The following is a 54,869-nucleotide window of genomic DNA, read 5'->3' as shown; positions in this document are numbered from 1 at the left end:
GCGCTCGAACCGAAGATCGATTTCCCCGGAGGACAGGAGGAAGTCGAGCGCGCGCTAACGGCCGAGGGCGATTTCTCCTATGTCGTCACCTTCGAAACGCTGCCGAAGTTCGAAATCGGCGCGTTTGACGACATCTCCCTGGAGCGCCCCGTCGCCGAAGTCGCGGAGGACGATATCGAGAAGGCGCTACGGTCTCTCGCCGATCGTGCTCAGGAATTCGAGGACAGGCCAGAAGGGGCCAAGGCGGAGAAGGGCGACAAACTGACGATCGATTTCACCGGCAAGCTCGACGGCGAGCCCTTTGAGGGCGGCGCGGGCGGGGACGTCGATCTGGTGCTCGGCGCGGGAACCTTCATTCCCGGCTTCGAGGAGCAGCTCGAGGGCGCCGCCGCCGGCGACCAGCGCGTCGTCAAGGTCCGGTTCCCCGAGGATTATGCGGCCAAGCAGCTCGCGGGGAAGGACGCCGAGTTCGACGTGACGGTCAAGTCCGTTTCGGCGCCCAAGACGCTCGGGCTCGACGAGGAGCTCGCCAAGAAATATGGCTTCGAATCGCTCGAGGCGATGAAGACCGCCGTGCGCGGCAACCTCGAAGCCGATTTCGACAAGGCATCGCGCGAGAAGCTGAAGCGCGCGCTCCTCGACGCGCTCGACAGCCGCTATTCCTTTGAGTTGCCGGAGAGCCTTGTCGAACAGGAATTCGCCAATATCTGGGGCCAGCACGAGCAGGAAAGCCAGCGGGCAGGCCAACCCGTCGCCGAAGACGGCAAGACGGAGGAAGAGACGAAGGCCGAGTTCCGCAAGATCGCCGAACGACGCGTGCGGTTGGGGCTGGTTCTGGCGGAGATCGGAAAAAGCGCCGACGTGCAGGTGGGCGAAAAGGATCTGACCGACGCTTTGGTCGAGCGGGCGCGCATGTTCCCGGGCCAGGAGAAGGCGGTTTGGGACTATTACCGCAACAATGAGCAGGCCCTCGCCCAGCTCCGCGCCCCGATCTATGAGGAGCGCGTCGTCGATCACCTCGCCAAGCTGATCAAGATCGCCGACAAGACCGTCTCCCGCGAAGAGCTGTTCAAGGAAGACGAGGAATAGTCGGTCGACCGGCTGTCGTCCCCGCAGGCGGCGGCGCGCCGCGAGGAAATCCGGCATGGCAGGCTGATGCGCACGGCGCGCTGCGGAGATCGTGGCGTGACGGCCGCAATCGAGTCTTTGCGTCCGGCGCGGGCGCAGATATATGACGGGTCAAGAGTTCCCGGCGCAGGCGCATCAGCCTCCGCCGGACCACAGAGGCGATACGCGATGCGCGACCCAATCGAAAACTACAGCCAATATCTCATCCCACAGGTGATCGAGAACACTTCGCGCGGCGAGCGCGGCTTCGACATCTATTCCCGCCTGCTGCGCGAGCGCATCATTTTCATCACCGGGCCGATCGAAGATCACATGGCGTCGGTCATCATCGCGCAGCTGTTGTTTCTAGAGTCCGAGAACCCCAAAAAGGAAATCTCGCTCTACATCAATTCGCCGGGCGGCGTGGTGACGTCCGGCCTCGCCATCTACGACACGATTCAGTTCATCAAGCCGAAGGTTTCGACGCTGTGCGTTGGGCAGGCGGCGTCGATGGGCTCGCTTCTGCTGGCCGCGGGCGCCGACGGTCTGCGCTATGCGCTCCCCAACGCGCGCGTCATGCTGCATCAGCCCTCCGGCGGCTTCCAGGGTCAGGCGTCGGACATTCAGCGCCACGCCGAAGACATTCTGAAAGTCAAAAAGCGCCTCAATGACATCTATGTCCGTCATACGGGCAAGGACTATGAGACGATCGAGCGCACGCTTGACCGCGATCATTTCATGTCGGCGGAGGAGGCGCGGCATTTCGGAATCGTCGACGCCGTTCAGGAGCGGCGGCCTGACGACGAGAGCGACGCCAAGCGCTAAACGCTGAAGGCGTCGGCCGCGTTTTCTGAGCGTCCGGCGCCAATTGTTTGAGGGATTGGGGCACTGGGGCGCGCATGTTTCGTAAAATTCTAATCGCCAATCGCGGCGAGATCGCTTGTCGCGTCATCAAGACGGCGAAGCGCATGGGACTGTCAACCGTCGCCGTCTATTCCGACGCCGACGCCGACGCGCTGCATGTCGAAATGGCCGACGAGGCCGTCCGTCTCGGCCCGCCCCCCGCCGCCCAGTCTTATCTGCTGATTGATAAGATCGTCGCCGCCTGTAAGGAAACCGGCGCCGAAGCGGTGCATCCGGGCTATGGCTTTCTGTCCGAGCGCGCCGCCTTCGCCAATGCGCTCGCAGAGGCGAATATCGTTTTCATCGGCCCCAATGTTCGCGCGATTGAGGCGATGGGCGACAAGATCGAGTCGAAGAAATTCGCCTCAGCCGCCAATGTCAGCGTCGTGCCCGGCTACCTTGGCGTCATCGAGAACGCCGAAGAGGCCGTTACGATCGCCAGGGACATCGGCTATCCGGTGATGCTGAAAGCGTCGGCTGGCGGCGGCGGCAAGGGCATGCGCGTCGCTTTCACCGACGCCGAAGTGATCGAAGGTTTCACGCGCGCGCGTTCGGAGGCGGCGTCTTCCTTCGGCGACGACCGCGTCTTCGTTGAGAAATTCATCGTCAATCCGCGCCACATCGAAATTCAGGTGCTCGGCGACAAGCACGGCAATGTCATCCACCTGAACGAGCGCGAATGTTCCATTCAGCGCCGCAATCAAAAGGTGATTGAAGAAGCGCCGTCGCCGCTGCTGGACGAGAAGACTCGTCGCGAAATGGGCGCGCAGGCCGTCGCCCTCGCCAAGGCCGTGAACTACGATTCGGCGGGCACGGTCGAATTCGTCGCCGGTCAGGACAAGAGCTTCTACTTCCTTGAAATGAACACGCGCTTGCAGGTTGAACATCCGGTGACGGAGCTCATCACCGGCGTCGATCTTGTCGAGCAGATGATCCGCGTCGCGGCGGGCGAGCCGCTGCAACTCAAGCAGGAAAACGTCAAGATCAACGGCTGGGCGGTCGAGAGCCGTATTTATGCCGAGGACCCCACGCGCAACTTCCTGCCCTCGATCGGGCGACTGGTCAAATACCGGCCGCCGGAAGAGAAGCGCGAAGGCGGCGTTACGGTGCGCAACGACACCGGCGTCACCGAAGGCCGCGAAATCTCGATCCACTACGATCCGATGATCGCCAAACTGGTGACGCAAGCGCCGGACCGTCTTCGGGCGATCGTGGCGCAGGCTGACGCGCTCGATCGCTTTGTGATCGACGGAATTCGCCACAATATTCCGTTTCTGTCGTCGCTCATGCAGAGTCCGCGCTGGCGCTCCGGCAATCTCTCCACGGGCTTTATCAGCGAAGAATATCCGGAGGGATTTTCGTCACCCGAGCCTCGGGGAGATCTGGCGCACACGCTTGCCGCGATCGCGACGCTCATGGACCACATCGGCAATGAGCGCAAACGCAAGATCTCCGGTCAGCTGCGCGGCGGAAGGCCGGTCGAGTTCGAGCGCGAACGCGTGTGCATGCTGGGCGAGCAGAGATTCGACGTCTGCGTCGAGGCGCAAGGCGAAGCGCTGATCGTGCGTTTCGCCGAGGGCGATCAGCGCGCTCATCGCGTTTCGACCCAGTGGCGTCCGGGCGAACTCGTGCTCGAAGGCGATGTTGACGGCCGCACGGTCTATGTGCAGGCGCGGGCAATCCTCAACGGCTATGCGCTGTCGCACCAGGGCGTCGACGTCACGGCGCGCGTCTACACCAAGCGCGAGGCGGAACTTGTCGCCTTCATGCCGAAGAAAAAGGACGCCGGCGCCTCCAAGCATCTGTTGTGTCCGATGCCCGGCCTGGTGAAAACCATCGACGTGGCTGAAGGTCAGGAGGTCAAGGCCGGCGAGGCCTTGTGCATGGTCGAAGCGATGAAGATGGAAAACGTGCTGCGCGCCGAGCGCGACGTGACTGTCAAGAAGATCCTGGCGAAGGCCGGCGACAGCCTTGCGGTTGACGCCGTGATCATGGAGTTCGCCTAAAGGCGTGGCGCGCTGACGGCGCGCTACAGGTTGAGGAACATGCTCACCGAGAGAATGTGATTGATCCGGTGATCGAACGCCTGCGCGCGCCGCGAGACGAGGCGCGATTGGATGAGCTGGTTCATATAGCCGATCTCCACGCGCGCCTTCTCGCTGAAACTATAGCCGAGGCCGGCGAAGCCGCGATTTTGATCGAAGCCAAACCGCGTTGAAGGCGCCGTTGAATTCAGCCGCACAAAAACTTCATCCCAGAGCACGAGGCTCAAGGGGGCGTTTTCCCAGAGCGGATGCGAAAAGCGCACAAATTGGCGCAGGCGCCATTCGACGGTATTCACGTTCTGAATGAAGCGTTGTTCAAGACGCGTGCGGCTTGTCAGGTCGCCGAAGGCGGCCTTGTCGGTCAGCAGGACCTGTTGCCAGATCCGATTTTCATGTTGCGTTTTGGCGTCTTGCGGAAAGGTCGCGATATGCGCATAGCCGAGCCACAGGCTGGCCTTTTCGGATAGCGCATAGCCAACGCCGGCGCGCCCCAGAGCCTGATCGGCGGTGGCGCCATCGTTCCGAAAGCGCCCCTGGCTTTCCAGCCACAGCCGCCATTTTTCCAGACTTGGATCAAATGAGCCGAGCTTGGCGATGGTCGTGACGTTTTCCCAGATCCTGAAATCTTCGTCGACGGCCGCCGCTGGGCCGGCCGTCGCGAAAATTCCGAGCAAGGACCCGCCGCAAACGGCGAGCCGCCTCGTCCTTTGAATTGTCGCCGCTGACACCGCCGTCTCCGTGGAAATCGAGCACCCAGCGCATTGGAGCGACTCCTCTCACGCCAGTCAAACCACAGAGATGGTAGATCAGGCCGCGACTGATGTTGGCGTGGGACGCGTCCGCTCCCGGAACAGGCCATGCAGCGCATCCCAATCGAGCACCAGTTCGCCGCCGTCGCTGCGAAGTTGCTCGTCCCAGCTCGCGAGCAGATCGAGACAGGCATGATCGATATACGTCAGCTCGTTGAGATGCACATGGAGACGCGCACCCCGCGGCAAGGCTTCGAAAACGGCGGCGAGCTGCGGCAGCCGTATGAAAGTCGCGGCGCCCTCCAGATGGATCACGGTCATGCCGTTGATCTGTTCGCCGCGGATGTTGAGATGCGAGAAGGTATAGAGCAGGCGCGCGACCGCCAGACCGACGCCAACCGCAATGCCGGTCAATACGTCGGTCGCGACCACCGTCGCCAACGTCGCCGCGTAGATGCCGGTTTCGATACGGTCCTGACCCCAGAGAAAGCGCGCGAATCCGAGATTGATCAGATTGATCCCCGCGTAGACCAGCACTGCCGCGAGGCTCGCCACGGGGATGATGCGCAGCACGTCGGGCGCGAGGGTGATGAACAGCAGAATCCACAGGCCGTGCAGCACGGTCGAGAGTCTCGTGCGTCCTCCCGCCGTGACATTGGCTGAACTGCGCACGATGACGCCCGACACCGGCAGCACGCCAAGAACGCCGCAAAGGAAATTGCCGACGCCCTGCGCCACCAGTTCCCTGTTGTAGCGGGTTCGCGGCGTCCGTCGCTGCATCGCGTCGACGGCGGTCGCTGTCAAAAGCGATTCCGCGCTCGAAACGAACGCGAGCGACAACGCCGCCGCCCACAGCGCGCCGTCGCCGATCCTGCCAAGGGTGTGAGTTGTCGGCAAATTCACCGCAGCCAGAAGATCGTCCGGCGCCGGGACATATTTGATATCAAGGGCGAAGAACGCCGCGGCTGCCGTCGCCAGGCCTACGCCGACGAGCGGGGCGGGGAGAAAAGACAGCCATCTCGGCGCAAAGCGGCGCCACAAAAGAATAGAGGTGACCGTGAGCAGTCCGATCACGGCGGCGGATTGGTGCGCCTCCATCGTCACGCCCTTCCAAACGGCAAGCGGCAGCGACCAGAGATTGATGACGCCGCCAAACTCCTGTCCCGTCCCGGGCGGCGTATCATCGACCATCACGTGAAATTGCGACGCGAAAATCAGCAAGCCGATTCCGGCGAGCATGCCCTGAATCAGCGCGGGCGCGACCGCCCGGAATACCGGTCCGAAGCGCAGGGCGCCGGCCGCAATCTGAATCACGCCCGACATTATCACGATGAGCCCGAAGACTTCGAAGCCGAGGTCCTTAATGAACACGGCGGCCATCACGGCCGCGCCATTCGCCGCGCCGCTCACTTGCAGGGGACAGCCCGAAAGCAGGCCGACGACGATGCCGCCGATGACGCCGCTGATGAGGCCGACGGCGGCGGCGTTCTCGAAGGGGAAGCCGGCGACGAGCGCGAGACCCATCGACAACGGAAGGGCGACGAGCAGCACGACGACGGAAGCGAAGACGTCGTCTTTGATCGCCGAAAGGCGAGAAGGCGCGACATCAACTTCTAAAGACATTTTCGCATCCTTTTATGGTTCGTTGGCGGAAGCGGCGCGAGCTCAGACGTCAACGCTGACGCGCTCTTTCTCTTCCGGCGCGGGCAAATCCGACGGCGTCGGCGCAAGCGCGAATTGGCGCGTCGCGGGGTCATAAACAAAGACTTCGCCTGTCTCGATCTTGTAAACCCAGCCATGCAGCCTCAGTTTGTCTTGCGCGAGGGCGGAGGCGACGACAGGATGCGTGCGCAAGTTTTCGAGCTGCGCGAGCACATTCTCCTGGATGGCGACGTTGAGCTGTTCGGACCCGGTTCTATCCGCGTATTTTTCGTGCATGATGCGCCGCGTCGCTTCGGCGTGCGACAGCCAGTCGCTCAGCGCGGGAAAAGCTCCGGCCGGCGGCGGATCGAGCAGGCCCTTCATCGCCCCGCAATGCGAGTGGCCGCAGACGATGATGTCCTTGACGCCGAGGCCAGCGATCGCGAATTCGATCGTCGCCGCTTCGCCGCCCCGGACGGCGCCGTAGGGCGGCACGAGATTGCCGGCGTTGCGCAGGATGAAAAGGTCTCCAGGCGCCGACTGGGTAAGCAGGCACGGGTCGATGCGCGAATCGGCGCAGGTGATGAACAGCGTCTCCGGCGCCTGCCCTTGGGCGAGGCGTTCGAACAATTCGCGCTGGTTGCCGAACACCTGCGACTGGAAGTGGTGGAGGCCTTCGATCAACCGCTGCATTTTTCTGAGCTCCCATTGCTTGTGCGCGAGATCGCGCCGGTGAAGTCGCGCGCCCATCGCATGAGAAGCGCGAGCGTCTCTCCGGCGGTCGCATCAATTCAGGCCGCCGACTCTTCCATCCGCCTGCTCGGATACGCCCACGTCGTCAGCCGTCGGCGTTCGGCAATCCGCATCTGCGTTGCGCTTGCGCAATTGGCTAAAAAACTCGCAGAGCAGGCAGTGTCCCGGAGCGCCGTCGATGAATTCGCGCCCGGTGGCGAATCCGGGCGACGCCAGCGCGCCGGCCAAGGCCAGCGCGATGAGTGCGGAGCGAAGCGCCATTGCCGTCCTCCTTTGGTCGAAGCGCCGCCGCGACGCTGACGTCTTCAAAGATGGCGCAGGGGATTGAGATTGAAAATAAGGATATATAAATTAGTTTCATCGATAAAAGCTATGGAACCATGGACCGTCTCAACTATCAGCACCTGTTCTACTTCTGGAACGTCGCTCGGGAGGGCGGCGTCACCCGCGCGAGCGAAAAGCTCGGATTGGCGCAGCCGACGATCAGCGGCCAGATCGCGGTTTTGGAAGCGTCGATCGGCGCGCAGCTCTTCCGCAAGGAAGGCCGCAATCTCGTGATGACCGAAACCGGACGCACGGTGTTCAATTACGCCGACCAAATATTTTCGCTGGGCCGCGAACTCGACAGCGCCTTGAAGAACCGCGCGGGCGCGGTCAGCGTCAGGCTGAGCGTCGGCGTGTCAAACGCCTTGCCGAAACTGGTCGTCTATCGTCTGCTCGAACCTGCTCTCGCCGCGCATAATCAAGTCGTCTGTCATGAGGATAAGACCGAGCGCCTCCTGGCCGAACTGCCAGTGCACGGAGTCGATCTCGTGTTTTCAGACTGGCCTGCGACAGGCGCCGCGGATGCGCGCATCTACAATCATCCGATCGGCGAATGCGGCGTGGCTGCGTTTGCGACGCTCGAACTGCAGCAGCGCTACCGGAAGAATTTCCCGCGATGTCTCGACGGCGCGCCGCTCTTGCTGCCGACGACCAACACCGCGTTACGCCGTTCGCTCGACCAATGGCTGGACGCCAACAGTCTCTTCCCGAAAATCGTCGCGGAAGTCGAGGACAGCGCCCTGCTGAAGACATTCGGGGCGGCGGGCGCCGGCGTCTTCATGGCGCCGACCGCCGTTCGCGCCCAGGTCGAGGAGCAATATGGCGTCAAATATATCGCCACGCTCGACGGCGTCAGCGAACGATTCTATGCGATCACCGCGCAGAGAAAGATCAAGCACGCGGGCGTCGCAGCCATTCTCGAGAGCGCCCGGGACTGGCTGGTCTAATCGTCGAACACGCGCGTCACATGACCCATCTTGCGGCCCGCGCGCGTCTCTTTTTTTCCGTAAAGATGCAGACAGACGCCGTCGTCACGCGCCAGCTCCGGCCATGCGTCGACGTCGTCGCCGATCAGATTGCGCATCTCTACGCGACGACCGTGCCGGCGCGCGGCGCCGAGCGGCCAGCCGGCGACGGCGCGCATATGCTGCTCGAACTGCGAAGTGAGGGCGCCATCGAGCGTCCAATGTCCGGAATTGTGCACGCGCGGCGCAATTTCATTCACTATCAAGGTTTCGCGGTCGCCATCGCGGACCACAAACATCTCGACAGCGATCACGCCGACGTAATCGGCGGCCTCGGCGAGGCGTCGGGCGATGTCGATTGCCTGTGTCGCCGTTTCGTCGGCGATCTCGGCAGGCGCGACGGTCATCGCCAGAATATGTTGTTCGTGGAGGTTTTCGGACACGTCATAGGCGCGAAATTCGCCGTGCAGTCCGCGCGCGGCGACGACCGAAACTTCTTTCTCGAAAGGCACGACGCTTTCCAGAATGCATGGCGCGCCGCCAAGCGTGCGAAAGGCGACGGCGAGGTCGCCGCCGTCGCGCAACTGCGTCTGGCCCTTGCCGTCATAGCCAAGGCGCCGCGTCTTGAGGATCGAGTTGCGGCCGAGCCTCGCGACGGCGCGAGCGAGCGCGCCAGCGTTGTCGACCGCGACAAAATCGGCGGTGGCGATCCCGAGGCTCTGCACGAACTGTTTCTCGATCAGCCTGTCCTGGGTGAGCGCCAGCGCCTTCGGATTGGGCCGCACCGGCCGATGCGCCTCGAGCACTTGCGCCGTGCGGGCGGGCACGTTCTCGAATTCGTACGTGACGACGTCGACAGATTCGGCAAAGGCGGCGAGAGCGGCTTCGTCGTTAAAGTCGGCTTGCGTGCGGGCGGCGCACACGTCGAAGGCCGGGTCGTCGGTGACAGGAGAGAAGACATGCGCCTTGAGTCCGAGCCGCGCGCCGGCCAGCGCCAGCATGCGCGCAAGCTGGCCGCCGCCAAGAATGCCGATCGTCGCGCCCGGCGCGAGCATCAAGCGCCGTCGCGCGGCGTCGCCGCTACGCTGTCCGTCTGACGCGCGCGATAGTCCGCGAGTCGCGCGGCGAGCGCCTTGTCGGCGAGGGCAAGGATCGCGGCGGCGAGCAGCGCGGCGTTGATCGCGCCGGCCTTGCCGATGGCGAGGGTTCCCACGGGCACGCCGCCCGGCATCTGAACGATGGAAAGCAGCGAATCGAGGCCTTTCAGCGCTTCTGATTCGACGGGAACGCCGAGAACCGGCAGCGGCGTCATGGCGGCGGTCATGCCCGGCAGATGCGCGGCGCCGCCAGCCCCGGCGATGATGACCTGAAAGCCTTCCGATTCGGCCCCTTTCGCGAACGCCGCCAGTCGATCGGGCGTGCGATGGGCCGAAACGATGCGCACGTCGTAGCCGATCTTAAGCGCCGCGAGAGTTTCCACCGCGTGGCGCATCGTCGCCCAGTCGGATTGCGACCCCATGATGACGGCGACCGGCGGCTTCGACTTCCCCACTCTGGCTTCCTTCGCAAAGGGAAGCCATGCGGCATAGACGATGGCTTCCCGATAGGCAAGCGCGCGATCGGCGTCGATTGCAGGCCGATTTCGCTTCGCGAGCGGGCGGCGCGCAGTTAAAGAACCCTGCAAGATTTTCTTTGATCGGAGTAGACGCGACATGGATGAAGGTCTGAGGCAAGCGGTCGCGGTGCTGGCCGTGGCGATGATCGTCGCAATCGCCGCGCGTCAGATCAGACTGCCCTATACGGTCGGACTGGTTCTTGTCGGCGCCGCCGTCGCTTTATCGGGCGCCGACTTCGCGCCGCATCTGACTCATGATCTGATTTTCGACCTCGTCTTGCCGCCGCTCCTGTTCGAGGCGGCGCTGACCCTGTCCTGGCGCGAACTGGTACGCGATTCGCTGCCTTTGCTCGCGCTCGCGGGAATCGGAACGGTTGTTTCCGCAGCCGTCGTCACGGCGTCGATGACGACGTTGCTCCACTGGCCTCTCTACTCGGCGATGCTGTTTGGCGCGCTGATCGCGGCGACGGATCCGGTCGCGATCATTGCGATGTTCAAGGACAACCGGATCAAAGGCCGCATGCGGCTGCTGGTCGAAAGCGAAAGCCTGCTCAATGATGGCGCTGCGGCGGTGCTCTTCGTCATGGCGCTCGCGTTCGTGCAAAGCGACGGCGCGGATCAGAGCGCCGCGGCGACCGCCTTGACTCTCGTGAAAGTCGTGTTCGGCGGCGTCGTTGTCGGGGCCTTGTTCGGCGGGGCCGCCATCCTCGCCTCGCTGCGCACCTCGGAACATCTCATCGAAGCGGCGCTGACGACCATCGCCGCGTTCGGCTCGTTTCTGGTCGCCGAATATTTCCATGTCTCCGGCGTTCTGGCGACGGTGACGGCCGGTCTCGTCATGGGCAATCTGGGCCTGCTGAGCGAGCAGGAAGGCGGCTACATCAGCCTCAAGGGGCGCGAATTCGTTCTGTCCTTTTGGGATTTTGCGGCTTTCCTGGCCAACTCCATGGTGTTTCTCATGATTGGCGCGGATGTGGCGTCGACTCCGTTCGGCGCCGTTGGGGCGACGGCGCTGGCCGTGGGGATCGCTACGGTGCTTTGCGCGCGCGCCATCGTCGTCTATCCGCTGAGTTCGTTGTTTTTCGTTTCGCGATGGAAGATCTCGTTTCGCGAGCAGCATGTTCTCTGGTGGGGCGGCTTGCGCGGCGCGCTTGCGCTCGCCCTGGCGCTGTCGCTTCCGGGTGATCTGCCGCAACGCGACGAGATACTCGCCATCACTTTTGCCGTGGTCGGCTTCTCGATTGTGGTTCAGGGCCTCACCATGCCGCTGCTGCTCCGCGCCCTCGGCTTCGTGGCAGGGCGGCCGTAAACGGCGATCCGGCGACCGAGCGGAGGGAGGGACGAAGCCAACTCAGCTTAAGCGATGATGTCGGGCGTGAGCTGGTCTTCGAGATGGGCGATGCGGTCGCGCAGCAGCAGCTTGCGTTTTTTCAGCCGCTGAATCTGCAGCTGATCGGCGACGCCGACCGCCAGCAAGGCGTCGATCGCGGTCTCCAGGTCGTGATGCTCCAGCCGAAGCCGTTCGACTTCAGCGCGAGTCGCCCCCGTGTCGATCTCGCTCGTGTCGTTCATTGACAGCCGCCCTCGAACGCCATTGAACGCCGGGGAATCGCTTGCTCTGGAGCGCGATTATCGCGCCGCGGGCAAGGGTCGTTCAAGCGAATTGCTCTGTCGTCATTCATAGGCGCTCCGCATCTCGTCGATTGCAGCGATCTTGGCGTAAAGCGGCGTCCAGTCGTCGCGCTCGGCGATCGCCGCCCAAAGCGCCTCGACCTCGTCGATTAGCATCGTACAGGGCGCCGCGCGCTGGAAATAGGGGTGATCCAGGCGCGCCGTCGGCGCCGGCTGATGTTCGGTCAAAGCGGCGCGCAGCGGCGTGAAAGCTTCCGCTTCGTAATGCGCCGCGGACGGACTGTGTTTGGCGCGCCCGGCGGACGCCAAGCCGCCGCGCCAGTCGAAGAAGGTCCGTTCGAAGGGCGCGTGCGTCATTGTCAGAAAATCGACGAAGGCCTTCGCCAGCGCAGCGTCGGCTTCCTCGCCGGCCGAGGCGAGCCCGAGCCGATTGAGCAGCGCCGCGCGAAATTCCTGCTGGATACGCGTGGGAAAGGTCGCCAGAACCTTTTCGGCGGTCTTTAGCCCGATGAGGGGGATCAGACATTCGGCCAGACGGGACAGATTCCAGCCGAGCGCGCCGGGCTGACGGCCAAAGGCGTAAAGCCCACTTTCGTCGAAATAGGCGGCGGTGAAGGTCGGGTCGTAGACCGGCGCAAAGCGCCATGGGCCATAGTCGAAGCTCTCGCCGGTGACGTTGATATTGTCGGAATTGAGCACGCCATGAACGAAGCCTGACGCCATATAGCCGGCGCCGAGCCGCGCGACCCGCGCCACGACCTCTTCGAGAAAGGCGAGGGCCCTCTCCGGCGCCGGCAGATCGGCGATGGCGGGAAAATAGTAGCGGCAGACGTGGTCGAGCAGCTTCTCGATCGCCGCGGCGTCGTCATGGAAGGCGAGGCGCTGAAACGTTCCGATGCGAATATGCGAATGCGACAGGCGCACCAGCACGCTGGAGCGCGTCGGCGAGGGTTCGTCGCCGCGCATCAGCGCCTCGCCCGTTTCGATCAGGCTGAAGGTCTTGGAGGTGTCGACGCCGAGCGCCTCCAACATCTCCGTCGCCAGAATCTCGCGCACGCCGCCCTTGAGCGTCAGCCGCCCGTCGCCGCGCCGCGACCAGGGAGTCTGGCCGCTGCCCTTGGTGCCGAGATCGAGCAGGCGGCCGTCCTTGGCGTCGCGCAGCTGCGCGAAGAGGAAGCCGCGACCGTCACCGAGATCCGAGTTGTACACGCGGAATTGGTGGCCGTGGTAGCGCAGCGCCAGCGGATGCGCCAACCCGCCCGGGAGCGGCGAAAAACGTCCCAAATGCTCGATCCATTCCGCGTCGCTCAGCCCGTCGAGGCCGACCCGCGCCGCCCAGCGCTGATTGCGGTAGCGGAGTCGATGTTCGGGGAACGTGGCGGGTTCGACGCGGTCGAAGAAGGGCTCGCCCAGACCTTCGTGTAACGTCTCGGGGCGATATAGCTCGGTAACGGGCATAAGGACCGGGGCTCGCAAATCGCGCGCCGCGGCGCGAATGCCAAAAAAATAAGGCGGAGATCTCTCTCCGCCCATGGCGTGATGCAGAAAGTGAGCGAAGGGAAACGCTAATGTCGCGTTTCGCTAATCGACAATTTGGCGAGCTCGTCCTTGATCTGCAGCTTTTTGCGCTTGAGTTCCAGGATCTTCAATTCGTCCGTTTGGGGATGCAGCTGTTCCTGCTCGATCTCCTTTTTGAGCGCGTCATGGCGGCGCTGGAGCTCGACGATATGGCCCTGCAAGGACATGCGAAACCTCCTTAACTTCCCTCCGCTCGACAAGCGGGAGCGGCGTTAAGTCTGCCACAAAGCGGGCGCGCCGCAAGACTCGAAATCGCCCAACGTCACAAAACTTTTGCACACGATGCCCGCGTCCTTTACGGAACGTCAATTCTTTCCGTGGCTTGCGGTCAAGGCTGATTCCCAATGTCGCAGGCAAAGCCCGCTTGCGCGTCGCCGCGTACGTCAGTATAGACGGGCGCTCCGGCCCACGGGCCTGGGGGCGCGTAGCTCAGCGGGAGAGCACTACGTTGACATCGTAGGGGTCACAGGTTCAATCCCTGTCGCGCCCACCATTTGAGCGGCCCATTTCGGTTCGCCATCGCCACAAAGCTTGGAAATATTGGCGCAACCGTCCGTCACCCCGACGTGCGCAAAACTGTAGCTGGTCGCTTGCCCGAGCATATCCGCGCGCCATCTGGCGTCTTGCTTCGTTTGAAGAGGCAGGGCCAGCGTATGTGGAAATATCTCGTCCTCACCCTGCTTGGCCTCTCCTTTGCCGCCGGCGCGGCTCAGTCGAAAGATCAAGCAAAGGCGCCCAAAAACTGTTTCCCTATCCTTCGCAAAGCCGGAGGCGCCCCGACTCAACCCCACGGTCCGATCCCTTACTCGGTCTGGTACTATGTTCTTTATCAACCGTTTTGCGAGGGCAAATCCGCGAAGACATGCGTTTGGGCGTGTGGAAAGGCGCCCTCCCAGGACGGCGGCGCTGAATAAATGCTCGTGGCTAAGGCGCGTTCGCCATCTCGATTGCCTCGCTCCACTGCGGCGTCCATAGCTGCTCCCATCCGCCCTGACTGGGCGAGAGCGGAGGAGACCATGGACCTGCCTGCGATTGATCCGCTGATTGGGATTGGCGTCGCCGCCTCGACCGCCATCACCGACGCGGTCTATGTGTTCTTCAACGCCGCCGTGTCGGAGCGTCGGCGCGTCGCCGCTGCGAGCTGGAGCAGCATCTGGTATCTGCTCTCGGCCTTCGCGGTGATCAGCTATACGTCGAACTGGGCCTATGTGGCGTTCGCGGCGGTGGGCGCCTGGATCGGCGGCTTCTTGTCCATTACAGTGCTGAACCGCCTCGTGCCCATGCGCAAACCTTAAGAATTCAGCGCAAAAAAAACGCCGCTCGCGCGGCGCAGAGGAGTAAATCTTCCAGGCGCTTAATCGCGAAGGACCTGATTGCGATCCTGGATCAGTAAGGGCAGGCGCTTGGCCGAGGCGCTGGCGACGCTCATCTCCTGCTTGTCGCGCGCGAAACCGCGCGCCTTTTGCTCATGACTGACGTTGGTCGCGAGACCTAACGCCAGAAAGCCCACCCAAAACGCCAGGGGCACGAAGCGCGACTTCGAAAACGGCATTTGGGTCTCCCATGATGTTCAGGGCGCTTCCAATTGGGAACGATCGCAGCTTTCCCCAATCTGCGTCCAAGTAAAAGCGCCAGGAGCAAGCAACCTGATGGCGCCAGATCAAAACAGTTCTCCTCTCTGGCTGGCGTCCTCGCCTGCAGGCCTGCCAAAGTTGGCGCCAATGCTTACCTTACCTGTGGACCTATGCGGCATGGTTGAAAGCGCATTAGCCTGCGCCCAGGGGAGATTGCAGCGATGACCTTCACGACCACGGATCGTCCAGCGCCCATCGTCAAGAGCGGGCATGTGCAACTGTCGATCATTCTGGCTGAGTCAGACAAGAACACTCTGCAGAACCAGATCTTCGATCAGATTCGCTCGATGATCCTCAACGGTCAGCTCAAGTGCGATGATCCGATGCCGACCACCCGCGAGCTGAGCAGCCAGCTTGGCGTCTCGCGCAACACGGCCGTGTTGGCCTATGAGCGGCTGATCGCGGAAGGCTATATCCGCACGAAGCCGTATGTGGGCACCTTCGTTTCGCCGGATCTGCCGGACACGGCGTTTCTGTCGGCCGATCAGCGCACGCCGCAGACGGAAGAGCAGGGGGGCGCGATTGAAGTTCCAGCGGCCTGCGGCGCGTTGCGCACCCATCGCCTCGCCGACCCGGAGCGCCGTCGTCTCGCCGCCGATTTCTGGGTCGGCCGGCCGGACGCGCGATCCTTTCCACTCAAGGCCTGGTCGCATCACATCAAGAATCGGCTGAAGGCGGTCGGCGCCAATCTGACGAGCTATAACGATCCCGCCGGATTGATGGAGCTGCGGCGCGCGATCGCCAAACATCTTGCGCCGGCGCGCGGCGTCGTCGCCGATCCGGAGCAGATCATCATCGTCGGCGGCTGCCAGGACGGCTTCAATCTCGTCGGCCGCCTGCTCGTTACCCCAGGGTCCTCCGCCGTCGTCGAGTCGCCCTGCTATCAGGGCGCCGCCTTCGTGCTCGAAAGCCTTGGGGCGACGCTTTATCCCGTGCCCGTGGATCAGGACGGGCTCGATGTGTCGCAACTGCCGAAAACCAGGGGCGCCGTCGCCTATGTGACGCCGTCGCATCAATATCCGATCGGCGTGACCATGAGCCTGCAGCGGCGGCTCGAGCTTCTCGCCTGGGCGACTCAGTACGACGCCTATATTATGGAAGACGACTATGACAGCGACTTCCGCTTCATCGGTTCGCCGCTGACGGCGCTGAAGGGGCTCGATCGCAACGAGCGCGTCATTTATCTCGGCACCTTTTCGAAGTGCATGGGGCCCGGACTGCGGCTCGGCTATGTCGTGCTCCCCCGCCGTCTGGCCGAAGCCGGGCGGCGCATGAAAATGCTGATGAACAACGGCCAAAGCTGGCTGGAACAGGCGGCGATGGCGGATTTCATGTCGAGCGGCGAATTCGGGCGCCATTTGCGGCGCATCCGCCAGCTCTATCGCGATCGGCGCGACGCGCTGCTGGGCGCGCTGCGGAATCATTTCGGCGCTTGCGAGATCTACGGCGACCAGGCCGGGATGCATCTCGTCTGGAAGCTGCCGGACGGTTTTCCGGACGCGGCCGAGGTGGAGAAGAGAGGCGTCGCCGCGGGCGTTGGCGTCTGTTCGCTGGCGACGGGCTCGGCGCTGCGCTTCGACGACATCAACGGCGGCGACCGGCTGCTGATGCTCGGCTTCGTCGCGCTCACCGAAAAAGAGATCGAGACGGGGATCGCCCGACTGGCGCAGGCGCTGAAGGCGTAGCGGCGCGCAACCCTCTCCCAGGGGGAGAGGGTGGTTGCGAAGCAACCGGGGGGGCTCTCGGACGAATTTTGGCGACGCTGCGCCGGAGTCGTCGCGCCTGCATTTGCGAAATCGTAACCCCTCTCCCCGGTCCTTCGGACCGACCCTCTCCCACAGGGAGAGGGTGTCCGCGCGCAAACCCTCTCGCCATGGGAGAGGGTGGCTGCGGAGCAGCCGGGTGAGGGGTTTCCCGCCCTCATTTTGGCGCAGCCGCAGCTGATTCCTTGCGCCTGAAGCGGCGAAATCGTAACCCCTCTCCCCGGTCCGTCGGACCGACCCTCTCCCTTTGGGAGAGGGTGTCGCGCGAGCCCTACGTTCATGAACGACTTCAGCGGCGTCTCGCGTCTGCGCGCCATACCGTCCGGCGTTTGGGCGCTCGGGCTCGTGTCGCTGCTCATGGATTTTTCTTCCGAGATGATCCATGCGCTGCTGCCGATCTATCTCGTCGGCGCGATGGGCGCCTCGATGGCCGAAGTCGGAATCATCGAAGGCGTCGCCGAGGCGACCGCCTCGGTCGTCAAGATCTTTTCTGGCGCGCTGTCGGACTGGTTTGGCCGCCGCAAGCAGCTGGCGATCATCGGCTATGGGCTTGCCGCGCTGACCAAGCCGATGTTTCCGCTTGCGCCGAATATCGCCTGGATCATGGCCGCCCGCTTCATCGATCGCGTCGGCAAGGGCATACGCGGGGCGCCGCGCGACGCGCTTGTCGCCGATATCGCGCCGGCCGCCGTTCGCGGCGCGGCCTTCGGGCTTCGGCAGTCGCTCGACACGATCGGCGCCTTTCTCGGGCCTGCTGTCGCTGTGGCCGCGATGTGGTTCTCGGCCAACAGCATCCCTTTCGTGTTCTGGATCGCGACGATTCCGGCGGCTCTCGCCGTTGTGGTCCTGGCGCTCGGCGTGCGCGAGCCGCAAGCCTCCCGCCCGCCGCGGCCGGCGCGTTTTCCGCTGCACATCGATGAAGTCCGCCGGCTCGGCGGCCCCTTCTGGATCGTTGTGGCGATCGGCGTCGTGTTTAGTTTGGCGCGGTTCTCGGAGGCTTTCCTCATTCTGAAGACGCGCGACGTCGGATTGCCCGAGGCGCTCGCGCCGCTGGCGCTCGTCGCGATGAATGTCGTCTACGCCGGCGCCTCCTATCCCGTCGGCGCCTTCTCGGATCGCGGCGACCGGAAGACGCCGCTGATGGCGGGCCTTGTCGCGCTGATCGCCGCCGACGCCGCCTTGGCGGTCGCCGAGCATATGTCGCTCGTTTGGCTGGGCGTGGCGCTTTGGGGCCTGCATATGGGCCTCACCCAGGGTCTCCTTTCCACGCTCGTCGCCGACGTCGCGCCGGCGGCGTTACGCGGCTCGGCCTTTGGAGTGTTCAACTTGGCGAGCGGCGTCGCGCTGCTTGTCGCGAGCGCGGGCGCCGGAGCGCTCTGGGACGCCTTCGGTCCCCAAGCCGCCTTCTGGGCGGGCGCGCTTTGCGCGTCGCTGGCGCTCGCCGGATTCGCGGCGGGCGGCAGTCGGATCTGGCGGCCCCACAGGCCGGTTTGAGCGTGCGCGTTAAGAACTTCACGGCAGAATTCAGGCCGGTTAACGGATGGCTAAGTATCTCGATTAAACATTGAAAATGAACGATTAATTTTCGCAATTGCGCCATTGTTGATCATTCATTTCAACCCCGGCGGGGGCGCTGGCGTTTCGAACAACGCACCATCGAGGTTCTAATGAAAAAACGAGCTTTCGGCCTCGCCGTCGCGGCGTCCCTGGCCGGCCTGTCGGCCTCGGCCGCAGACCTGCCTTCGCGCAGGGAGCCGCCGCCGGTCTATCTTCCGCCGCCGCCCATCTTCACCTGGACCGGAATCTACGTCGGCCTCAATCTCGGCGGCGGCTGGCTCGATCGATACGACAATGGACATTGGCTGGCGCCCTCGAGCGCGTCGAATACCGGCGGCGTCGTCGGCGGGGCCCAAATCGGCTATAATTATCAACTCACGCCGCTCTTCGTCGTCGGCCTCGAAACGGATTTTCAAGGATCGAGCGTCGGCGGCGGCAATCAGGGGTGGGGCGCGACGCGCAGCGTCGACTGGTTCGGCACGGTGCGCGGGCGGGCGGGCGTGTCGATGTTGAGCGCGCAGCTGCTCCTTTACGGCACGGGCGGATTCGCCTACGGCGACCTGCGTCTCAACTTCGGATGGCTTGGCTCTCAGGCCCGCACGGGAACCGGTTGGACGGCAGGCGGCGGGCTCGAATACGCTTTCCTGCCGAACTGGTCGGCGAAGGTCGAATATCTCTATACAAACATCGGCGCGAATTACGACCCGATCTACGTTGCGCCTTTCATTGTCGAAACCCGGCAGCGCGCGCATCTCAATACTGTGCGCGCCGGCGTCAACTACCGCTTCAACTGGATGCTTGCGCCTTCCGGACCGCCAATGGCGAACTACTGAATCCAAATGCTATGAACGCGCGCGGCAAGAGCCCCGGAGACGGGGCTTTTGCGTTTTGCGGCGCGCCTGTTCGATCGCTTTTGGTTGCGGCGCCGCAACAATTGAATTATCTGCTTGGAAGCGTTCCGAGAAAGAAATCGGCCGCACGCGAGAGGGTTCTACATGGCCGACGCCGACACAGACAGGCTCGCCGCGCGGCGGCCGCTGTCGCCGCATCTGACGATCTTCAAGCCCATCCTGACGATGACGATGTCGATCGCGCATCGAATCACCGGCGCGGGGCTTTACGTCGGCATGGCGCTTCTGGCGCTGTTCCTGCTCGGGGCTGCGATCGGCGGCGGCGCCTTCTCCGCCGTTTCCTGGATCGCGTCGGGCTTCATCGGCAATCTGCTTGTGCTGATGGTCGTTTGGGCGATTTTTCATCATCTGCTCGGCGGCGTGCGTCACGCGCTCTGGGATCGCGGCCTTTACATGGACGCGAAGGGGCGTGAACTGTTGGCGCAGGGGACGCTCGTCGGCGGCGTCCTGCTGACGCTGCTCGTCTTCATCTTCAAGACGCTGGCGAGCTGAGCGGAGCGAACTCATGACGGTTGCGACAAGATTCAAGAGCGGTCGAACCGGACCCGGCGACGCCTATGTCTCCGACCATAGCGGTTCGCCCCATGCGCGCTTCATGCGGCTGACGTCTTATGCGCTGGTCCCGCTTGGGATGTTGAGCGCCTGGTGGATTCTCGGGCTTGCCGGCAAGCCGCTCGAAGGCGTGCGCGCCGAAATCGGCAGACCGATTCCCGCGCTCGTGCTTCTTGCGTTCGGCGTCATCGGCATGATCCATGCGCGACGCGGCATGGACGACATCATCGAAGATTACGTGCACGACAAAGCGTTGAAGGCGCAGGCGATCGTCGCCAACACTTGGGCGTCGCGCGTCATCGCAGCGATCTGGGTCCTCGCGATCCTCCTCATCGCCGCGCCGAAGTAGTCGGACGATGCGATCGACGGACGTCGACGTGACAGGCGAGAGCAGGAAGCAGCGCGACATCGCTGCTTTGATCTCTATGATCCCGTCTTGTAACGACGCAGCTACGCCGCGCGCGGCGCAAATGAGATTCGAGAAGGCTTAATCGATGATTGCAAAGGGTCCCGCATCAAATGTGTCGGTAGGCGGTCGGGCCTATGCGATCGTCGATCACACCTTTGACGTCGTCGTCGTCGGCGCAGGCGGTTCGGGACTTCGCGCCGTCGTCGGCTGCGCCGAGGCGGGACTGAACGTCGCCTGCGTCACCAAGGTCTTTCCAACCCGCTCGCACACCGTGGCGGCGCAGGGCGGCATCGCCGCCGCGCTCGGCAACATGGGGCCGGACAATTGGAAATGGCACATGTACGACACCGTCAAGGGCTCCGACTGGCTCGGCGACCAGGACGCCATCGAATATATGTGCCGCAACGCCCCGCCCGCCGTTTATGAGCTGGAGCATTGGGGCGTCCCCTTCTCGCGCACGAGCGAAGGGACGATCTATCAGCGTCCGTTCGGCGGGATGACGACGGACTTCGGCAATGGCCCGCCGGCGCAGCGCACATGCGCGGCCGCCGATCGCACCGGCCACGCGATGCTCCATACGATGTACGGACAGGCGCTGAAGCTCGACACGAAGTTCTTCGTCGAATTTTTCGCGCTCGATCTCATCATGGATCAGGACGGCGCCTGCCGGGGCGTGGTGTGCCTGAAGATCGATGACGGGACAATTCACCGTTTTCGCGCCGCGCTCACCGTGCTCGCGACCGGCGGCTATGGCCGCGCCTATTTGTCAGCAACATCGGCGCATACCTGCACCGGCGACGGCAACGCCATGGTGCTGCGCGCCGGGCTGCCGCTGCAGGACATGGAGTTCGTGCAGTTTCATCCGACGGGGATCTATGGCGCGGGCTGTCTGATCACCGAGGGCGCGCGCGGCGAGGGCGGCTATCTGACGAACAGCGAAGGCGAACGCTTCATGGAGCGCTACGCGCCCTCGGTGAAGGATCTCGCGCCGCGCGACATGGTCTCGCGCGCGATCACGATGGAGGTGCGCGAGGGCAGGGGCGTCGGCAAGGAGAGGGATCACGCCTATCTGCATCTCGAGCATCTCGATCCGGCGATCCTGCATGAGCGCCTGCCGGGCATTTCCGAAAGTTCGATGGTTTTCGCCGGCGTCGACGTCACGCGCCAGCCGATTCCGATCATACCGACCGCGCATTACAACATGGGCGGCATACCGACGAATTTTCACGGCGAGGCGCTGCGCAAGCGTAACGGCAATCCCGACGAAGTGGTTCCGGGCCTGATGGCGCTCGGCGAAGGGGCCTGCGTCTCGGTGCATGGCGCCAATCGACTGGGCTCCAACTCGCTTATTGATCTCGTCGTCTTTGGACGCGCCGCGGCGCTGCGCGCCGCCGAACTCATCAAGCCGAACGATGTGCAGCCGGAACTCCCCGCGAACTCGGCCGATCTCGCGCTGTCGCGGCTCGATTTTTTCCGCAACGCCAATGGCTCCGCGCCCACCGCGGTCTTGCGCGACAGGATGCAGCGCACGATGCAGTCGCACTGCGCCGTCTATCGCACCGGCGAGGTCCTCGCCGAAGGCGTCGAACAGATCAACGCCGTCTGGCGCGACGGCGCCGACGTCAAGATCACCGATCGCTCGCTGATCTGGAACTCCGATCTCATCGAGACGCTCGAATACGACAATCTCATTGTGCAGGCGGTCACGACGATGGAAAGCGCCGCCAACCGCACGGAATCGCGCGGCGCGCATGCGCGCGAGGATTTCCCGAACCGCGACGACAAGAACTGGATGAAGCATACGCTGGCGACGATCGACCGCGAGAGGAAGACCACTTCAATCGATTATCGTCCGGTGCACAGCTATACGATGACGAACGAGGTGGCTTACGTCGAGCCAAAGGCGCGAGTGTATTGAGGCGACGGGAATGCGAGAATGTCTATCGAAAACGATAGCAGGCTGTTGGAAGCGTGCCGCACCGCATCAGCGCCCGCTGCTCCGGCACGGCCGCATCGTACGTCCGCATTTCAAAGCGCCGGACCGCGCGACGCCCAATGAGACTGCGTGTGAGGACATACTGCTATGAATGCGATCACGATCAAGAGCATCAGCCCCCAGGCGATCGCCCGAATTCAGGAACTCGCCGCCGTCCATCGCCGCACGGTGGAGGAGGAGGCCGCCGACCTTCTTGAGAAGGCGGTCAGCGAGAACACTGTTCGCGCGGCTCGTCTGGCCGCTGTGGACCGCATCGCCGCAATGACTCCTAAGGATGTGGAGCAGACTGACAGCACCTTGATCATTCGTGAGGCGCGCGACCAGCGGTAGCCGTCACCGACGCCGCATCGAAACCACGTCGTTCTCCTCGCCGACTGGCCGGCGCAAGAGCCGGACCAACAAGGATCGTAGGATCGGAAAATGGTCGAATTCGCCCTCCCCAAAAACTCCGTCGTCGCCGAAGGCAAAACGTGGCCCAGGCCCGAAGGGGCCGAGCGCCTGCGCGAATTGCGCATCTATCGATGGGACCCTGACGACGGCGCCAATCCGCGCCTCGACACCTATTTCATCGACGCCGACGACTGCGGACCGATGGTTCTCGACGCGCTGATCTGGATCAAGAACAAGATTGATCCGACTTTGACTTTTCGTCGCTCCTGCCGCGAGGGCATTTGCGGCTCGTGTTCAATGAATATCGGCGGTCTGAACACGCTCGCCTGCACCAAGGGCATGGATGAAATCGACGGCGCGATCAAAATCTATCCGCTGCCGCATATGGCGGTGGTCAAGGACCTCGTGCCCGATCTGACGATCTTCTATGAGCAATATGCGGCGATCCAGCCCTGGCTGCGGGCCGGACCCGCCCCCGAGAAGGAGCGGCTGCAGTCGCCGGAGCAGCGCGCCAAGCTCGACGGGCTCTACGAATGCATCCTGTGCGCCTGCTGCTCGACGGCCTGTCCGAGCTATTGGTGGAACGCCGATCGCTTCCTGGGTCCGGCGGCGCTGCTGCAGGCGTTCCGTTGGGTGCAGGACTCGCGCGATGAAGCGACGACGGATCGCGTCTCCTATGTGGACGACGTCTTCCGCCTCTACCGCTGCCACACGATCATGAATTGCACCCAGGTCTGCCCGAAGTCCCTGTCGCCGGCGAAGGCGATCGCGGAACTCAAAAACATGGCCATCGCCCAGGACGAGGCGTAAGCGGCGGTCACATGTGCGAGATAGCCGCGTCGTGAGGCTTATTGGCGGTTGCGGCGCGCCGGCGCAATTTCGTCAGCGACGCGATATGCAACAATATCCACAACGGAACAAGGAAGGCGGGAACGAGCACAAGGGGGAATAGGGTGATCAGCACGTTCGGCTGGTCGAACGCCGTGACCTGAATCCTTGATGGCGAACTGGCTATGCCGGTTGCGACGGCGATGATGAGGTCTGTGAGGCCGAGGATATTCCACCACATGACCAGATCGGGATTCACGCGCGGCGCGCGCGCATAGGCGGCCGCAATGACCCCGGCAAGAACGCCGACGAGCAGGTCGCCGACTCCTGCGGGCCAGGCGAATACGCCGGGCATCTGGCCCATTGCATAGAGGACCAAGAAAGTTCCGCCGAGCACACGAAAGACTTGAACGCCCACGAGCCATTGCTGGGGCATCGCGTCGATGATCAGGCGGACTGTCGGCGACCGCCAGATCAGCCACACGCCGATGACAATCGGCGCAAGGAGCGCGTATTGGATCGTAGGCATTGTGCCTGGGGCCGCGTGATAAGCGCCGAGCCACGCTGAGACGGTCGCCGCCAGGAACCAGCCGATGAGCGCGATCGCGAAGGCGTTCAGCACCTTGTCACGGTCGCGCGCCGTCCATGGGGGCGTTTGAAGCGCCATGCGCAACCCGAGAAGGATCAGCACGATGATCGAGACGGCGCTGGCAAGCGTTAGAACGGTGAGAAGGACTGAGACGTTCATCGCGAGCCTCAAGCTGCCTGATCCCCGCGGAAGTAATTAGGGCGACCAGGACCAGGACAAACTGCGGGGCTGGCCCGCCTTGATCCCGCCGCGCCGCCGGTTTAGGACGGGGTCAAATGTTCACGGAGATTTGCGCCATGTCGACCTGCGCTCGTCTTTCTTTCGGCCCGCTCCTTTGCGCCGCTTTCCTGATCGCAGCCGGGCCCCAGGTCGCCTCGGCGCAGCAGCTTCAAGCCGATCCCGGAGCGCCTGACGCTTCCGGCTCTGTAACGACGCAGCCGAAGGCCAAGAGAGCGAAGGCGCAGCAATCCCCGCGCGCCAGCGCCAGCGCCGGCCAGCAGCAGCAGCAGGGAGGCGCCGGCAACCGCCAGTTTGGCGAGCTTGAGGGCTGGTCGCCGGGCAAGGCCCCGCCGGGGAAGCAGAAGGAAGATGAAAAGCCGAATTCGCCCAACACCAAAATGCTCGGCGTTTCGCCATCGGGGAATATGTCGGTCGGCCTTCCCTTCTGATATCTCAGCGCCGGGATCGCCGGCTGGAGTTGATCATGGCGTATAAGGTTGCGGTCGTCGGCGCTACGGGCAACGTAGGCCGCGAGATGCTCGATATTCTCGCCGAGCGCCGCTTCCCGGTTTCGGAAGTCGTCGCGCTGGCGTCATCGCGTTCGATCGGCACGGAAGTCTCCTTCGGCGACCGGACGCTGAAGTGCAAGGCGCTCGACTCCTATGATTTTTCCGACGTCGACATCTGTCTCATGTCGGCGGGCGGCTCGGTCGCGAAGGAATGGGCGCCCAGGATCGGCGCGCAGGGCTGCGTCGTCATCGACAATTCTTCGGCCTGGCGCATGGACCCTGACGTGCCGTTGGTTGTGCCGGAGGTGAACGCCGGCGCCGCGGCGGGATTTTCCAAAAAGAACATCATCGCCAATCCGAACTGCTCGACGGCGCAGCTCGTCGTCGCGCTGAAGCCTTTGCACGACGCAGCGACGATCAAGCGCGTCGTCGTCTCGACCTATCAGTCGGTCTCTGGCGCGGGCAAGGAGGGCATGGACGAACTCTTCGCGCAGACCCGTTCGGTGTTCGTCGCCAATCCCGTCGAAGCGAAGAAATTTCCCAAGCGCATCGCCTTCAATCTGATTCCGCAGATCGACGTCTTCATGGAGGACGGCTTCACCAAGGAAGAGTGGAAGATGGTCGCGGAGACGAAAAAGATTCTCGATCCCAAGATCAAGCTTGTCGCCACCTGCGTGCGCGTGCCGGTCTTCATCGGCCATTCGGAGGCGGTGAACATCGAATTCGAAAAGCCGATCTCGGCGGATGAGGCGCGTAACATTTTGCGCGCGGCGCCGGGCGTGTTGGTGATCGACAAGCACGAAGCCGGCGGCTACATCACGCCGCATGAAGCAGCCGGCGAAGACGCCACCTATGTCTCGCGCATCCGTACCGACCCGACCGTCGATAACGGGCTCGTTCTGTGGTGCGTTTCCGACAATCTGCGCAAGGGCGCGGCGCTCAACGCGATTCAGATCGCCGAAGTGCTGATGAACCGCAAACTGCTCGCGCCGAAGAAAAAAGCGGCCTAACGCCCGAAGGCGATCACCGCCGCCAAATAGCCTGCGTAGACGGCGAGCAGCGCAACGCCGCGCCACGGACGGTAGACGCCGCTGCGCGGCGGATAAACCAGCGCGAGCGCGATCAAGCCAGCGATGAGAGCCGGCGCCGCCTCCCATTCGGATGTTTGGATCGGCGCAATCGCGCTGGCCACCCCGATGATGAACAGCCCGTTGAAGATATTGCTTCCGAGCAGGGCGCCAAAGCCGACGTCGTCTTGTCGGCGAATGCGCGCCATCAGCGCAGTGGCGAGTTCGGGCGTCGAGGTGCCCACCGCGACCAGAGTCGCGCCGACGATGAAATCGCTCAGCCCAAATCGCCTGGCGATTTCACTTGCGCCAAAGACAATGAGACTTCCGGCGGCAATCAGCAGTCCGAGTCCGATCGAGGTCTCGACGAGAGCGCGCAGGAAGCCTGAAGACGTCTCCTGCAGCGCTGGGGCTAAGCGTCGTTCCTCGAGCGCCTCCAGTGTGACTCTCACGAACCATAGCGCGAAGCCGCTCAAGAGGATCGCGGCGTCCAGACGAGACAGTGATCCGTCGATCAGCATGACGCTGAGCGCCACAGGCGCCGCAACGGCGACGGCAAAATTTCGGGTCACCTGGGCGCGGATAATGGCGAGCGGCCCGAACAGCAACGCGACGCCGAAGATCAGCGCCAAATTGGCGACATTGCTGCCGAGCGCGTCGCCCAAGGAGATTTCCGGCTCTCCCGCCAGCGCCGATTGGATGGCGACGGTCAGCTCCGGGCTTGATGTGGCGAAAGCGGCGACGGTCGCGGCGATGACGCTCGGCGCAACGCGGGCGGCGCAGGCGATCCCGACTGTGCCGCGCACGAACAGCTCGCCGCCGCCCGTGGCGCAGAGCAGACCTAGCGCCAGCGCCAGATAGGGGATCGCGGTCGAAATCGAATCCGCCGACGGCAAGGTTATTTGTTGATCTTGAACAGCGTCGGGTCCGGCACTTTCGCCTGGTCGATGTTGAAGACCGAAATCAAGGTCTCATAGCCTTGCGGGTCCTTCACCTGCCACTGCTTCAGTTTGAAGGTCTTGGGGTCGAAGATCAAACGCACGTGCGACGTGCCGCCGAAGGTCGCCTTGTCCTCGATGGCGATGGTGACGCCGGAATCATCGATCTTCACATCCTCGAGGGTGACGTCCTTTTCGAGGTCGATCTTATCCTTCATCAGGAATTTGAGCGGCGTCTGGGTGATGAAGTAGAGATCCTGCGTGTTGAGCTTGCGGTCACGCACAGCGACCTGCGCGCCGTCGGCGACGACCTCCATCGTCGCCGGCTGGGCGTATTCGAAGCGAACGCGGCCGGCGCGCTGCACGTGAAGCCTGCCTTCCGAACGTTTGCCGTCGCCGCCGATCTGCACAAAATCGGCCGTCATCACCGGCGAGGCGTTGAAAAAGGCGTTGGCGCGCTTGACCGCCTCGGCGCGGGTGAGCGGCTTCTCAGGCTCCGGCGCGGGCGGAGGCGCGATCGTCGCGGCGGCAGCGGCGGGTCCCTGCGCGGATGGCTTTGCGCCCTTCTTCTCCCCGGCTGATGGCGGGTCTGCAGGCTTCGCCTCGCCTGGCTTGGCCGTCACGGGTTTGACCGTCACGGGCTTGGCGTCGACGCTCTTCTCGTCCTCAGGCTTGACCTCAGCCGATTTGGACCTTGCTTCCGCGGGATTCGCTCCGGCCGGCTTCGCCTCCGCTGCTTTGCTCTCGACGGCCGCCGGAACGCCTTCCTGCGACGGCTGCGGGGTGCGCGCGATAGTCGCAGCGGCGGCCGGGACGGCGAATGAAAGCGCGGCGAGCAGGGCGGCAAAGTGAACGTATGTCACGGCGGGTTCCGATTCTGGGAGCTGGTCGCCGTCTTCCTAGCATAAGTTGGCGGAAATGGGGGCGAAGCCTTACTCCGCCGCCTCGATATCGAAGGCGCCGCGATCAATGCCGCCGCCGACGAGAATTTCGCGCTTTCCGGCGTGGTTAGGCGCGGAGACGACGCCTTCCTGCTCCATGCGTTCGACGAGCGAAGCGGCCTTGTTGTAGCCGACCGAGAGGCGGCGCTGGATGTAGCTCGTCGAGCATTTCTTGTCGCGCAGCACGATATTGACGGCGCGGTCGTAAAGGTCGCCGCCTTCCTCGGCGTCCATCGAGCCGGGCAGGGGCGCTTCGCCGTCTTCGCCAACATCCTCCTCGGCGGTGATCGCGTCGAGATATTGCGGCGCGCCTTGCGTCTTCACATGGGCGACGATGTCCTCGACTTCGTGGTCGGACACGAAAGGCCCATGGACGCGCGAAATGCGGCCGCCGCCCGCCATGTAGAGCATGTCGCCCTGGCCGAGCAGCTGCTCGGCGCCCTGTTCGCCCAGAATCGTGCGGCTGTCGATCTTGGAGGTCACCTGGAAGGAGATGCGCGTCGGGAAATTCGCCTTGATCGTGCCGGTGATGACATCGACGGAGGGGCGCTGCGTCGCCATGATCAGATGGATGCCGGCGGCGCGCGCCATCTGCGCCAATCTTTGGATCGCGCCCTCGATGTCCTTGCCGGCGACGAGCATGAGATCCGCCATCTCGTCGACGATCACGACGATATAAGGCAGCGTGGAGAGCGTCATCTCCTCATGCTCGAAGATCGCCTCGCCGGTCTCGCGGTCGAAGCCCGTCTGCACGGTGCGGGTGATCGTCTCGCGCTTGGCCTGCGCGTCGGCGACGCGGGCGTTGTAGCCGTCGATGTTGCGCACGCCGAGCTTCGACATTTTCTTGTAGCGATCCTCCATCTCGCGCACCGCCCATTTGAGCGCCACGACCGCCTTTTTCGGGTCGGTGACGACGGGCGTCAGCAGATGCGGGATATTGTCGTAGACGGAGAGCTCCAGCATCTTCGGATCGACCATGATCAGCCGGCACTCTTCGGGCTTCAGCCGATAAAGCAGCGACAGGATCATGGTGTTGATCGCGACCGACTTGCCGGAGCCGGTGGTGCCGGCGACCAAGAGATGCGGCATTCGGGCGAGGTCGACGATCACCGGCTCGCCGCCGATCGTCTTGCCGAGGGCGATGGCGAGCTTGTGGTTGGAGCGGACGAAATCCTCGCAGGCGATGAGTTCGCGCAGATAGACCATCTCGCGACGCTGGTTCGGCAGTTCGATGCCGATGGCGTTCCGCCCTGACACGACGGCGACGCGGGCGGAGATGGCGGACATCGAGCGGGCGATGTCGTCGGCGAGGCCGATGACCCGCGAACTCTTGATGCCGGGCGCGGGCTCCAGTTCATAGAGCGTGACCACGGGCCCGGGGCGGACGTTGATGATGTCGCCCTTGACGGAAAAATCCTCGAGCACGCCCTCAAGCAGCCGCGCGTTGTGCTCGAGCGCCTCCTGCGGGAGCTTGACGCCGCTCGCCTGTTTTTTCGGCTCGGCGAGAAGGCCAAGGGGCGGCGTCTCATAGCGCGTATTGAAGCGGGGCTGCGCGGCGCGGGCGGGCGCGCGCGTCCTGCGGGGCGCAGGGGGAGCGGCCGCGGGCGCATAGGGCTCCTCGTCGAGATCGCGGGGCTGCGGCGGCGGAAAGGCAGGGTAAAGGTCCAGGTCCTCGAAGGTCGGCTCGACGCGCGGATAGCGCGGCGGCGGCGGCCGGTCCGTCGTCGCGGCGCGGCGCCGGAGCCTTCCGGCGGCGCGTAGCATCCAGGCTTTCGACGCCAGTCCAAGATGAATGAGCGCGCCGAGTGAGATCAACGCGACGCCAGGCTCGCCGCCGGCGTCGTCGTCATCGTCGGCGCCCGGACGAATCTTCGCTTCATCCTCAGAGGACCGGCTGCGCATATCCGCTTCGGATTCGAAGCCCAGCCCCGCTGCGCCGGTCACGGCGAGGATCGCGACGAGAGCGGCGCCGACGCCGAAGAGCGCGGTCAGGACGCCCGAGCCGGCGAAGATCAACCGCGGAACAGTAAGGATAGCGTCGCCGGCGACGCCGCCGAGGCCGGTGGGCAGCGGCCAGCGCTCGGTCGCGGGCAGAAGCGACGCGGTCGCGGCGGTTGCGAAAACGCCGAGGACACAGAGGCCGACGCGCAGCATCACGCGGCCGATCCGGCGACGTCTCATGAGACGCAATCCCTGGGTCGCGATCGGCACGATGGCGGCGATGGCGCCGAAGCCGACGAGTTGCATCAACAGGTCGGAGACGATCGCGCCCGGTCCGCCGAGCAGATTGCGGACGTGGCCCGAGGTCGCGTGGTTGAGCGAAGGATCGCGGGCGGACCAGCTGACGAGCGCCAGTGTGAGCGCGCCGGCGCTCACGAGCAAGGCGGCGCCCAGGATTTCCGCCAGCCTGCGCGCCGCAAACTCGCGAAGCTGCTCGGTGAAATGGCCCCTTGCATGGCTGCGCATATGAGGAGAAGCCTCGATTGATCGCAGCGCCGCCAACGGCGCGCGGATGCGGGCAGCGTAAAAAATCTCGGTTAAGGTGCGCTTAAGCCCGGTTCTTCGGGTTCTTGCCGCCCGCCACGACTGTCTGATTGAGCTCGGCGCCATAAATGAAGATCGCCGCCAGCATCTGCAGAAAAACGATGGCGATCACGATGGAGGCGAGGCCGGCGTACATCGAAATATAGCTGCTGGCGGATCGCGCAAGATAGGCGCCGAAGCCGACGCCGAGCGCGAGCGACGCGATGAGCGTCAGCGCGATGCCGGGCGCGATGACCTTGAAGCTGCGCCGTTCCGCAGGCAAGAACTTGTGAGCCGCGAAAAGCGCAATCGCCAATAGGCCGGTGGTGACGCCATAGCGCACAGGTTGGAAGAGTGGCTCGAGATCTTGGGCGATGAGCGGCGCATATCGTTCCGCAATCGTCCACACGAGCGGCCCCAGTACGAGCAGAATGGCGACGGCGAGAAGCGCCGCCGCGCCGAGGAAGACGTAAAGAATTGATTCCAGACGCGAGAGCCACCAGGAGCGCGTTTCCTTGACGTCATAGGCGCGGTTCAGGGCGACGCGAAGCGCCTCGACTCCGCTCGAGGCGAAATAGATGGCGAAGACCGCGCCCAGGGTCAGCAGTCCGCCGCGCGGCTGCGTCAGCACATTGCTGATCTGGTCCGAAATCGGCCCGGCCACGCTCGCCGGCCATGTTTCGAAGAGGAGTTTTCTCGCGGCCTCCGCTTCGCCCGCCAGGCCGAAAAAGCCCGCAAGCGCCGTCAGAAAGATGAGGAACGGAAAGAGCGAGGTCAGGATGGATAGCGCAATATAGCTCGCGATCGCCCAACCATCGTCGCGGTTGAACTTGAGATAGGCGTCATAAAGGTGCCGAAAAAATTTTCGCATGCCAACCCATGATAGCGTGCCGACCGGGAATGGCGACGGCGCAAGGGAGTGAATCCGTCGATGAGAAGCTTTCCTTTACGGCGCGCCGCCGCCATCAGCGCGGCTTTTGTCGTTCTGGCGCATTCGACGAACGGGGCGCTCGCGAAGGACTGCGACGGTCGCGGCTCTCAGACTGACCTCAATCTGTGCGCAGGAGAGAATTTCAAGCAGGCCGACGCGAAACTCAACGCCGTCTACGCCAAATTGTTGAAAAAGATCAGCCCGGCGGGCCAGTCAAAATTACGGGAGGCGCAAAAATCCTGGATCGCCTACCGGGATGCGCAATGCGCCTTTGAGACTCTGGGGACGATCGACGGCAGCATTCACAGCATGGTCGTGGCGCAATGTCTCGCGGATGTGACCGAGCAGCAGACGAAACGGTTGCAGCATCAGCTCACCTGCGAAGAAGGCGACGTCTCCTGCGGCGGTCAGTAGCGCGCTGTTCACGGGCGTTCGACCGGCGCTACTCGCGCTGAAAATGCTCATAGACGAGCCGCGCCGTCGTCTTGTTGACGCCGGGCACCTTCTCCAGATCCGAAAGCGCGGCCTTCGAGACAGCCTTCGCCGACCCGAACGCCAGGAGAAGCGCGCGTTTGCGCGACGGTCCGACGCCGGCGATCTCGTCGAGCGGATTCTTGATGAATTCCTTCTTGCGCCGTGCGCGATGCGTGCCGATCGCGAAACGATGCGCTTCGTCGCGCAGGCGCTGCACAAAGTAGAGCGCCGGATCGTGCGGCGGCAGGCGAAACGGCTCGCGACCTTCGACGAAGAATGTTTCGCGCCCGGCGTTGCGGTCGGCGCCCTTGGCGATCGACGCGATCGCCACCCCTTCGACTCCGAGTTCGCGCAAGACCTCGCGCGCCACGTCGAATTGGCCGCGTCCGCCGTCGATCAGAACGAGATCGGGCTTTGCCGGAAAAGCGTCGCCGTCCTGATCTTTCTCCCCATCCTTGGCGAGCCGCGCGAACCGTCGCGTCAGCACCTCGCGCATCATGCCGAAGTCGTCCCCCGGCGTGATCTCCGCGCTTCTGATGTTGAAGGTGCGGTAGTGGGCTTTCATGAATCCGGCGGGGCCCGCGACGATCATCGCGCCGATCGCCTGCGCGCCGCCGATGTGGGAATTGTCGTAGACCTCAATACGCCGCGGCGCGGCGGCCAGACCAAAAGCCTGGCCAAGCGCCGCGAGCAGGCGCTGCTGGCTTGCGTCTTCGGCGAGCTTGCGGCCGAGCGCCTGCCGCGCATTCTGAAGCGCGTGGTCCACAAGTTCGCGCTTCTCGCCGCGCTGCGGCGCGAGCACTTCGACGCGGCGGCCAAGCCGCGCGGTCAACACTTCTTCAAGCAGCGCGCTGTCCTCGATCGGATGCGAGAGAAAGACGCAGCGCGCCGAAGGGTGCTCCTGATAGAACTGCGCGAGAAAGGCGTCGAGAACTTCGGACTCGGACAGCGTCGCGTCGGCGCGGGGGAAGTAGGAGCGATTGCCCCAGTTCTGATAGGCGCGAAAGAAGAACGCCTCGACGCAGAAGCGTCCGGCGTCCTTGGCGATGGCGAAGACGTCGGCTTCCTCGACGCTGCGCGGATTGATCCCCTGCGCGCCTTGAACGGCCGAGAGCGCCGAGATTCGATCGCGCAGCCGCGCCGCGCGCTCAAACTCAAGTCGCTCGGAGGCTTCGGTCATTTCGCGCGCCAGCTGTTCGCGGACGTTGCGACTTTTGCCAGAGAGGAAATCCCGCGCCTCTCGCACGAGTTCGGCGTAATCTTCCATGGAGATCTCGCCGGTGCACGGGCCCGAGCAGCGTTTGATCTGGTAGAGCAGGCACGGACGCGTGCGATTGTCGAAAAAGCTTTGCGAGCAGGATCGCAAAAGAAAGGCGCGCTCCAGCGCATTCAGCGCCCGATTGACCGCCCAGACGCTGGCGAAGGGACCAAAATAGTCTCCTTTTCGCGCGCGGGCGCCCCGGTGCTTCAAGATCTGCGGCGCAGCGTGATCCATGGCGATCAGAATATAAGGGAAGGATTTATCGTCGCGCATCAGCACGTTGAAGCGCGGCTTCATCTGCTTGATGAGATTCGCTTCGAGAAGCAGCGCGTCGGTTTCGGTCTCGACCGAGATGAACACCATCGTCGTCGTCGCCGAGATCATCCGCGCAATGCGGTTCACATGACCCGCAAGACGCGTATAGCTCGCGACGCGCTTGCGCACGTTTTTCGCCTTGCCGACGTAGAGCACCTCGCCACTTTCGGCGATCATGCGATAGACGCCGGGTCCGTTCGGCGCATGGCGCCAATGTTTCTTGATGACGTCGACGCCGCGCTTGACGCTTTCGGGCGTCTCGGGCGCGTCCTCGCACAGCTCCGCCTGCGCCTCCTCGGCGGCGTCGGGCGCGTCAAAGACGTCGTCCTCTTCAGGGGGAAGATCGCGCGGATTTGCGTGAGCGGTCATTCACCTAGATCTATTCGCCGCCGGCTGGGATGGAAAGAGTCGCTGGAGGCGCCCCGCCGGACCAAAGAGCTGTGTAGAACCTCGACTTGCCGCGAATTTCACCGGATCGCCGCCTTGCACCCGCCTGACCGTCTGGCCACAGTCCTGCAAAGCTTGGGCTGCGACGATCAGGGGGATGGCATGCAGGCGGCGAGGATCACCGTTGGCGCGGTCCTGTTTCCGGCGCTGGCGCTGGGGCTGGCCGGCGTTTTTCTGTTCGGCGAGCGCTGGATCTCGCAAATTCCGGCGTCCATCGATTTCGTTCCGCCGACTCTCGCGGCGGTCTTGTTGATCGGGGCCGTCTTCGCCGCCTTGCAGCACGCCGAAATTCTCGGGGCCAAGACGGGCGAACCCTATGGGACGCTTTTGCTCACGATCGCCGTGACAATTATCGAGGTCGCGATCATGGCCTCGATGATCGAATATGGCGAAGAGGATCCGACCGAAGCGCGCGAGGCGGTTTTCTCCGCAATCATTATCGTTTGCAACGGCCTTGTCGGCCTCTGCCTTCTGCTCGGCGGCTTCCGTCACCACGAGCAGGAACTCCAGCCGATGGCGACGAGCGCCTATCTGGCCATCCTGATCGCTCTTTCCGTTCTTACGCTCATTCTGCCCGATTATACGACGTCGAGCTACGGACCTACTCTGTCTACAATTCAGCTCATTTTCGTCAGCATTCTGTCGGTGCTGCTCTACGGCGCGTTTCTCTTCATTCAGACGGTGCGGCATCGGTCCTACTTTATCGACGTGCATGTCGCCGCCGTGGGCCATGGCGAGGCGAAGCCTTCGCGCGGGGTGACGATATTCGCAGTTGTGGGACTGGGCGCCAGCCTGTTTGGCGTCTCGCTTCTCGCGGAGCGCGTCATTCCCGGTCTTGAAGAGGCGCTTCGCTGGGGGGGCGTCGACGACGTGAACCGGGTGACCGGCGCGGCCGTCGCGATGTTGGTCCTGCTCCCCGAATCGCTGAACTCGATCCGCGCGGCGACCCGTAACGCGCTTCAGACAAGTCTCAATGGCGCGCTCGGCTCTGTCGTCGCGACGATCGGGCTCACGGTTCCCGCCGTGGCGCTGCTGAGCGTCGCGACGAACCGGGAGATCGTCTTCGGTCTCGAAAAACGCGACACCGTCTTGCTGCTGCTGACATTGCTGCTGAGCGTTGTGAGCTTCGGCGCCGGCCGCACGAATCTCATGACCGGGCTGGTGCATCTCGTCGTTTTCGCGACATATATTTTTCTGTTGTTCGTGCCCTAATCTTCACGCAAAGAGCGCCAATGAACGACGATAATCCGATCTTGCATTACGCGCCGCGCACGCGCGCCTCTAGCGTGCTGACCCTGCTTGAGGAACTCGACGTTCCTTACGAGCTGCGCCTGTTGAATTTCCAGCTTGGCGAACAACGCACGCCGGAATATTTCGCCGTCAATCCGCTCGGAAAAGTGCCGGCCATTCTTCACAATGGCGCGCTCGTGACCGAGCTTGGCGCGATTTTCATCTATCTTGCCGACGCTTTTCCGCAGAAAGATCTCGCGCCAGCTATTGGCGACGCCTTGCGCGGGCCTTATCTGCGCTGGCTCGTGTTCTACGGATCGGCGTTCGAGCCCGCGATCGTCGATCGTTCGATGAAGCGCGAGCCGGCGCCTGCGAGCAGAAGTCCCTACGGCGATTTCGATGGCGTCATGGCGCTGATCAACACGCAATTGGCGGCTGGCCCCTATCTCTTCGGCGAGCGCTTCACCGCCGCCGATATTCTTTGGGGCGCCGCGCTGCGGTGGACAGTCGGTTTTGGCCTTGTTCCCGAAAGCGAGCAAATCTGCGCCTATGTCGAGCGCGTGACGTCGCGTCCATGCTTTGCGCGCGTCGCGCAGACCGACGAAGAGCTGCTCAAGATTCATGAAGCGGCGGCGGCGAGTCGATGAGACGTCGACCAAAGGGGTGAAGGATACGCGCGTGACGTTTGCGTTTTTCCTCACCAATCGATCGGCGGTTCCCCGTGTGCGATCAGGTAATCGTTCGCCTTCGAAAAATGCTTGCAGCCGAAAAAGCCATTGTTGGCCGAAAGCGGCGAGGGATGCGCGCATTCGAGCACGAGATGTTTGCGCCGATCGATCGTCGCGCCCTTGCGCCGGGCGTAGGCGCCCCACAGCATGAAGACGACGGCTTCGCGTTCGCGCGATAGCGCGTGAATGGCGGCGTCGGTGAATTGCTCCCAGCCCTTGTTCTGGTGCGAGCCAGCGGCGTTCTCGCGCACGGTGAGCGTCGCGTTGAGAAGCAGCACGCCCTGTCGCGCCCATCGCAAAAGATCGGGATCGCGCGAGACGGGACGGCCGAGATCGGCTTCGATTTCCTTGAAGATGTTCTGGAGCGAGGGCGGTGGCGGCGTAGTCGCGCCGACGGCGAAGCAAAGGCCGCAGGCCTGGCCGGCGCCGTGATAGGGGTCTTGTCCGAGAATGACGATTTTCACCGTGTCGAACGGACATTCGTCGAAGGCGCGAAAAATCTGCGACGCCGGCGGATAAACCCGTCGCGCGGAATATTCGCCGCGGACAAATTCCCGCAGCGCGCGGAAATAGGGCTGTTCGAATTCCGCAGCGAGATGTTTGCGCCAGCTTTCTTCGAGACGGACGGGTTTGGTCATTTTGAAGGGCCGGTCGCATCGAATTTATTCCGAATGTGCGTAATCGCCTCTTTGAGTTTCGGCAATTCGTCGACCACCACATTCCATATGATTTGATCGGACAGTCCTTGATATTCGTGACGCAATACATTGCCGATAGCGCGAACGCTCCGCCATGGGATGTTTGGCTGCGTCGCCTTCACTTCGTCTGGAATTGCGCGGCTTGCTTCAGAAATGATCTCGATTGCGCGTTGGATCGCATGGCGCAGAAGCCATTGCCGCTGATAGTCGGCCAGGTTCTTTCCGCGCGTGGCGTCCTCAATGCCGGCTATGGCGTCCAAAATATCGTCGACGGCGTGGAGAAATTCGCGAGCCATTAAAAAACGCGGACCGCCGATTTCTCGATTGCATGACGCAGGCGAGGATGCAGGCCGTCCCGAGTGGTCAAATCCACCGCGGTCTTCAACTCATCCTCGAGAAAAAGTTTAATGCCGACAAGATCAAATGCGTTGAATCGGCTGGCGGGATCATAGTCGATGAAAAGATCGAGATCGCTGTCCGTCGCCGCTTCATCGCGTGCGGCGGAGCCAAAGAGGAATAAGGATGTCGCGCCGCGAGCCTTGATGGCCGGCGCGTATTCCTGCAATCGCGTGATGGCTTCGACACGTTTCATAAAGGCAGTCTAATCGAAAAGCGCGCCTTTGCTCAATCCTGCAGCGGGCCCCAGGCGGGATCGCTCGCATAGCCTGGCGTCGGCACCTGAGTCTCCGAACGCCCGAAAACGTCGACCATATAGATTTTTGGTCCGCCGCCGCCGGAGGAGTCGCGAAAGAACATCAGGAAGAGACCGTTGGGCGCCCAAGTCGGCCCTTCATTGTGAAAGCCCTCGGTAAGAATGCGCTCGCCGGAGCCGTCGATCTTCATGACGCCGATCGCGAAATTGCCGCCGCTCTGCTTGGTGAAGGCGATGTAATCGCCCTTGGGCGACCAGACAGGAGTCGAATAGCGGCCGCCGCTGAAGGAGATGCGTTTCGCCTCACCGCCATGCGCGCCCATGACGTAGATCTGCTGCGAACCGCCGCGGTCGCTCTCGAAGACGATGCGCGCGCCGTCGGGCGAATAGGAGGGCGCGGTGTCAATCGCGGAGGTGTCGGTCAGACGCGTCGTCGTGCGCGAGCGCAGATCCATCGTATAAAGATTGGTCGTCGAGCCTTGCGCCAGCGACATGATGATCTTCTGTCCGTCGGGCGAGAACCGCGGCGAGAAGGTCATGCCCGGAAAATTGCCGACCACTTCGCGCTGGCTGTTCTCAATATTCATCAACAGGACTTTCGGGTCGCCGTCGGCGCCAAACGACATGTAGGTGACGTCGAGCGAGTTGGGCGAAAATCGCGGCGTGACGACGAGTTCGTCGCCGCGCGTCAAATAGCGCACATTCGCGCCGTCCTGATCCATCATGGCGAGGCGCTTGCGGCGCCTGTCCTTTGAGCCCGTTTCATCGACGAAGACGACGCGCGTGTCGAAGAATCCCTTCTCGCCAGTGATGCGGGAAAACACGGCGTCGGAGAGGAGATGTGCGACACGCCGCATATTGGCGGCCTCGGTGACATATTGCTGGCCCGCGACTTGTTCGCCCGTCGTCACGTCGAAGAGGCGGAACTCCGTTTTCAGCCTGCCGTCGCCGGCGCGTTGGGAACGACCCGTGAGGACAAATTGCGCGTTCACAGCCTTGAAAGCCGCCAGATGGGGCGCGGCGTCCGGGGGCGCGGCGTTCGCGGGCAGGGCGCCGGGGTCGATCGGATTCAAGAACACCGAGCGCTTGAAGTTATTGAGCGTCACCGAGGTCACGGTGCGCGCGGCGTCGTCGCCGACGAAAGGCGGGACGGCGATATTGACCGGCTGAAAGCCGCCGCCCTTGAGATCGATGATGCGTCCGGCGCGCGCCAGAGAAGCGGGAAGGAAAGGGGCGAGCGCGGCGCCGGCGAGGAGGCCGGCGGCGGCGCGGCGGGTGATGCAGCGTGTCATAGGCGATATCTTTCAAGCATCGGCGTGAAGAAAGCGTAGCGCTTTGCGGCGATGGGCGAGGTTGTTGGATGCGGCGTTTCAGCCCCCTCCCTGTCCCTCCCCCGCTTCGCTTCGCTCGCGGGAGAGGGGACGCTCACGATTGGCGTTTGCGCGAGGGCGATGAAGCACAGAGTTTGCTCCCTCTCCCGCGAAAGCGGGGGAGGGTTGGGGAGGGGGTGAAGCCTTTCGCCACGAACGAACCAGTTCACTAATTCGAATCCTGGAAGCGAATGGTGACGTCGTGTAGCGCCTCTTCGTAGTAGGGCATGAACTCGGGCGGTATCCGCATCGGGCTGCAGCGGCGTACCGCCTGCATCGCTTGCTCGCCGCGGGCGTGTTCGGTCGGGCTCGCCGAGGCGTTCAGCAGTTTTGGACGCCCTTCGAGTTCGCCGTCGCGCGAAAGATGGAACTCGACGATCGGCTTATAGCTCTGCCCGCCGAGCGACAAGCCGGACGCCCAGCAGGGATAGTAGTGGTCGTGAATATAGGCGGCGATGCGCGCCTCCATCGAAGCCGACATCGTTGCCGCCGCTCCCGTTGGCGCGCCGAGCGCCGCCGCCTGCGTCGCTCGGCCGGTCGCGGCCTTGCGTTGCGGCGCTTCGCGGCTCAGCAGTTTCGAGATGCTGGCGGCGTCGAATTTCGACTTCGGCGCATTCTCCTCGCCCGACTTCGGCTTCGACTCCTTGACGGCCTTTTCGGCGAGTTCGCCGATCGATGTCTCGGGCTCAGGCTTGTCTTGCTGCTTCTTGCGATCGAGGAGCTTCGCCACCTCGTCGATCTTAAGCCGCTCTTTCGGTTTCTCTGTCGCAGCCGCGTCCTTTGCCGTGTTGTCCGGCTTCGTGCGGGCGGGCGGCTTTGGCTTCACGACTTCCGCTTCGTCCGGCTGCTTTTTCTCGGGCTCTTTCTTCTCCGGTTCCGGGGCGGCGGCTTTAGGCTTTGCCGCCGGTTTCGGCTCGGGCTGCTTTTCGACGGGTTTTGGCGGCGGCTCCGGCTTTGGCGGCAGCGCGGCGACTCGCTTGGGCGGCGTCGGCGGCGCATCGTCGGCGGTCGGCTGCGGCAACGGACGCGCTACGGGGGGCGGCGTCGCAATGTCCTTCTTGGCCTGCGCGAGCGGCGGCTCGGGCTTCGTCTCAACTTCGGGCGCGACCTTGTCGACGCGCGGCGTGGGCTTGATCTCGCGCGCGGTTTTCTCGCCCTTCATGATCTGCGTGAGTTCGCTGTCGGTGACGAGGTCGACCGGAACCATCTCCACAGCATCATCGAATTTCCGGGCGTCGGAAAACAGGACGAACGCCGCCAGAAGCAATCCCGCGTGGATTGCCGAGGAGAGAGGAAAACCGGGTTCGGAGCGCGAAATTTTCACTTCCGCTCAGCTCACTTCTTCTCCTGCTCCGTCACCAGCGCGACCTTTTTGTAGCCGGCGCTTATGACAAGCGACATCACTTCGGCGACGCGGCCGTAGTTGACCGCCTTGGAGCCGCGCACATAGATGCGTTCGTCAAATCCCTGCTTCACGGTATCCTTCAGCCTGTCGAGCAACTGCGTCGTCTCGACCGGCTGATCCATCAGGAAGACCTGTCCCTTCTCGTCGATGGCGATCGAGACCGGTTTCTGATCGATGTTGAGCGCGCCGGCCTTGGTCTGCGGAAGATCGACGGCGACGCCGGTGGCGAGCAGCGGCGCCGCCACCATGAAGATGATGAGCAGCACCAGCATGACGTCGATGAACGGCGTCATGTTGATTTCGGCCATGGCGCCGTAGCGCGGCACGCCGCGCCGCCGCCTGCCGCCCTTGCGCCCGGGGGTCGAGAGGGAAGCGCCCATGCTTAGCGCTCCTTTTGTGGTGTGGCGTACACCCTCTCCCAGGGGGAGAGGGTCGGTCCGCAGGACCGGGGTGAGGGGAACCGCGCTTGCCGGAGAGGCTCGAAACCCCTCACCCAGCCGCTCTGCGGCCAACCTCTCCCAACGGGAGAGGGTTTCGCGCCACAGCTTTGCGCATGAAGGCTCATACCCATCTTACGCCGCGCGATCGCGGTTCGAGGAGGCCGTGTGCTGGTCGATCTGCCGCGACAGGATCGCGGAGAACTCGTCGGCGAAGCTTTCCATCCGCGCCTGCGCCTTGGCGACGTCGCCCTGCATCTTGTTGTAGGCGATCAGCGCGGGAATGGCGGCGAAAAGACCGATCGCGGTGGCAAGCAGCGCTTCGGCGATGCCGGGCGCGACGACGGCGAGCGAGGTGTTCTTCGAGGCCGCGATCGAGCGGAACGACGTCATGATGCCCCACACGGTGCCGAATAGGCCGACGAAGGGCCCGGCCGACGCCACGGTCGCGAGCACGAGCAGATTGGATTCAAGCTTCTCGACTTCGCGGGCGATAGAGACGTCGAGCACCTTCTCGATGCGCGCCTGCAAGCCCATGAAGGAGGCGCTGGCGCCCGCCTGGAAGGAGCGTTTCCATTCCCGCATGGCGGCGACGAAAAGCGTCGCCGTGCCGGTCTGCGGCCGCTCGGAGAGCTTGCCGTACAGCTCCTCGAGCGAATTGCCCGACCAGAAGTTTTCCTCGAAGCGATCCATCGAGCGGCGCATGCGCGCGAAAAGCAGCGTCTTGTCGATGATGATCGCCCAGCACCACACCGAGGCGGCGAGCAGTCCGACCATGACGATCTTGACGACGATATGCGCGCCCCAGAACATGCTCCAAATCGTGATGTCGGCGGCGGGAGCGGCGAGAGGGCTCGCGGCGATCTCGGCTGGATTCATGATTTGTCCTTGAATCGGCAGGCGTTCTGCGGCGGCTTTGGCTGCGACGCCCGGTCTATCGCCTGCAATTTCGCCATTTGTGGGGCTGCGGTGCGACGCACAACAAATCATAGTGAGGATGCATTAACAAGGTGTGAGCATTAAACTGGCTTGCTGTCGTCAAATTCGCTCGGGGAACTTCAATGAATATACCTGGAAAGGATCACCTCACCTATTTGGCAAACATAATTGCTATCGCGCGCGCAGATCAGAAAATTCAAAAAGTTGAAGATACAGCGATTGATGAGATTCGGGTCCAAATCGGTGCCAAGAAAAGTGATGTGAATGCAGCCTACAAGCTTGTTGAAAGAGAGTATCACCGAGCCGTGCCCGTAGACGGCTTTGCGTTCCAAGTAATGAATCTCTCGGATATGTTGTATGTGGCCATGATAGATGGAGATTGGAATCCCGCAGAGGAAGAAATAATTCGTGGCTTCCAAAAACAAATTGGCGTAACGGACGAGCAATTAGACAAATTGATGCTTGAGGCTGTTCAGCGCTCTCAAGCAGCTCAAGCGACAATCTCATGTCCCAACTGCAAGACCGCGTTAAATGCCGGTGCTAGGTTTTGCTCTGCTTGCGGCGCCGCAGTCGCTGCAGTTGGCTCTGGCGCGACCCAGATGGACATGGAAATTCCTCCAGAAGGATACGTGATTGAATTTTGTGAGTCGACTGCAGCCGGTTTTCCGGCTGCTCTTGAGTTCGCGAAAGCGTCCAAGGGTTTTCAGAGCTGTATCAGGTCGAAGAAAACTTGGTATCAGGCTTCTTGGCCAGAGTCGGAATTTACGGAAGTGCTGAAGCTGGCAAACTTTTTAACGGGTATGCGGAACAGACGCTGCTACCAAGTTGGACAGGCCCGATCATGGGAAGAAATGTTCGGATGCGCATGGTGCGTTCGAGAACGTGAATCAGCATACCGACCCATAGAGTATTGTTTTGGTAAGGAGGAAAGCCGTCTCAACCCCTGGGGGTGTAAGCAAGCACGGATGGATTGGGCAGAATGGGCTCCTTGGATGTCGTACGGTAGCTTTAGCAAATCATTGATGGGGTTCGGTCCATATGAGTGGACCTTTGATAAGGAACGAATCCGTCATGAGCTAGAAACAAACTTGTTCCGATTCCGCAACTGCCCGAACCTTAATTTCGAGTTCGTTGAAGCGATTGTTGAATTTTTGCCTACAACGGTGAAAGTTGAAGGCTCTGATGATTGGACATACAGTCGGTCGTATGATGAGAGGCCGGGCGCCATTCTTGTAAGGGAAGTAAACAAGACTAATGACTACACCTGGAGCAGTGAATACTATGCAGATGGAATTCGTCCGAAAGGGTTTCGAGTGTTCGTCGAGGTATTAACGAAAGCAGCAGCCAAAGTTCGACGGACCGACATAACGCCGCAGTTGCTGACCGACTAATCGTTCAGCCGATAAATCCACCATCCCTTGTGCTGATAAACCAGGGAAAATCGCGTCAGCGGCGAGGGCAGGGAGGTGGAGAACGGCAACAGCCGGGCAATCAGCCTGTCGCCGTCGCTCTTGCGCTGGAAATAATGCAGCCGCGTGGCGCCGCCCATCGGTTCGACGGCGAAGCCGCCTTCGATCTTTTGATCGCGCATCCATTGTTGCGCGGATTTGATGAGACCGTGCGAAACGCCGGTCGCGGCGAAATCCTTATAGGCGATGGAAAGCTGTTGCGGCCGTGCGGCGGCGAGCATCCACGCGTCCGAAATGCGCACGGCGACATAGGCGGGCTTGCCGTCGGCAAGCTTTTTCAGCGCCTCGCTGGCGCGCGCCTCATCGGAGTCGAGCAGCGCGTCCATGAAACGCGTGAAACTATTCGCTGACGAGGTCGGAACGCCCGCGCCCCATCGCGCGCGCTCCACCGCCCCCGCAGCCGACCAGGCGGCAGGCAATAGAAGTCCGCGCGCCTCTGCGTCGTCGAGCGGCGCGGCGCGGCCAGCGACAAGCCGGATCGCGCGCGAGAAGTCCCACCACGCCAGCACGACGGCGTCCTGCGGCGTATGTTCGCGGATCGCGGCAAGAACCTTCGCCGCATCGGCTGCGGAAACATCCGCGAAGAAGATCGGCTCCGTCACCTGATTGCGCCACGTGAGCGGCGTCAGCCGACCTGCTTCATCGCGCGCGACGACGCCAGTGGCGATAGGGCGGCGCTCGTCCTTCGCCGACACCTCGATCTGCTGGAGGCGCTCGGGCGTAAGTCCAAAGCCTTCGACATCCTTCGCCGCTTCCGCCGAGATCGGCCCGAGCCGCGTTTCAAACGGCGCGGTGGGATTGAGCCCGGCGTAGATCGCCCAGCCGAGCAGGGCGAAGCCGAAGACGATGAGGGCGACGCCGGCGATGAACCGAATGCGGGGAGTCATGCGCGTCCACTGTCAGAGGTCATTGCCGCACCCGAATGTCATTCCCGCGGAAGCGGGACTCCAGAGCAACAGCGAAATATTTCGAAGAATGCCCCTGGGTTCCCGGTCGCGCTTTCGCGCGCCGGGAATGATGGGCGGAGCGCTTACCCGCCCTTGCGCTCGCGACGCATGAGCAGACCAGCGCCCGCTAGCATGGCGAGGACGCCCAGACCGCCGGCCCAGGCGCGGCGCGCCGGCGAGTCGAGATCGAGTTCGCCGTGCTTCTGGCCGGAGATACGCTTCAGCTCGGCGCGAATTTCGGCGGCTTCGCGCAGCTTCGTATCCTCGTCGTTGATCTTCGCCGCCGCGCCGATGAGCTGCGACCAGCCTTCGGTATAGGTGTAGCCGCCGGGGTTCATATGCGCGAGCCCCTTATAGTGCTTGATCTGATGGTGCTCCCACATGTCGGCGAAGACATATTCGATCGCGCTCGGGTTATTGCCCTTCTGCCAGAACAGCTGGAAGAAGCCGCCCGCGTCGTCCTTCTCGGGCGGAGGCGGCGCCGGACGGTTCGTCGTCTGACCCGGCAGCAGCTTGTCGTTATAGAGCTTGACCAGGACGCTGCGCGCCGTCTCGGTGATGTCGATGCCGGAGATGATGCCCTTGTCCATGCCGTCGAGATAGGCGCGCGCGAATCGATCGGAGTGACAGTTCGAGCAGGTCGAAACCCACGATTCCTTGCGCTGCGTGAACCAGGGATGGTTGAGGTTCTCCGCGATCTTCGGCATCGGCAGGAAGGCCCAACGCGACTTGCGCACCATGTTGTGCGTGAATTTGCCCTGATACTCCATGTGGCAGAAGGCGCAGGTCGGGGCGTTCATATTGCCCTTTTCCATCGCGTCGGCGAGGCGGACGTTCCAGTCCCATGTGTCGCCGCGCGTCTGATAGATCGTGCCGTGCTTCGACAGCATGTAGCCTTCGAATTCATTGTGATCGACGCCGTTGTGGCAAATGGCGCAGGCCTGCGGCTTACGCGCCTGCACGGCCGAGAATTCGTGCCGCGTGTGGCAGGAGTTACACGTCGTCTGCGGCGTGTGGCAGAAGGTGCAGCCCTCCGCGACTTCGCGCTGCTCCATCGCCGCCCACACCGCGTTCTCGACATTGGCTTTCATCGACAGCGCGTGTGAGGGATGGCCGGGCTTCCACTGATCTTGCGGCCAGGTGAAGGTGTCGCGCTCGGACTCGCGTTCGGCGAACTGCTGCACATGGCATTGTCCGCAGGCGGCGGCGTCGGGCATCCGCAATTCGGTTTTATGCTGGCCGTGATCCTTGCCGACTCCCATATGGCAGTCGATGCATCCGACCTCCTTCAGCGGTTCGCCATTCTTGAGCGTTCCCATCGAGCGGAGGTTGTTCTCGACCTCCGTGATCATCGCCTTCTTATAGGCGCGCGCATCCGAGTCCGGCAGATTGCGGATCGCGTCGAGATTGCCATGCACGCTGCCCTTCCAGCTATGCGTCCACCCGGGCGTCACTTGGCTGTGGCATTCGACGCATTGCGCCCGCTGCGCGTCGACGTCGATCGTCTGCGGCGGCTTATAGAAGTCGTGCGGATTGAGATATTTCGAGATCGGGATCGGCTCCCAATATTTCGAGAACGAGCCTTTTCCTGCGCCTAGTGATTCGTCGTAGTAGCGCTTGGTCAGCGCATCGTAGAGCTCCTTGGGCGAGGCGGTCTTGGCAAGACCCAGCGCCTTGAAGGTTTCATCCGGCGTGTCCGCAAGGGCCGGCGCGCAGAGGACAAAGGTCACGGCGAACGCGAGAATCAGCGCGAGGCGAGCCGCGTAATGAGAAACCCTCTGTGAATTCAGCATGCTCTCCCTCGCCCCTTCTGCGTCTGGCTGCATTGTCGGGGCCGAGGCGGCCAGAGGAAAGGACCACAGGCTTCCCCCCCGATGAGGCCACCCCCTCAGGCGCCCTATGGCTCGTCAAAACGCCTTCTAACGATAAATGATGACTTCGGGAGAAGCCATGACGACGCGTTGGTTCCCCTCCGCTCTGAAGACCGCCGAGGCGCCGCCCGGCATGCGCATCTACGCGATCGGCGACATTCATGGCCGCGCCGATCTTCTGCACGTTCTCGCCGAAGCCATCGCCGATGATCTTGCGGCGCGCCGCTGCGAACAGGCGGTCACCGTCTTCGTCGGGGACTATGTCGACCGTGGACTTGGCTCGAACGGCGTTTTGAAGCGCTTGTCCACCGGGGATTTCCCAACGCCCATCGTCGCGCTGCGCGGCAACCATGAAGAAGCGCTGCTGCGCTTCCTCAACGACGCCGCGGCGCTCGACGACTGGGTCGAAAACGGCGCGCTGACGACGCTGCATTCCTATGGCGTGGACACCGGCGAGGAAGTCGCGCAAGGCGGCGCGTCGCAGGTGCGCGTCAAATTTCTCGCGCATTTTCCGCAGGAGCATCGCCGCTTCATCGAAGAAACGCGGCTTTGGGCGGAATATGGAGGCTATTTCTTTTGCCACGCGGGCGTGCGCCGCAGCAGGCCGCTGCATTTGCAGGCCCCCCACGATCTGATGAACATCCGCGAGGGGTTTCTCGACTGCGGCGAATCTTTCGGGAAGGTGATCGTGCATGGGCACACGCCGCATAATGATGTTGAGGATTTGCCGAACCGGATCAATCTCGACACCCGCGCCGTGAGTAGCGGCGTGCTCACGGCGGTCGCGCTGGAGGGTGTCGAACGGCGGTTTATCCAGACCTGGTGAGGTCCGCTTTACGCCTCATCCGACGCGCAGCTCGAAGGCGTTTTCGAGATGGCGCGGCAGCCTGCCGGGCGCCAGAAAAATCGCGTCGGCGCGCAGCGTATAATTCATCGCCCAAGGATTCGCGGCGAGCCAGCGGCCCACAGCCTGAGAGAAGCGTCGCTGTTTTTGCGGCGTGATGGCGATGGCGGCGTCCTCGAGATCGGCGCGCGCTTTCACTTCGACGAAAACGATCGTGCGGCCGCGCTTCGCGATAATGTCGATCTCGCCGCCATGCGCGCGAAAATTGCGCGCCAGGATTTGATAGAGCCGCGCCCGCAGCCACAGCGTCGCCGCCGTCTCGGCGCGAAGGCCGTAGACATAGGCGGCGCGTCGGGCGTCGTGCTTTGTCTCGCTCACAATGAAACGGGCGCGATCACTATGCCCCCTCCCTGTCCCTCCCCCGCTCCGCGGGAGAGGGGACCCTAACGACGCAGATTGTGCAGTTTCATTGCAGGGACCCGAGTCGGACTCCCTCTCCCGCGAAGCGGGGGAGGGTTGGGGAGGGGGCGCAAGTTCATCTCACTTCCCCCGCCCAGCCGCCAGCTCCAGCGCCCGCGCGTAAACCTGTCGGCGCGGCTGGCCGGTAGCCGCCAACACCACGCTCGCTGCGTCCTTCACCGAATGCGCCGTGAGCGCCTCTTCGATTTTGGCGTCGAGATCGGCGGCCGCGGTCTGCGCCGCGTCGGCGCCGGGCGGGGCGACGAGCAGCACGATCTCGCCCCTCGGCGGCTCCTCTTCGGCGAGCGTCGCCGCGAGTTCGTCGAGCGCGCCGCGCCGGACCGATTCGAACAGCTTGGTCAATTCGCGGGCGATCGCGGCATTGCGTTTGCCGAGAATCGCCGCGCAATCGGCGAGCGTTTCGGCCAGCCGACGCGGGCTTTCGAAAAACACCAGCGTTCCGGGAATCGGCGCGAGTTCCGCGAGCCGCGCCCGCCGCGGCCCGCTCTTATGGGGCAGAAAGCCCTCGAAAAAGAAGCGGTCGGTCGGCAGCCCGGCGACGACCAGCGCCGCCAGCACGGCGGAGGGGCCGGGCACCGACGTCACATGCACGCCTTTCTCGAGCGCCTCCTGGACGAGCCTGAAGCCAGGGTCGGAGACGAGCGGCGTGCCGGCGTCGGAGACGAGCGCGAGCTTCGCCCCCGCCTCGAGGCGCGCCAGAAGGTGAGGGCGGATCACCCTGGCGTTGTGCTCGTGATAGGCGACGAGCGGCGTCGAAATCCCGTAATGGGCGAGCAGCGTCTTGGTGACCCTTGTGTCTTCGGCGACGACCGCATCCGCCGCGGCGAGGGTGGAGAGCGCGCGAAATGAAACGTCCTTCAGATTGCCGATCGGGGTCGCGACAAGGTGCAGTCCCGGCTCGATTCTCTCGGCTTCGGCGCGCAGGCCGAAGGCGGTGTAACTCGCAGCAGGCGGAGAAATGGCCTCGATGGTCATGCGCGTCGCCGATCTTCGTTCGTTTTAAGATACTAGATGTTCGTTTAAGAGGACAAGCGCCAACTGCGCGCCAGCCGCAATTCCTCCAAATGGACCGTCTATTGACTTTCGGCTAGGGACTCGGACCCTTAGCGCAGAATAGCCGCGCCATGGCGGGAGCCCCGGGCGCCGCAGGGGGTTTTCATGTCGATATTGTCTTCTCGCGCGCGGGCCGCCGTGACGAAGCGCGCTGCGCTCGTCGGCCTTGCGGCCACGCTCGCCGCCTGCAGTCCCACGAGCGGGCCGTGGGCGCCTGGCGCGCGCGATCTAAAGCTCAGCGGCGCGACCCAGACCGCCCCCGCGGAAAGCGAGACGATCGGAACCGGCGCGGTGAAAATCGCGCTGATCGTGCCGCTGACGGGCCCTTCAGGTCCTTCCTCGGTCGGCGCGTCGCTGCTCAACGCCGCAAAGCTCGCCTATGCCGACAGCGGCGCCAATGACGTGACCATCCTCGTCAAGGACGATCGCTCGACGCCGTCCGGCGCCGCCGCGGCGACTCAGGCCGCGATCAACGAGGGCGCCGAGGTCGTTCTGGGACCGGTGTTTGGCGCCGGCGTCAAGGAGGCCAGCCGCGTCGCGCGTTCCGCCAACAAGCCGATGATCGCCTTCTCGACGGACTCCTCGGCCGCGGGCCGCGGCAGCTATCTGCTGTCCTTCCCGGTCGAGGGCTATGTCGACCGCGGCGTCAGCTTCGCGTCGCAGCACGGCAAGAAATCGATTGCGGCGCTGGTGCCCGAAAACGACTACGGCACGCTGGCGATGGCGCAGTTTCAGCAGAGCGCCGCCACCTATGGCGTCCGCGTGCCGGTCATCGAGCGCTACAAGCCCGGCGCGTCCGGCGACTCTGTGAAGCGTCTCGCCGCCGTGCGCGATCAGTTCGACGCGCTGTTCATTCCCGAGCAGGCCGAGCAGATGCAGGCGGTGTCGAAGGAGCTCGTGGCGAATGGCATCGACTCCAAGAAGGTGCAGATTTTCGGCACGGGCCTGTGGAACGACGCGCGCACGCTGAGCCTGCCGGCGCTGCAGGGCGCCTGGTTCACGGCCCCGGAGAACGCCGGCTTCAACGCTTTCGCGCAGCGCTACAAGGCGAAATACGGGTCCGACCCGGCGCGCGTCGCGACGCTCGCCTATGACGCCGTGTCGCTCGCCATCGCGCTGTCGCGCTCGCAAGGGTCGCAGCGCTATTCGGAAAGCGTGCTGACCAATCCTTCCGGCTTCAACGGCGCCGACGGCGTCTTCCGCTTCAAGCCGGACGGCGGCAATGAACGCGGATTGTCGGTGCTCGAGATCGGCGGCGGTTCGGCGAAGATCATCTCGCCCGCGCCGCGCAATTTCACCGGGAATGGCGCGTAGCCCTTCGCAGCGGCGACCGTTCAACACCCTTTTCAAGCAGGGGCGCGCTTCCTTCTCCCATAGGGAGAAGGTGGCCCGGCCAAAGGGCGTCCGCTAGGACGCCCTTTGCAAGCGACGGGCTTTGGCCGGGTCGGATGAGGGGCAGCATATGATGGGGGTGGCGTTACCCCTCACCCGGTCGCTCCGCGACCACCCTCTCCCTATGGGAGAGGGTCGCGCGCTATGGGAGAGGGTTACGCCGTCCCGGTCTCTCCCGCGATCTTGCCGAAATCGGCGACGCCCATCATCACGCGGCGCAATTCGGCAAGGAGCCGCAACCGGTTCAAGCGCAGATCGGCGTTGTCGGCGTTGACCGTCACATCGTCGAAGAAGACGTCGACCGGCTCGCGAAGCTTTGACAGCGCGCGCATGGCGCCGGCGAAATCTTCCTTCGAAAGATGTTCGGCGGTCTCCTCGCGCGCGCGGGCGATGGCGGCGGCAAGCTTATGCTCCTGCGGCTCGATGCGCAGGTTCGGCGCATGGCGATGCGCATAGGCGTCCGGCCCGTCCTTCTTCTCTTCGGCCTTCAGAATGTTGCTGGCGCGTTTATAGCCGGCGAGCAGGTTCCTGCCGTCGTCGGTTGAGAGGAATGTGTCGAGCGCCTCGACTTTGCGCGTGATCATGAGCAGATCGTCCTGTAGCGGCGGAGTCCCTTCTCCCGCCTGCGGGAGAACGCACTCCGGCGAAGCCGGATCGGATGAGGGCAAGGCCCCGAGCGCCGCATCTATCAGATCGTGTCGCGCCCCCTTGTCGCGCAAGTAGACCTTGAGGCGATCGATGAAAAATTCGAGGAGGTCGAACGCCTCGGGGCGTCCGCGTAGCCCGCCAATGCTCCTCGTGACTTTAAGATCGACCGGCATGAAAACAATTCCCCTGCTAGCCTTCTGCGCGCGATCGCCTTCAACTCTGAGGATTGACGCCATAACCCTATCAAAGTGCGCGTCGATCACGGACATAACCGGCAACCGAAGCTCATTCTCCAGCACGATTCTGATCACGCCCAGCGCCGCTCTGCGCAGCGCGTAAGGGTCCTTGCTGCCCGTCGGCTTCTCGTCGATCGCCCAGAAGCCGACGAGCGTGTCGAGCTTGTCGGCGAGCGCCACCGCGATCGACACCGGATCGGTCGGGATGCGGTCGGTCGGCCCCTGCGGCTTGTAATGTTCCTCGATCGCCGCCGCGACGCTTGGGTCTTCGCCTTGCGCGCTGGCGTAATAGCGGCCCATCAGCCCCTGCAGTTCGGGGAATTCGCCGACCATCTCTGAAACGAGATCGGCCTTGCAGAGCGTCGCCGCGCGTTCGGCGAGAAAAGCGTCGGCGCCGACGACCGGCGCAAGCGCCTTCGCCAGCGCCGCGATGCGCTTGACGCGTTCGCCCTGCGTGCCGAGCTTTTCGTGAAAGACGATAGCGTCGAGCTTCGGCAGACGGTCTTCGAGCTTCGTTTTGAGATCGGTCTCGTAGAAGAATTTCGCGTCCGACAGCCGCGCGGCGATGACGCGCTCATTGCCGGCGACGACCGTCGCGCCGCCGTCGGAGGCCTCGATGTTCGAGACGAGGATGAAGCGGTTGGTGAGCGCGCTGCCCTCGCGCAGCACAAAACACTTCTGATTCACGCGGATCGTCGCCCGAATGACTTCCGGCGGAATGGATAGGAAGCTTTCATCGAACGCGCCCATCAGTGTCACCGGCCATTCGACGAGTCCCGCCACTTCTTCCAGCAGGCCCGCGTCCTCGACAAGCTCCAGCCCTTGCGCGAAGGCGAGATCCTTTGCGTCGTGCAGGATGATGTCGCGCCGGCGCGCCGCATCGATAACGACCTTGGCGCGCTCCAGCGAGAGCGCATAATCCTCGAAGCGCTTCACGCGAATGGGCTGCGGCGCCAGGAAGCGATGGCCGTGGGTCACATTGCTTGACGTGATTCCGTCGACCTCGAAGCGGACGATTTCGGGAGATTCAGTCTCCGGTCCGAAAGTCGCCACGATGGAATGGAGCGGGCGCACCCAGCGCAGCGAATCCCCGCGCTCGGACGCAGCGCCCCAGCGCATCGATTTCGGCCAGGGAAAGCTCTTGATGATCGCCGGCAGAATTTCAGCGAGGACGTCGATCGTCTCCGCGCCGGCGCGCTCGATGACGGCGAGATAAAACTCGGCGCCCTTCTTGTCCTTCGCGATCTTCGCCTGATCGAGCGAGGCGAGGCCGGCGCTTTTCAAAAACCCGGCGACCGCCGCCTCCGGCGCGCCGACGCGCGGACCTTTGCGCTCCTCGCGTAGATCAGGCTGGCGCGCCGGCAGCCCGACCACTTGCAGCGCGAGACGGCGCGGCGTGGCGTAGGCGGCGGCGCCTTCATAAGTCAGGCCGCGATCGACAAGCGCGTTGGTGACGAGCCGCTTCAGATCGTCAGCCGCCTGCCGCTGCATGCGCGCCGGAATTTCTTCGGAGAAAAGTTCGAGAAGGAGATCGGACATCTGCGCAGTCTATTCCCCTCCCCCCGCTAGCGGCGGGGAGGGGTAAGGGGTGGGGGGCTCTATCGTTTGGTAGAGCGCGGCGCAGATCGTGTCCACAACGCTTTCGAGATTGCGCAAAACCTCGTGATTCGTCCTGCCGCAAGCGGGGGGAGGGGAATGCAAACGCCCAATGCGACAAAATCTCAGGCGATTTCCTTGACCGCCGTCGTCGGCGCGTCGAGGAGAAATTTCTCGACTTCGAGCGCCGCCATGCAGCCGAGGCCCGCCGCGGTGACGGCCTGACGATAGACTTCGTCGGCGACGTCGCCGGCGGCGTAGACGCCCGGCATGCTGGTGCGCGTCGATCCAGGCTCGACGGCGATGTAGCCGGACGGTTTGATCGTCAACTGGCCGCGGAACAGTTCGGATGCGGGAGAATGGCCGATGGCGACGAAGACGCCGTCAGCCGCAAGCGTGTGGACCGCGCCGGTCGCGACATTCTTCACGCGCGCGCCGGTGACGCTCAGCGGGTTCTCGTCGCCGACGATCTCGTCGACGACGTGATTGAAGAGAATCGAAACATTTTCCTGCGCCAGCAGACGCTTCACCAAGACGCGCTCGCTGCGGAATTCGTCGCGGCGGTGGATGATCGTCACATGCGACGCGAGATTTGAAAGATACAGCGCCTCTTCGACCGCGCTGTTGCCGCCGCCGACGACAAGCACTCTCTTGCCGCGAAAGAAGAAGCCGTCGCAGGTCGCGCAGGCGGAGACGCCGAAGCCCTTGAACTTTTCCTCGCTCGGCAGACCCAGCCACTTCGCCTTGGCGCCAGTGGCGATAATGAGCGAGTCGCAGGTGTATGACTTGCCCGAATCTCCGGTGAGCCTGAACGGACGCTCGTCGAGATGCGCCTCTACGATATGATCGGAGACGAGCTTCGTGCCGACATGTTCGGCCTGCTGGCGCATCTGCTCCATGAGCCACGGCCCCTGGATCGGCTCGGCGAAACCGGGATAATTTTCGACCTCGGTCGTGATCATGAGCTGGCCGCCCTGATCGAAGCCGGCGATGAGCATCGGCTCGAGCAGCGCACGGGCGGCGTAGATCGCCGCCGTATAGCCGGCCGGACCGGAGCCGATGATGATGACGCGCGCATGCTGCGGCATGAGGTGGCCTCGCGAGTGAAGACGCCCGCAATCTAGCCATTATCAGCGTCGCCGCAACCGCTTGGCCGGCCGCCGCGTGGAAGTCCGGCTTACCAGCCCCAACCGCCGTCGCCGCCCCAGCCCGGGCAGACGTTCATCCATTGGCGTCGCCAGCCCCAATGGGTCCACACCCTGCGGAGCTGATAGCAGTCGCCATAGCCGGCGTTGGCGTAGCTGGGCCAGCCTCCGCCCCAACCAACTCCCGCGCCGTATCCCGGCGAATAGGCGGGCAGGTCGGTGCGGTAATAGCTCCAGCCCCAAGGCTGGCCCCAGCCCACCGGCCGGCCCCAGCCGCCCCGGCCGCCCCAACGGCCGGCCCAGTGGACGCCGGGCAGTATCGCGCCTTGGAAGCCGCCGCCGCCCCAGCCGAAGCCGCGCCATCCGTCCCATCGCTGCGCCTGCGCGACGCCGGAATGGGCCATCAAGCCAATAAGCAGAGCGCTGGTCGCGGCCGCGGCTTTGATTACTTTAGACATCTCCAGCTCCTCTCCCGATGCAAAAACGCCCTCCCAGACCGGGAGGGCGCGTGTGTCTCAAAATGCCGACGCGAAGCGATCGGCTTACCAGCCCCAACCGGTGTTCCAGCCGCCCCAACCGCCGCCCCAGCCGGAGCAGACGTTCACCCACTGGGGCCGCCAACCCCAATTGGTCCACACGCTGCGAAGCTGGTAGCAGCCGCCGTAGCCGATGTTGGAATAATAGGGCGAACCCCAACCCAAGCCGTATCCGGCGCCGATCAGGCCCGCGCCATACCACGGCCAATAGGAGCGGGCCCACGGGCGTCGCCAGCCCCAACCGCCGCCCCAACCGCCGATCACAGGCCTGCCCCAGCCGCCGCCGCGCCAGCCGCCGCCCCAGCGCGCGCCGCGCCAGCCGCCGCCCCAGCCGGGCCCGCGCCAGCCGCCGCCGCCCCAGCCGCCTCTAAAGCCCCCGCCGGGCAGAACCGCGCCACGGAAGCCGCCGCCGAAACCGCCGCCCCTGAAGCCGCCACCGCCGCCAAAGCCGCCGCCCCTGAACCCGCCGAAACCGCCGCCGCCGAAGCCGCCGCCTCGGCCGCCAAAGCCGCCCCTTTGCGCCTCAGCGATGTCCGTATGGGCCAGCAACCCGATAACCAACGCGGCCGTCGCGACCGCCGTTTTGACCGATTGAGACATTTCCAGCTCCTGATCGTGGTCTCAAAGCATTTGCGCTGGCGGGCGAAAATCCATGCGCGGTCCTGGCGCGCTCAATATTCGCCGCCAACCCCGCCAACGTCACTAAATCGCGCGAGGCGCACGCACTTCAAGAAGCTCTGCATTCGACGAGCGAGAATGGATACGAGTCTCTTGTTTAAAATAATTCATCGGTGTTGCGCTTATATCACAAGCTCACAAGACGCATCTTCCGCAAGTAGTGATGTCCATCGTAGGCAAGAACAAGCAATAAGGAACCAGCTCCGGTTCAAGCGTGTTTTTTATTCCTGTGAATTGTCCGGGGTTCCCCGCGCCGAAGCCTCTCATCTCGCCATTGTTTGGTCACGAGCGATTTCTATTGGCAAGAAATCTGCGGAGTCGCCTGCGGCCTTTGCAAGGAGAATGTTGTGAAAAGAGTTATGTCCGGAGTTCTGGCCCTTTGCGCCGCGAGCCTGCTCGTTCCGACGGCGACGCAAGCGGGCGAGTGGGTTGGCCAAGCGTCCTATTACGCGCACAGGGGGCGCACGGCGAGCGGCGCGCATGTCGGCGCGCTGACGGCCGCCCATCGGACATTGCCCTTTGGGTCAAAGGTGCGGGTGACCAATTTGCATAACAATCGATCCGTCGTCGTCACGGTGAATGATCGCGGGCCTTACACGCGCGGGCGGGTGATCGATGTTTCCGTCGGGGCCGCCGACAGCCTCGGTTTCAGATCGGCGGGCGTCGCGCATGTCAGGGTTGAGCAGGTCGCGGACTAATAACGCCACCACACTGCGCTGATCAGGCCGCGCTCGGCGGGCGAGTTGACGCCGCCAAGCGCGGCGATCGCGCCGATCTGCAACGAAAGCGACGCGGTCATGTCGTAAACCGCGCTCAACTGAAATTTCTGCGCGGCGACGACGCCCGCCGGGCCGCCTCTCGGCGCAAAGCCGGAGAAGCTTTGGGCGAGAAGCAGGATCGCGGGCAGGGGACGCAGCCCAGCGGTGAGGTCGGCGCGGATCTCGTCGCC

The 54,869-nt window shown here is 63.4% G+C and carries 54 protein-coding genes, 1 tRNA gene and 1 pseudogene (1 of these 56 running past the window's edge); 24 read left to right on the top strand and 32 right to left on the bottom strand.

What is annotated here, in order from left to right; genetic code table 11:
- The 3 genes from tig to ACR65W_RS08360 all read left to right on the top strand — a co-directional run.
- Nucleotides 1–1,089, top strand: partial view of a trigger factor gene (gene tig / locus ACR65W_RS08370; protein ID WP_434498381.1) — the 3' portion only. 258 nt of this gene lie to the left of the window's left edge; the window shows 1,089 of its 1,347 coding nt (coding positions 259–1,347); its start codon lies off the left edge, out of view; its stop codon occupies nt 1,087–1,089.
- A 207-nt stretch (nt 1,090–1,296) separates the two neighbouring features.
- Nucleotides 1,297–1,932, top strand: a complete 636-nt coding sequence (locus ACR65W_RS08365) for an ATP-dependent Clp protease proteolytic subunit (RefSeq protein ID WP_434492053.1) — start codon at nt 1,297–1,299, stop codon at nt 1,930–1,932.
- 74 nt (nt 1,933–2,006) lie between these two features.
- Nucleotides 2,007–4,016, top strand: coding sequence for an acetyl-CoA carboxylase biotin carboxylase subunit (locus ACR65W_RS08360; RefSeq protein ID WP_434498380.1), 2,010 nt, complete (start codon nt 2,007–2,009; stop codon nt 4,014–4,016).
- A 23-nt stretch (nt 4,017–4,039) separates the two neighbouring features.
- On the opposite strand, the gene ACR65W_RS08355 is transcribed toward ACR65W_RS08360, so the two are convergent.
- The 4 genes from ACR65W_RS08355 to ACR65W_RS08340 form a co-directional block, all read right to left on the bottom strand.
- The gene (locus tag ACR65W_RS08355; protein ID WP_434498379.1) at nt 4,040–4,783 is read right to left on the bottom strand and encodes a DUF2490 domain-containing protein; all 744 of its coding nucleotides are present in this window, start codon (nt 4,781–4,783) and stop codon (nt 4,040–4,042) included.
- Between the two features lie 78 nt (nt 4,784–4,861).
- The gene (locus ACR65W_RS08350) at nt 4,862–6,427 is read right to left on the bottom strand and encodes a SulP family inorganic anion transporter (RefSeq protein WP_434498378.1); all 1,566 of its coding nucleotides are present in this window, start codon (nt 6,425–6,427) and stop codon (nt 4,862–4,864) included.
- Nucleotides 6,428–6,469: 42 nt separating this feature from the next.
- The gene (locus tag ACR65W_RS08345) at nt 6,470–7,138 is read right to left on the bottom strand and encodes a carbonic anhydrase (protein WP_434498377.1); all 669 of its coding nucleotides are present in this window, start codon (nt 7,136–7,138) and stop codon (nt 6,470–6,472) included.
- A gap of 93 nt (nt 7,139–7,231) precedes the next feature.
- Entirely contained in the window at nt 7,232–7,459 is a 228-nt protein-coding gene (locus tag ACR65W_RS08340) for a hypothetical protein (RefSeq protein WP_434498376.1), read from the bottom strand.
- Nucleotides 7,460–7,578: 119 nt separating this feature from the next.
- Here ACR65W_RS08340 and nhaR point away from each other — a divergent pair, with 119 nt between their 5' ends.
- Nucleotides 7,579–8,469, top strand: a complete 891-nt coding sequence (nhaR, locus tag ACR65W_RS08335) for a transcriptional activator NhaR (RefSeq protein WP_434498375.1) — start codon at nt 7,579–7,581, stop codon at nt 8,467–8,469.
- Here the strand turns inward: nhaR and ACR65W_RS08330 are convergent.
- Both ACR65W_RS08330 and purE read right to left on the bottom strand, forming a co-directional pair.
- The gene (locus ACR65W_RS08330) at nt 8,466–9,542 is read right to left on the bottom strand and encodes a 5-(carboxyamino)imidazole ribonucleotide synthase (RefSeq protein ID WP_434498374.1); all 1,077 of its coding nucleotides are present in this window, start codon (nt 9,540–9,542) and stop codon (nt 8,466–8,468) included. The genes nhaR and ACR65W_RS08330 overlap by 4 nt on opposite strands.
- The gene (purE, locus tag ACR65W_RS08325; RefSeq protein WP_434498397.1) at nt 9,542–10,006 is read right to left on the bottom strand and encodes a 5-(carboxyamino)imidazole ribonucleotide mutase; all 465 of its coding nucleotides are present in this window, start codon (nt 10,004–10,006) and stop codon (nt 9,542–9,544) included. The genes ACR65W_RS08330 and purE overlap by 1 nt, the downstream gene beginning before the upstream one ends.
- A 193-nt stretch (nt 10,007–10,199) precedes the next feature.
- Here purE and ACR65W_RS08320 point away from each other — a divergent pair, with 193 nt between their 5' ends.
- Complete coding sequence (locus ACR65W_RS08320; protein ID WP_434498373.1) at nt 10,200–11,411, top strand: cation:proton antiporter; 1,212 nt, start codon at nt 10,200–10,202, stop codon at nt 11,409–11,411.
- A 47-nt stretch (nt 11,412–11,458) separates the two neighbouring features.
- Here ACR65W_RS08320 and ACR65W_RS08315 read toward each other — a convergent pair whose 3' ends face one another.
- The 3 genes from ACR65W_RS08315 to ACR65W_RS08305 form a co-directional block, all read right to left on the bottom strand.
- Nucleotides 11,459–11,674, bottom strand: a complete 216-nt coding sequence (locus ACR65W_RS08315) for a YdcH family protein (protein WP_434498372.1) — start codon at nt 11,672–11,674, stop codon at nt 11,459–11,461.
- Nucleotides 11,675–11,776: 102 nt separating this feature from the next.
- On the bottom strand, nt 11,777–13,192 hold the full coding sequence (locus ACR65W_RS08310) for a protein adenylyltransferase SelO (RefSeq protein WP_434498371.1): 1,416 nt from the start codon (nt 13,190–13,192) through the stop codon (nt 11,777–11,779).
- A gap of 107 nt (nt 13,193–13,299) precedes the next feature.
- Nucleotides 13,300–13,479, bottom strand: a complete 180-nt coding sequence (locus tag ACR65W_RS08305) for a YdcH family protein (protein WP_123175439.1) — start codon at nt 13,477–13,479, stop codon at nt 13,300–13,302.
- Between the two features lie 251 nt (nt 13,480–13,730).
- Here ACR65W_RS08305 and ACR65W_RS08300 point away from each other — a divergent pair.
- Both ACR65W_RS08300 and ACR65W_RS08295 read left to right on the top strand, forming a co-directional pair.
- A tRNA-Val gene (locus ACR65W_RS08300) sits at nt 13,731–13,805 on the top strand.
- A 523-nt stretch (nt 13,806–14,328) separates the two neighbouring features.
- Nucleotides 14,329–14,607, top strand: coding sequence for a hypothetical protein (locus ACR65W_RS08295; protein WP_434499844.1), 279 nt, complete (start codon nt 14,329–14,331; stop codon nt 14,605–14,607).
- A gap of 59 nt (nt 14,608–14,666) precedes the next feature.
- Here the strand turns inward: ACR65W_RS08295 and ACR65W_RS08290 are convergent, their stop codons facing one another.
- On the bottom strand, nt 14,667–14,864 hold the full coding sequence (locus ACR65W_RS08290) for a hypothetical protein (RefSeq protein WP_175094906.1): 198 nt from the start codon (nt 14,862–14,864) through the stop codon (nt 14,667–14,669).
- 243 nt (nt 14,865–15,107) lie between these two features.
- Between ACR65W_RS08290 and ACR65W_RS08285 the strand changes: the two genes are divergently transcribed.
- The 8 genes from ACR65W_RS08285 to ACR65W_RS08250 all read left to right on the top strand — a co-directional run bounded on the left by ACR65W_RS08285 (nt 15,108) and on the right by ACR65W_RS08250 (nt 23,334).
- Nucleotides 15,108–16,631 carry a PLP-dependent aminotransferase family protein gene (locus ACR65W_RS08285; protein ID WP_434499843.1) on the top strand — a complete coding sequence of 508 codons (1,524 nt, stop codon included), beginning with the start codon at nt 15,108–15,110 and terminating at the stop codon, nt 16,629–16,631.
- Between the two features lie 357 nt (nt 16,632–16,988).
- Nucleotides 16,989–18,203: an MFS transporter gene (locus tag ACR65W_RS08280; protein ID WP_434499842.1), complete on the top strand. Its 1,215-nt coding sequence runs from the start codon at nt 16,989–16,991 to the stop codon at nt 18,201–18,203.
- Nucleotides 18,204–18,376: 173 nt separating this feature from the next.
- On the top strand, nt 18,377–19,099 hold the full coding sequence (locus ACR65W_RS08275; protein ID WP_434499841.1) for an outer membrane protein: 723 nt from the start codon (nt 18,377–18,379) through the stop codon (nt 19,097–19,099).
- A gap of 162 nt (nt 19,100–19,261) precedes the next feature.
- Nucleotides 19,262–19,669, top strand: coding sequence for a succinate dehydrogenase, cytochrome b556 subunit (gene sdhC / locus ACR65W_RS08270; protein WP_434499840.1), 408 nt, complete (start codon nt 19,262–19,264; stop codon nt 19,667–19,669).
- 13 nt (nt 19,670–19,682) lie between these two features.
- Nucleotides 19,683–20,078 (top strand): succinate dehydrogenase, hydrophobic membrane anchor protein, encoded by a 396-nt coding sequence (sdhD, locus tag ACR65W_RS08265; RefSeq protein ID WP_434499839.1) that lies wholly within the window; start codon nt 19,683–19,685, stop codon nt 20,076–20,078.
- Between the two features lie 145 nt (nt 20,079–20,223).
- Nucleotides 20,224–22,056: a succinate dehydrogenase flavoprotein subunit gene (gene sdhA, locus ACR65W_RS08260; RefSeq protein WP_434499838.1), complete on the top strand. Its 1,833-nt coding sequence runs from the start codon at nt 20,224–20,226 to the stop codon at nt 22,054–22,056.
- A gap of 165 nt (nt 22,057–22,221) precedes the next feature.
- Entirely contained in the window at nt 22,222–22,464 is a 243-nt protein-coding gene (locus ACR65W_RS08255) for a FitA-like ribbon-helix-helix domain-containing protein (RefSeq protein ID WP_434499837.1), read from the top strand.
- A 90-nt stretch (nt 22,465–22,554) separates the two neighbouring features.
- Complete coding sequence (locus ACR65W_RS08250) at nt 22,555–23,334, top strand: succinate dehydrogenase iron-sulfur subunit (protein ID WP_434499836.1); 780 nt, start codon at nt 22,555–22,557, stop codon at nt 23,332–23,334.
- A gap of 7 nt (nt 23,335–23,341) precedes the next feature.
- Here the strand turns inward: ACR65W_RS08250 and ACR65W_RS08245 are convergent, their stop codons facing one another.
- Complete coding sequence (locus ACR65W_RS08245; RefSeq protein WP_434499835.1) at nt 23,342–24,100, bottom strand: hypothetical protein; 759 nt, start codon at nt 24,098–24,100, stop codon at nt 23,342–23,344.
- 137 nt (nt 24,101–24,237) lie between these two features.
- Between ACR65W_RS08245 and ACR65W_RS08240 the strand changes: the two genes are divergently transcribed.
- Nucleotides 24,238–24,609, top strand: coding sequence for a hypothetical protein (locus ACR65W_RS08240; RefSeq protein ID WP_434499834.1), 372 nt, complete (start codon nt 24,238–24,240; stop codon nt 24,607–24,609).
- A 35-nt stretch (nt 24,610–24,644) separates the two neighbouring features.
- The gene (locus ACR65W_RS08235; protein ID WP_434499833.1) at nt 24,645–25,679 is read left to right on the top strand and encodes an aspartate-semialdehyde dehydrogenase; all 1,035 of its coding nucleotides are present in this window, start codon (nt 24,645–24,647) and stop codon (nt 25,677–25,679) included.
- Here the strand turns inward: ACR65W_RS08235 and ACR65W_RS08230 are convergent.
- The 4 genes from ACR65W_RS08230 to ACR65W_RS08215 form a co-directional block, all read right to left on the bottom strand.
- Nucleotides 25,676–26,632, bottom strand: a complete 957-nt coding sequence (locus tag ACR65W_RS08230; protein ID WP_434499832.1) for a sodium:calcium antiporter — start codon at nt 26,630–26,632, stop codon at nt 25,676–25,678. The two genes, ACR65W_RS08235 and ACR65W_RS08230, sit on opposite strands and share 4 nt — an antisense overlap.
- Nucleotides 26,633–26,634: 2 nt before the next feature.
- Complete coding sequence (locus tag ACR65W_RS08225; protein WP_434499831.1) at nt 26,635–27,537, bottom strand: outer-membrane lipoprotein carrier protein LolA; 903 nt, start codon at nt 27,535–27,537, stop codon at nt 26,635–26,637.
- A gap of 69 nt (nt 27,538–27,606) precedes the next feature.
- Nucleotides 27,607–30,081 carry a DNA translocase FtsK gene (locus ACR65W_RS08220; RefSeq protein ID WP_434499830.1) on the bottom strand — a complete coding sequence of 825 codons (2,475 nt, stop codon included), beginning with the start codon at nt 30,079–30,081 and terminating at the stop codon, nt 27,607–27,609.
- 82 nt (nt 30,082–30,163) lie between these two features.
- A complete protein-coding gene (locus tag ACR65W_RS08215; protein WP_434499829.1) occupies nt 30,164–31,009 on the bottom strand; it encodes a YihY/virulence factor BrkB family protein in 846 nt (281 codons plus the stop codon).
- Nucleotides 31,010–31,069: 60 nt separating this feature from the next.
- Here ACR65W_RS08215 and ACR65W_RS08210 point away from each other — a divergent pair, with 60 nt between their 5' ends.
- On the top strand, nt 31,070–31,483 hold the full coding sequence (locus tag ACR65W_RS08210; RefSeq protein WP_434499828.1) for a lysozyme inhibitor LprI family protein: 414 nt from the start codon (nt 31,070–31,072) through the stop codon (nt 31,481–31,483).
- A gap of 28 nt (nt 31,484–31,511) precedes the next feature.
- Here the strand turns inward: ACR65W_RS08210 and uvrC are convergent, their stop codons facing one another.
- Complete coding sequence (gene uvrC / locus ACR65W_RS08205; RefSeq protein ID WP_434499827.1) at nt 31,512–33,488, bottom strand: excinuclease ABC subunit UvrC; 1,977 nt, start codon at nt 33,486–33,488, stop codon at nt 31,512–31,514.
- A 180-nt stretch (nt 33,489–33,668) separates the two neighbouring features.
- Here uvrC and ACR65W_RS08200 point away from each other — a divergent pair, with 180 nt between their 5' ends.
- Both ACR65W_RS08200 and ACR65W_RS08195 read left to right on the top strand, forming a co-directional pair.
- Entirely contained in the window at nt 33,669–34,778 is a 1,110-nt protein-coding gene (locus ACR65W_RS08200; RefSeq protein WP_434499826.1) for a calcium:proton antiporter, read from the top strand.
- A 20-nt stretch (nt 34,779–34,798) separates the two neighbouring features.
- Nucleotides 34,799–35,443, top strand: a complete 645-nt coding sequence (locus ACR65W_RS08195) for a glutathione S-transferase family protein (protein WP_434499825.1) — start codon at nt 34,799–34,801, stop codon at nt 35,441–35,443.
- Between the two features lie 50 nt (nt 35,444–35,493).
- Here the strand turns inward: ACR65W_RS08195 and ung are convergent, their stop codons facing one another.
- The 7 genes from ung to tolQ form a co-directional block, all read right to left on the bottom strand.
- Nucleotides 35,494–36,162 carry a uracil-DNA glycosylase gene (ung, locus tag ACR65W_RS08190; RefSeq protein WP_434499824.1) on the bottom strand — a complete coding sequence of 223 codons (669 nt, stop codon included), beginning with the start codon at nt 36,160–36,162 and terminating at the stop codon, nt 35,494–35,496.
- Nucleotides 36,159–36,518, bottom strand: coding sequence for a HepT-like ribonuclease domain-containing protein (locus ACR65W_RS08185; RefSeq protein WP_434499823.1), 360 nt, complete (start codon nt 36,516–36,518; stop codon nt 36,159–36,161). The genes ung and ACR65W_RS08185 overlap by 4 nt, the downstream gene beginning before the upstream one ends.
- A complete protein-coding gene (locus ACR65W_RS08180; RefSeq protein ID WP_434499822.1) occupies nt 36,518–36,814 on the bottom strand; it encodes a nucleotidyltransferase family protein in 297 nt (98 codons plus the stop codon). Before ACR65W_RS08180 ends, ACR65W_RS08185 begins: the two co-directional genes overlap by 1 nt.
- Before the next feature lie 32 nt (nt 36,815–36,846).
- The gene (tolB, locus tag ACR65W_RS08175; protein WP_434499821.1) at nt 36,847–38,166 is read right to left on the bottom strand and encodes a Tol-Pal system beta propeller repeat protein TolB; all 1,320 of its coding nucleotides are present in this window, start codon (nt 38,164–38,166) and stop codon (nt 36,847–36,849) included.
- A gap of 247 nt (nt 38,167–38,413) precedes the next feature.
- The gene (locus ACR65W_RS08170; protein ID WP_434499727.1) at nt 38,414–39,568 is read right to left on the bottom strand and encodes a cell envelope biogenesis protein TolA; all 1,155 of its coding nucleotides are present in this window, start codon (nt 39,566–39,568) and stop codon (nt 38,414–38,416) included.
- A gap of 11 nt (nt 39,569–39,579) precedes the next feature.
- Nucleotides 39,580–40,029 (bottom strand): ExbD/TolR family protein, encoded by a 450-nt coding sequence (locus tag ACR65W_RS08165; RefSeq protein WP_014892715.1) that lies wholly within the window; start codon nt 40,027–40,029, stop codon nt 39,580–39,582.
- A gap of 192 nt (nt 40,030–40,221) precedes the next feature.
- Nucleotides 40,222–40,965, bottom strand: a complete 744-nt coding sequence (gene tolQ, locus ACR65W_RS08160) for a protein TolQ (RefSeq protein ID WP_123175467.1) — start codon at nt 40,963–40,965, stop codon at nt 40,222–40,224.
- A gap of 182 nt (nt 40,966–41,147) precedes the next feature.
- On the opposite strand from tolQ, the gene ACR65W_RS08155 reads away from it, so the two are divergent.
- Nucleotides 41,148–42,416 (top strand): TerB family tellurite resistance protein, encoded by a 1,269-nt coding sequence (locus ACR65W_RS08155; protein WP_434499726.1) that lies wholly within the window; start codon nt 41,148–41,150, stop codon nt 42,414–42,416.
- Here the strand turns inward: ACR65W_RS08155 and haoB are convergent.
- Together haoB and ACR65W_RS08145 are read right to left on the bottom strand one after the other, a co-directional pair.
- Nucleotides 42,413–43,381 (bottom strand): hydroxylamine oxidation protein HaoB, encoded by a 969-nt coding sequence (gene haoB / locus ACR65W_RS08150; RefSeq protein WP_434499725.1) that lies wholly within the window; start codon nt 43,379–43,381, stop codon nt 42,413–42,415. The two genes, ACR65W_RS08155 and haoB, sit on opposite strands and share 4 nt — an antisense overlap.
- Before the next feature lie 143 nt (nt 43,382–43,524).
- The gene (locus ACR65W_RS08145; RefSeq protein ID WP_434499724.1) at nt 43,525–45,234 is read right to left on the bottom strand and encodes a multiheme c-type cytochrome; all 1,710 of its coding nucleotides are present in this window, start codon (nt 45,232–45,234) and stop codon (nt 43,525–43,527) included.
- 157 nt (nt 45,235–45,391) lie between these two features.
- On the opposite strand from ACR65W_RS08145, the gene ACR65W_RS08140 reads away from it, so the two are divergent.
- Nucleotides 45,392–46,138, top strand: a complete 747-nt coding sequence (locus ACR65W_RS08140) for a metallophosphoesterase (RefSeq protein WP_434499723.1) — start codon at nt 45,392–45,394, stop codon at nt 46,136–46,138.
- 15 nt (nt 46,139–46,153) lie between these two features.
- Here the strand turns inward: ACR65W_RS08140 and ACR65W_RS08135 are convergent, their stop codons facing one another.
- Together ACR65W_RS08135 and rsmI are read right to left on the bottom strand one after the other, a co-directional pair.
- Nucleotides 46,154–46,534: a YraN family protein gene (locus tag ACR65W_RS08135; RefSeq protein ID WP_434499722.1), complete on the bottom strand. Its 381-nt coding sequence runs from the start codon at nt 46,532–46,534 to the stop codon at nt 46,154–46,156.
- 162 nt (nt 46,535–46,696) lie between these two features.
- Nucleotides 46,697–47,611, bottom strand: a complete 915-nt coding sequence (rsmI, locus tag ACR65W_RS08130; protein WP_434502508.1) for a 16S rRNA (cytidine(1402)-2'-O)-methyltransferase — start codon at nt 47,609–47,611, stop codon at nt 46,697–46,699.
- 183 nt (nt 47,612–47,794) lie between these two features.
- Between rsmI and ACR65W_RS08125 the strand changes: the two genes are divergently transcribed.
- A complete protein-coding gene (locus ACR65W_RS08125) occupies nt 47,795–49,003 on the top strand; it encodes a penicillin-binding protein activator (RefSeq protein WP_434499720.1) in 1,209 nt (402 codons plus the stop codon).
- A gap of 233 nt (nt 49,004–49,236) precedes the next feature.
- Here the strand turns inward: ACR65W_RS08125 and glyS are convergent, their stop codons facing one another.
- The 4 genes from glyS to ACR65W_RS08105 form a co-directional block, all read right to left on the bottom strand.
- On the bottom strand, nt 49,237–51,504 hold the full coding sequence (glyS, locus tag ACR65W_RS08120) for a glycine--tRNA ligase subunit beta (protein ID WP_434499719.1): 2,268 nt from the start codon (nt 51,502–51,504) through the stop codon (nt 49,237–49,239).
- A gap of 182 nt (nt 51,505–51,686) precedes the next feature.
- Entirely contained in the window at nt 51,687–52,649 is a 963-nt protein-coding gene (trxB, locus tag ACR65W_RS08115; RefSeq protein WP_434499718.1) for a thioredoxin-disulfide reductase, read from the bottom strand.
- 89 nt (nt 52,650–52,738) lie between these two features.
- Nucleotides 52,739–53,164, bottom strand: coding sequence for a hypothetical protein (locus ACR65W_RS08110; protein ID WP_434499717.1), 426 nt, complete (start codon nt 53,162–53,164; stop codon nt 52,739–52,741).
- Between the two features lie 84 nt (nt 53,165–53,248).
- Nucleotides 53,249–53,842 (bottom strand): hypothetical protein, encoded by a 594-nt coding sequence (locus ACR65W_RS08105; RefSeq protein WP_434499716.1) that lies wholly within the window; start codon nt 53,840–53,842, stop codon nt 53,249–53,251.
- Nucleotides 53,843–54,279: 437 nt separating this feature from the next.
- Here ACR65W_RS08105 and ACR65W_RS08100 point away from each other — a divergent pair, with 437 nt between their 5' ends.
- Nucleotides 54,280–54,618: a septal ring lytic transglycosylase RlpA family protein gene (locus ACR65W_RS08100; protein ID WP_434499728.1), complete on the top strand. Its 339-nt coding sequence runs from the start codon at nt 54,280–54,282 to the stop codon at nt 54,616–54,618.
- Here ACR65W_RS08100 and ACR65W_RS08095 read toward each other — a convergent pair.
- A pseudogene (locus tag ACR65W_RS08095) lies at nt 54,615–54,869 on the bottom strand (hypothetical protein); the annotation flags it as partial. The gene ACR65W_RS08100 and the pseudogene ACR65W_RS08095 overlap by 4 nt on opposite strands.

This window comes from Methylocystis sp. (assembly GCF_051062815.1).
Classification (GTDB): domain Bacteria; phylum Pseudomonadota; class Alphaproteobacteria; order Rhizobiales; family Beijerinckiaceae; genus Methylocystis.
The sequence above is the reverse complement of the archived record's forward strand: the minus strand, read 5'-3'. Positions and strand labels throughout refer to the sequence as shown.

Bases quoted from the DNA above. Each gene is read 5' to 3' on its own strand.
- ACR65W_RS08365 (WP_434492053.1), top strand. From the start codon at position 1,297: ATGCGCGACCCAATCGAAAACTACAGCCAATATCTCATCCCACAGGTG.
- ACR65W_RS08360 (WP_434498380.1), top strand. From the start codon at position 2,007: ATGTTTCGTAAAATTCTAATCGCCAATCGCGGCGAGATCGCTTGTCGC.
- ACR65W_RS08350 (WP_434498378.1), bottom strand. From the start codon at position 6,427: ATGTCTTTAGAAGTTGATGTCGCGCCTTCTCGCCTTTCGGCGATCAAA.
- ACR65W_RS08345 (WP_434498377.1), bottom strand. From the start codon at position 7,138: ATGCAGCGGTTGATCGAAGGCCTCCACCACTTCCAGTCGCAGGTGTTC.
- ACR65W_RS08340 (WP_434498376.1), bottom strand. From the start codon at position 7,459: ATGGCGCTTCGCTCCGCACTCATCGCGCTGGCCTTGGCCGGCGCGCTG.
- nhaR (WP_434498375.1), top strand. From the start codon at position 7,579: ATGGACCGTCTCAACTATCAGCACCTGTTCTACTTCTGGAACGTCGCT.
- ACR65W_RS08330 (WP_434498374.1), bottom strand. From the start codon at position 9,542: ATGCTCGCGCCGGGCGCGACGATCGGCATTCTTGGCGGCGGCCAGCTT.
- purE (WP_434498397.1), bottom strand. From the start codon at position 10,006: ATGGGGTCGCAATCCGACTGGGCGACGATGCGCCACGCGGTGGAAACT.
- ACR65W_RS08320 (WP_434498373.1), top strand. From the start codon at position 10,200: ATGGATGAAGGTCTGAGGCAAGCGGTCGCGGTGCTGGCCGTGGCGATG.
- ACR65W_RS08315 (WP_434498372.1), bottom strand. From the start codon at position 11,674: ATGAACGACACGAGCGAGATCGACACGGGGGCGACTCGCGCTGAAGTC.
- ACR65W_RS08310 (WP_434498371.1), bottom strand. From the start codon at position 13,192: ATGCCCGTTACCGAGCTATATCGCCCCGAGACGTTACACGAAGGTCTG.
- ACR65W_RS08305 (WP_123175439.1), bottom strand. From the start codon at position 13,479: ATGTCCTTGCAGGGCCATATCGTCGAGCTCCAGCGCCGCCATGACGCG.
- ACR65W_RS08295 (WP_434499844.1), top strand. From the start codon at position 14,329: ATGGACCTGCCTGCGATTGATCCGCTGATTGGGATTGGCGTCGCCGCC.
- ACR65W_RS08290 (WP_175094906.1), bottom strand. From the start codon at position 14,864: ATGCCGTTTTCGAAGTCGCGCTTCGTGCCCCTGGCGTTTTGGGTGGGC.
- ACR65W_RS08285 (WP_434499843.1), top strand. From the start codon at position 15,108: ATGACCTTCACGACCACGGATCGTCCAGCGCCCATCGTCAAGAGCGGG.
- ACR65W_RS08280 (WP_434499842.1), top strand. From the start codon at position 16,989: ATGAACGACTTCAGCGGCGTCTCGCGTCTGCGCGCCATACCGTCCGGC.
- ACR65W_RS08275 (WP_434499841.1), top strand. From the start codon at position 18,377: ATGAAAAAACGAGCTTTCGGCCTCGCCGTCGCGGCGTCCCTGGCCGGC.
- sdhC (WP_434499840.1), top strand. From the start codon at position 19,262: ATGGCCGACGCCGACACAGACAGGCTCGCCGCGCGGCGGCCGCTGTCG.
- sdhD (WP_434499839.1), top strand. From the start codon at position 19,683: ATGACGGTTGCGACAAGATTCAAGAGCGGTCGAACCGGACCCGGCGAC.
- sdhA (WP_434499838.1), top strand. From the start codon at position 20,224: ATGATTGCAAAGGGTCCCGCATCAAATGTGTCGGTAGGCGGTCGGGCC.
- ACR65W_RS08255 (WP_434499837.1), top strand. From the start codon at position 22,222: ATGAATGCGATCACGATCAAGAGCATCAGCCCCCAGGCGATCGCCCGA.
- ACR65W_RS08250 (WP_434499836.1), top strand. From the start codon at position 22,555: ATGGTCGAATTCGCCCTCCCCAAAAACTCCGTCGTCGCCGAAGGCAAA.
- ACR65W_RS08245 (WP_434499835.1), bottom strand. From the start codon at position 24,100: ATGAACGTCTCAGTCCTTCTCACCGTTCTAACGCTTGCCAGCGCCGTC.
- ACR65W_RS08240 (WP_434499834.1), top strand. From the start codon at position 24,238: ATGTCGACCTGCGCTCGTCTTTCTTTCGGCCCGCTCCTTTGCGCCGCT.
- ACR65W_RS08235 (WP_434499833.1), top strand. From the start codon at position 24,645: ATGGCGTATAAGGTTGCGGTCGTCGGCGCTACGGGCAACGTAGGCCGC.
- ACR65W_RS08220 (WP_434499830.1), bottom strand. From the start codon at position 30,081: ATGCGCAGCCATGCAAGGGGCCATTTCACCGAGCAGCTTCGCGAGTTT.
- ACR65W_RS08215 (WP_434499829.1), bottom strand. From the start codon at position 31,009: ATGCGAAAATTTTTTCGGCACCTTTATGACGCCTATCTCAAGTTCAAC.
- ACR65W_RS08210 (WP_434499828.1), top strand. From the start codon at position 31,070: ATGAGAAGCTTTCCTTTACGGCGCGCCGCCGCCATCAGCGCGGCTTTT.
- uvrC (WP_434499827.1), bottom strand. From the start codon at position 33,488: ATGACCGCTCACGCAAATCCGCGCGATCTTCCCCCTGAAGAGGACGAC.
- ACR65W_RS08200 (WP_434499826.1), top strand. From the start codon at position 33,669: ATGCAGGCGGCGAGGATCACCGTTGGCGCGGTCCTGTTTCCGGCGCTG.
- ACR65W_RS08195 (WP_434499825.1), top strand. From the start codon at position 34,799: ATGAACGACGATAATCCGATCTTGCATTACGCGCCGCGCACGCGCGCC.
- ung (WP_434499824.1), bottom strand. From the start codon at position 36,162: ATGACCAAACCCGTCCGTCTCGAAGAAAGCTGGCGCAAACATCTCGCT.
- ACR65W_RS08185 (WP_434499823.1), bottom strand. From the start codon at position 36,518: ATGGCTCGCGAATTTCTCCACGCCGTCGACGATATTTTGGACGCCATA.
- ACR65W_RS08180 (WP_434499822.1), bottom strand. From the start codon at position 36,814: ATGAAACGTGTCGAAGCCATCACGCGATTGCAGGAATACGCGCCGGCC.
- tolB (WP_434499821.1), bottom strand. From the start codon at position 38,166: ATGACACGCTGCATCACCCGCCGCGCCGCCGCCGGCCTCCTCGCCGGC.
- ACR65W_RS08165 (WP_014892715.1), bottom strand. From the start codon at position 40,029: ATGGGCGCTTCCCTCTCGACCCCCGGGCGCAAGGGCGGCAGGCGGCGG.
- tolQ (WP_123175467.1), bottom strand. From the start codon at position 40,965: ATGAATCCAGCCGAGATCGCCGCGAGCCCTCTCGCCGCTCCCGCCGCC.
- ACR65W_RS08155 (WP_434499726.1), top strand. From the start codon at position 41,148: ATGAATATACCTGGAAAGGATCACCTCACCTATTTGGCAAACATAATT.
- haoB (WP_434499725.1), bottom strand. From the start codon at position 43,381: ATGACTCCCCGCATTCGGTTCATCGCCGGCGTCGCCCTCATCGTCTTC.
- ACR65W_RS08145 (WP_434499724.1), bottom strand. From the start codon at position 45,234: ATGCTGAATTCACAGAGGGTTTCTCATTACGCGGCTCGCCTCGCGCTG.
- ACR65W_RS08140 (WP_434499723.1), top strand. From the start codon at position 45,392: ATGACGACGCGTTGGTTCCCCTCCGCTCTGAAGACCGCCGAGGCGCCG.
- rsmI (WP_434502508.1), bottom strand. From the start codon at position 47,611: ATGACCATCGAGGCCATTTCTCCGCCTGCTGCGAGTTACACCGCCTTC.
- ACR65W_RS08125 (WP_434499720.1), top strand. From the start codon at position 47,795: ATGTCGATATTGTCTTCTCGCGCGCGGGCCGCCGTGACGAAGCGCGCT.
- glyS (WP_434499719.1), bottom strand. From the start codon at position 51,504: ATGTCCGATCTCCTTCTCGAACTTTTCTCCGAAGAAATTCCGGCGCGC.
- trxB (WP_434499718.1), bottom strand. From the start codon at position 52,649: ATGCCGCAGCATGCGCGCGTCATCATCATCGGCTCCGGTCCGGCCGGC.
- ACR65W_RS08110 (WP_434499717.1), bottom strand. From the start codon at position 53,164: ATGTCTAAAGTAATCAAAGCCGCGGCCGCGACCAGCGCTCTGCTTATT.
- ACR65W_RS08105 (WP_434499716.1), bottom strand. From the start codon at position 53,842: ATGTCTCAATCGGTCAAAACGGCGGTCGCGACGGCCGCGTTGGTTATC.
- ACR65W_RS08100 (WP_434499728.1), top strand. From the start codon at position 54,280: ATGTCCGGAGTTCTGGCCCTTTGCGCCGCGAGCCTGCTCGTTCCGACG.